Annotated in this window: 49 protein-coding genes (1 of these 49 only partly in view); 27 read left to right on the plus strand and 22 right to left on the minus strand. The window is 67.7% G+C overall.

Annotated features, from left to right (window positions below):
* Positions 1-129 precede the first annotated feature (129 nt).
* A complete protein-coding gene (locus ACSYHF_RS11700) occupies positions 130-2,757 on the plus strand; it encodes a TonB-dependent receptor (protein WP_447575678.1) in 2,628 nt (875 codons plus the stop codon).
* A gap of 66 nt (positions 2,758-2,823) precedes the next feature.
* Here ACSYHF_RS11700 and betT read toward each other — a convergent pair whose 3' ends face one another.
* The 4 genes from betT to ACSYHF_RS11720 all read right to left on the minus strand — a co-directional run bounded on the left by betT (position 2,824) and on the right by ACSYHF_RS11720 (position 6,153).
* A complete protein-coding gene (betT, locus tag ACSYHF_RS11705; RefSeq protein WP_005416952.1) occupies positions 2,824-4,803 on the minus strand; it encodes a choline BCCT transporter BetT in 1,980 nt (659 codons plus the stop codon).
* Positions 4,804-4,999: 196 nt separating this feature from the next.
* The gene (locus ACSYHF_RS11710; protein WP_021204273.1) at positions 5,000-5,380 is read right to left on the minus strand and encodes a VOC family protein; all 381 of its coding nucleotides are present in this window, start codon (positions 5,378-5,380) and stop codon (positions 5,000-5,002) included.
* 96 nt (positions 5,381-5,476) lie between these two features.
* Positions 5,477-5,800, minus strand: a complete 324-nt coding sequence (locus tag ACSYHF_RS11715) for a DMT family transporter (protein ID WP_111128000.1) — start codon at positions 5,798-5,800, stop codon at positions 5,477-5,479.
* Positions 5,800-6,153 carry an SMR family transporter gene (locus ACSYHF_RS11720; protein WP_069138326.1) on the minus strand — a complete coding sequence of 118 codons (354 nt, stop codon included), beginning with the start codon at positions 6,151-6,153 and terminating at the stop codon, positions 5,800-5,802. The genes ACSYHF_RS11715 and ACSYHF_RS11720 overlap by 1 nt, the downstream gene beginning before the upstream one ends.
* A 160-nt stretch (positions 6,154-6,313) precedes the next feature.
* On the opposite strand from ACSYHF_RS11720, the gene ACSYHF_RS11725 reads away from it, so the two are divergent.
* Positions 6,314-7,165 (plus strand): LysR family transcriptional regulator, encoded by an 852-nt coding sequence (locus ACSYHF_RS11725; protein WP_005416961.1) that lies wholly within the window; start codon positions 6,314-6,316, stop codon positions 7,163-7,165.
* 33 nt (positions 7,166-7,198) lie between these two features.
* On the opposite strand, the gene ACSYHF_RS11730 is transcribed toward ACSYHF_RS11725, so the two are convergent.
* Entirely contained in the window at positions 7,199-8,119 is a 921-nt protein-coding gene (locus ACSYHF_RS11730; protein ID WP_111127998.1) for a M14 family metallopeptidase, read from the minus strand.
* A gap of 131 nt (positions 8,120-8,250) precedes the next feature.
* Here ACSYHF_RS11730 and ACSYHF_RS11735 point away from each other — a divergent pair, with 131 nt between their 5' ends.
* From ACSYHF_RS11735 to ACSYHF_RS11745, 3 genes are all read left to right on the plus strand, one after another.
* On the plus strand, positions 8,251-10,332 hold the full coding sequence (locus ACSYHF_RS11735; RefSeq protein WP_111127997.1) for a TonB-dependent receptor family protein: 2,082 nt from the start codon (positions 8,251-8,253) through the stop codon (positions 10,330-10,332).
* Positions 10,333-10,394: 62 nt separating this feature from the next.
* Positions 10,395-12,167 (plus strand): chloride channel protein, encoded by a 1,773-nt coding sequence (locus ACSYHF_RS11740; protein WP_194441940.1) that lies wholly within the window; start codon positions 10,395-10,397, stop codon positions 12,165-12,167.
* A gap of 101 nt (positions 12,168-12,268) precedes the next feature.
* Positions 12,269-12,985 (plus strand): MgtC/SapB family protein, encoded by a 717-nt coding sequence (locus tag ACSYHF_RS11745; protein WP_005416969.1) that lies wholly within the window; start codon positions 12,269-12,271, stop codon positions 12,983-12,985.
* 73 nt (positions 12,986-13,058) lie between these two features.
* On the opposite strand, the gene ACSYHF_RS11750 is transcribed toward ACSYHF_RS11745, so the two are convergent.
* Positions 13,059-13,466 carry a MerR family transcriptional regulator gene (locus tag ACSYHF_RS11750; RefSeq protein WP_111127994.1) on the minus strand — a complete coding sequence of 136 codons (408 nt, stop codon included), beginning with the start codon at positions 13,464-13,466 and terminating at the stop codon, positions 13,059-13,061.
* 63 nt (positions 13,467-13,529) lie between these two features.
* On the opposite strand from ACSYHF_RS11750, the gene ACSYHF_RS11755 reads away from it, so the two are divergent.
* Entirely contained in the window at positions 13,530-14,357 is an 828-nt protein-coding gene (locus ACSYHF_RS11755; protein WP_447575679.1) for a class I SAM-dependent methyltransferase, read from the plus strand.
* Positions 14,358-14,437: 80 nt separating this feature from the next.
* Here the strand turns inward: ACSYHF_RS11755 and ACSYHF_RS11760 are convergent, their stop codons facing one another.
* The 4 genes from ACSYHF_RS11760 to ACSYHF_RS11775 form a co-directional block, all read right to left on the minus strand.
* Positions 14,438-14,701, minus strand: coding sequence for a DUF6959 family protein (locus ACSYHF_RS11760; RefSeq protein ID WP_223224455.1), 264 nt, complete (start codon positions 14,699-14,701; stop codon positions 14,438-14,440).
* 148 nt (positions 14,702-14,849) lie between these two features.
* Complete coding sequence (locus ACSYHF_RS11765; protein WP_329915918.1) at positions 14,850-15,686, minus strand: OmpA family protein; 837 nt, start codon at positions 15,684-15,686, stop codon at positions 14,850-14,852.
* Between the two features lie 61 nt (positions 15,687-15,747).
* The gene (locus ACSYHF_RS11770) at positions 15,748-20,814 is read right to left on the minus strand and encodes a YadA-like family protein (RefSeq protein WP_353075491.1); all 5,067 of its coding nucleotides are present in this window, start codon (positions 20,812-20,814) and stop codon (positions 15,748-15,750) included.
* 235 nt (positions 20,815-21,049) lie between these two features.
* Complete coding sequence (locus ACSYHF_RS11775) at positions 21,050-22,030, minus strand: AraC family transcriptional regulator (protein ID WP_005416978.1); 981 nt, start codon at positions 22,028-22,030, stop codon at positions 21,050-21,052.
* Between the two features lie 692 nt (positions 22,031-22,722).
* On the opposite strand from ACSYHF_RS11775, the gene ACSYHF_RS11780 reads away from it, so the two are divergent.
* From ACSYHF_RS11780 to ACSYHF_RS11840, 13 genes are all read left to right on the plus strand, one after another.
* Positions 22,723-22,911 (plus strand): Flp family type IVb pilin, encoded by a 189-nt coding sequence (locus tag ACSYHF_RS11780; protein WP_005416979.1) that lies wholly within the window; start codon positions 22,723-22,725, stop codon positions 22,909-22,911.
* Between the two features lie 89 nt (positions 22,912-23,000).
* Complete coding sequence (locus ACSYHF_RS11785; RefSeq protein WP_053500173.1) at positions 23,001-23,546, plus strand: A24 family peptidase; 546 nt, start codon at positions 23,001-23,003, stop codon at positions 23,544-23,546.
* Entirely contained in the window at positions 23,543-24,019 is a 477-nt protein-coding gene (locus tag ACSYHF_RS11790; RefSeq protein WP_134956112.1) for a TadE/TadG family type IV pilus assembly protein, read from the plus strand. The genes ACSYHF_RS11785 and ACSYHF_RS11790 overlap by 4 nt, the downstream gene beginning before the upstream one ends.
* Positions 24,020-24,044: 25 nt before the next feature.
* The gene (cpaB, locus tag ACSYHF_RS11795) at positions 24,045-25,082 is read left to right on the plus strand and encodes a Flp pilus assembly protein CpaB (RefSeq protein WP_095377121.1); all 1,038 of its coding nucleotides are present in this window, start codon (positions 24,045-24,047) and stop codon (positions 25,080-25,082) included.
* 18 nt (positions 25,083-25,100) lie between these two features.
* On the plus strand, positions 25,101-26,459 hold the full coding sequence (locus ACSYHF_RS11800; RefSeq protein ID WP_065178477.1) for a type II and III secretion system protein family protein: 1,359 nt from the start codon (positions 25,101-25,103) through the stop codon (positions 26,457-26,459).
* A 28-nt stretch (positions 26,460-26,487) separates the two neighbouring features.
* On the plus strand, positions 26,488-27,744 hold the full coding sequence (locus tag ACSYHF_RS11805; protein WP_065185731.1) for an AAA family ATPase: 1,257 nt from the start codon (positions 26,488-26,490) through the stop codon (positions 27,742-27,744).
* Positions 27,729-29,075 (plus strand): CpaF family protein, encoded by a 1,347-nt coding sequence (locus tag ACSYHF_RS11810; RefSeq protein ID WP_053500164.1) that lies wholly within the window; start codon positions 27,729-27,731, stop codon positions 29,073-29,075. Before ACSYHF_RS11805 ends, ACSYHF_RS11810 begins: the two co-directional genes overlap by 16 nt.
* Positions 29,076-29,077: 2 nt before the next feature.
* A complete protein-coding gene (locus tag ACSYHF_RS11815; protein WP_005416988.1) occupies positions 29,078-30,034 on the plus strand; it encodes a type II secretion system F family protein in 957 nt (318 codons plus the stop codon).
* A gap of 28 nt (positions 30,035-30,062) precedes the next feature.
* Positions 30,063-30,998, plus strand: a complete 936-nt coding sequence (locus tag ACSYHF_RS11820; RefSeq protein ID WP_005416989.1) for a type II secretion system F family protein — start codon at positions 30,063-30,065, stop codon at positions 30,996-30,998.
* Positions 30,998-31,888: a hypothetical protein gene (locus ACSYHF_RS11825; protein ID WP_005416990.1), complete on the plus strand. Its 891-nt coding sequence runs from the start codon at positions 30,998-31,000 to the stop codon at positions 31,886-31,888. The genes ACSYHF_RS11820 and ACSYHF_RS11825 overlap by 1 nt, the downstream gene beginning before the upstream one ends.
* Positions 31,885-32,352, plus strand: coding sequence for a DUF3613 domain-containing protein (locus tag ACSYHF_RS11830; protein WP_069138307.1), 468 nt, complete (start codon positions 31,885-31,887; stop codon positions 32,350-32,352). Before ACSYHF_RS11825 ends, ACSYHF_RS11830 begins: the two co-directional genes overlap by 4 nt.
* Positions 32,353-32,360: 8 nt before the next feature.
* Complete coding sequence (locus tag ACSYHF_RS11835) at positions 32,361-34,514, plus strand: TadG family pilus assembly protein (RefSeq protein WP_447575680.1); 2,154 nt, start codon at positions 32,361-32,363, stop codon at positions 34,512-34,514.
* 99 nt (positions 34,515-34,613) lie between these two features.
* Positions 34,614-35,318, plus strand: a complete 705-nt coding sequence (locus ACSYHF_RS11840; RefSeq protein ID WP_065178482.1) for a DUF2968 domain-containing protein — start codon at positions 34,614-34,616, stop codon at positions 35,316-35,318.
* 76 nt (positions 35,319-35,394) lie between these two features.
* Here the strand turns inward: ACSYHF_RS11840 and ACSYHF_RS11845 are convergent, their stop codons facing one another.
* Positions 35,395-35,781 carry a hypothetical protein gene (locus tag ACSYHF_RS11845; RefSeq protein ID WP_095377127.1) on the minus strand — a complete coding sequence of 129 codons (387 nt, stop codon included), beginning with the start codon at positions 35,779-35,781 and terminating at the stop codon, positions 35,395-35,397.
* 186 nt (positions 35,782-35,967) lie between these two features.
* Between ACSYHF_RS11845 and ACSYHF_RS11850 the strand changes: the two genes are divergently transcribed.
* Positions 35,968-36,792 carry an alpha/beta fold hydrolase gene (locus ACSYHF_RS11850; protein WP_065196126.1) on the plus strand — a complete coding sequence of 275 codons (825 nt, stop codon included), beginning with the start codon at positions 35,968-35,970 and terminating at the stop codon, positions 36,790-36,792.
* Positions 36,793-36,894: 102 nt separating this feature from the next.
* Here ACSYHF_RS11850 and ACSYHF_RS11855 read toward each other — a convergent pair whose 3' ends face one another.
* The 7 genes from ACSYHF_RS11855 to ACSYHF_RS11885 all read right to left on the minus strand — a co-directional run bounded on the left by ACSYHF_RS11855 (position 36,895) and on the right by ACSYHF_RS11885 (position 43,674).
* On the minus strand, positions 36,895-38,544 hold the full coding sequence (locus tag ACSYHF_RS11855) for an MFS transporter (protein ID WP_134955825.1): 1,650 nt from the start codon (positions 38,542-38,544) through the stop codon (positions 36,895-36,897).
* Positions 38,538-39,821, minus strand: coding sequence for an alginate export family protein (locus ACSYHF_RS11860; RefSeq protein ID WP_447575681.1), 1,284 nt, complete (start codon positions 39,819-39,821; stop codon positions 38,538-38,540). The genes ACSYHF_RS11855 and ACSYHF_RS11860 overlap by 7 nt, the downstream gene beginning before the upstream one ends.
* Positions 39,800-41,647, minus strand: a complete 1,848-nt coding sequence (locus ACSYHF_RS11865; protein ID WP_171955791.1) for an amidohydrolase — start codon at positions 41,645-41,647, stop codon at positions 39,800-39,802. Before ACSYHF_RS11865 ends, ACSYHF_RS11860 begins: the two co-directional genes overlap by 22 nt.
* A 119-nt stretch (positions 41,648-41,766) precedes the next feature.
* On the minus strand, positions 41,767-42,192 hold the full coding sequence (locus ACSYHF_RS11870; protein ID WP_065185735.1) for a DoxX family protein: 426 nt from the start codon (positions 42,190-42,192) through the stop codon (positions 41,767-41,769).
* A gap of 2 nt (positions 42,193-42,194) precedes the next feature.
* Entirely contained in the window at positions 42,195-42,851 is a 657-nt protein-coding gene (locus tag ACSYHF_RS11875; protein ID WP_005417006.1) for a hydrolase, read from the minus strand.
* Positions 42,848-43,291, minus strand: a complete 444-nt coding sequence (locus tag ACSYHF_RS11880; RefSeq protein WP_050562701.1) for a helix-turn-helix transcriptional regulator — start codon at positions 43,289-43,291, stop codon at positions 42,848-42,850. Before ACSYHF_RS11880 ends, ACSYHF_RS11875 begins: the two co-directional genes overlap by 4 nt.
* Before the next feature lie 50 nt (positions 43,292-43,341).
* The gene (locus ACSYHF_RS11885; RefSeq protein WP_005417009.1) at positions 43,342-43,674 is read right to left on the minus strand and encodes a hypothetical protein; all 333 of its coding nucleotides are present in this window, start codon (positions 43,672-43,674) and stop codon (positions 43,342-43,344) included.
* A 96-nt stretch (positions 43,675-43,770) separates the two neighbouring features.
* Here ACSYHF_RS11885 and ACSYHF_RS11890 point away from each other — a divergent pair, with 96 nt between their 5' ends.
* Together ACSYHF_RS11890 and ACSYHF_RS11895 are read left to right on the plus strand one after the other, a co-directional pair.
* Positions 43,771-46,800 (plus strand): sensor histidine kinase, encoded by a 3,030-nt coding sequence (locus ACSYHF_RS11890; RefSeq protein WP_005417010.1) that lies wholly within the window; start codon positions 43,771-43,773, stop codon positions 46,798-46,800.
* The gene (locus ACSYHF_RS11895) at positions 46,793-47,446 is read left to right on the plus strand and encodes a response regulator (RefSeq protein WP_005417012.1); all 654 of its coding nucleotides are present in this window, start codon (positions 46,793-46,795) and stop codon (positions 47,444-47,446) included. The genes ACSYHF_RS11890 and ACSYHF_RS11895 overlap by 8 nt, the downstream gene beginning before the upstream one ends.
* 594 nt (positions 47,447-48,040) lie before the next feature.
* On the opposite strand, the gene ACSYHF_RS11900 is transcribed toward ACSYHF_RS11895, so the two are convergent.
* A complete protein-coding gene (locus ACSYHF_RS11900) occupies positions 48,041-49,234 on the minus strand; it encodes an MFS transporter (protein WP_032954258.1) in 1,194 nt (397 codons plus the stop codon).
* Between the two features lie 93 nt (positions 49,235-49,327).
* On the opposite strand from ACSYHF_RS11900, the gene ACSYHF_RS11905 reads away from it, so the two are divergent.
* Entirely contained in the window at positions 49,328-50,257 is a 930-nt protein-coding gene (locus ACSYHF_RS11905; RefSeq protein WP_447575682.1) for a LysR family transcriptional regulator, read from the plus strand.
* A gap of 89 nt (positions 50,258-50,346) precedes the next feature.
* On the opposite strand, the gene ACSYHF_RS11910 is transcribed toward ACSYHF_RS11905, so the two are convergent.
* Both ACSYHF_RS11910 and ACSYHF_RS11915 read right to left on the minus strand, forming a co-directional pair.
* Positions 50,347-51,804: an amidohydrolase family protein gene (locus ACSYHF_RS11910; protein ID WP_447575683.1), complete on the minus strand. Its 1,458-nt coding sequence runs from the start codon at positions 51,802-51,804 to the stop codon at positions 50,347-50,349.
* 54 nt (positions 51,805-51,858) lie between these two features.
* Positions 51,859-52,560, minus strand: a complete 702-nt coding sequence (locus ACSYHF_RS11915; RefSeq protein ID WP_065185738.1) for an ankyrin repeat domain-containing protein — start codon at positions 52,558-52,560, stop codon at positions 51,859-51,861.
* Between the two features lie 115 nt (positions 52,561-52,675).
* On the opposite strand from ACSYHF_RS11915, the gene ACSYHF_RS11920 reads away from it, so the two are divergent.
* From ACSYHF_RS11920 to ACSYHF_RS11930, 3 genes are all read left to right on the plus strand, one after another.
* Positions 52,676-53,557, plus strand: a complete 882-nt coding sequence (locus tag ACSYHF_RS11920) for a LysR substrate-binding domain-containing protein (protein ID WP_005417024.1) — start codon at positions 52,676-52,678, stop codon at positions 53,555-53,557.
* A gap of 162 nt (positions 53,558-53,719) precedes the next feature.
* A complete protein-coding gene (locus ACSYHF_RS11925; RefSeq protein WP_111128793.1) occupies positions 53,720-54,193 on the plus strand; it encodes a DUF3806 domain-containing protein in 474 nt (157 codons plus the stop codon).
* A 175-nt stretch (positions 54,194-54,368) separates the two neighbouring features.
* Entirely contained in the window at positions 54,369-54,806 is a 438-nt protein-coding gene (locus ACSYHF_RS11930; protein ID WP_447575684.1) for a DUF3806 domain-containing protein, read from the plus strand.
* Positions 54,807-54,854: 48 nt separating this feature from the next.
* Here the strand turns inward: ACSYHF_RS11930 and ACSYHF_RS11935 are convergent, their stop codons facing one another.
* Positions 54,855-56,015 (minus strand): amidohydrolase family protein, encoded by a 1,161-nt coding sequence (locus tag ACSYHF_RS11935; RefSeq protein ID WP_447575685.1) that lies wholly within the window; start codon positions 56,013-56,015, stop codon positions 54,855-54,857.
* A gap of 183 nt (positions 56,016-56,198) precedes the next feature.
* On the opposite strand from ACSYHF_RS11935, the gene ACSYHF_RS11940 reads away from it, so the two are divergent.
* A protein-coding gene (locus ACSYHF_RS11940) for a hypothetical protein (RefSeq protein ID WP_447575686.1) crosses the window boundary here: on the plus strand, positions 56,199-56,486 show its beginning. Its footprint extends 354 nt past the window's final position; the window shows 288 of its 642 coding nt (coding positions 1-288); its start codon is at positions 56,199-56,201; the stop codon falls past the right edge of the window.

Raw genomic sequence — 56,486 nt, forward strand, 5'->3', positions numbered from 1 at the left:
GGTCCGCCGCTGCCTGTTCCGGTCGTTAAGAACCTGTGATGTATAACTGAATGCGCTTTCGTCATTGGAAGGCGCAAGTACCTGCATGCGGTACTGACGGCTCCTCCCCCGTTCGGCGTTGCCGCTTCCATGTACCGCACCACCCTGAACCTGCTTGCCGGCGCGATCGCGCTGGGCCTCACTGCTGGCACCGCCAGCGCCTCTGAAACCACCGATGCCGGCAAGGACAGCACCACCCTCGGCGCCGTGCTGGTGACCGGCTCCAACATCAAGCGCAGCGATACCGCCGGGCCCAACCCGGTGCAGATCGTCAGCCGCGAACAGATCGAGCAGACCGGTCGTTCAACACTCACCGACGTGCTGCGCAATCTGTCGGCCAATGCCGGCAACAGCTTCGACGAGCAGTACACGGGCAGCTTCGCCGCCGGCTCTGCCTCGATCGGCCTGCGTGGCCTGTCACCGAAGAACACGCTGGTGCTGGTCAACGGCTACCGCGTGTCCAACTTCGGCTTCGCACTCAATACCCAGGACACGTTCGTCGACCTCAACGCGTTGCCGATCAGCGCCGTCGAGCGCATCGAAGTGCTCAAGGACGGCGCCTCGGCGGTGTACGGTTCCGATGCCATCGCCGGGGTCATCAACATCATCCTGCGCAGGAACTTCCAGGGCGTGGAAGTCGGTGGCGGCTTCGGTACCGCCACCCAAGGCGGCTTGAACGAACGCAAGGCCAACCTGTTGGCCGGCTTCGGCGACCTGGAGCAGCAGGGCTGGAACGTGCTGTTCGGCTTGGACCTGCTCAAGCGTGATCGCCTCGACGCCGACCAGCGCGCCTATACCCGCAGCGGCGATTTCCGCGACAAGCCCGGCGGACGCCTGGCCGGCTGGTCCACCGCCGGTGGCAACTGGCTGTCCAACCCACGTGCACCTCAGCCGTTCGCCAACTGCCCCGAGGGCAGCCAGCTGCGCCCGTACAGCGACTTCGGCAGTACCCTGCCCGGCCAGGCCTGCGCCTTCAATGCGCAGCCGTTCAAGACCCTGCAACCCGGCGCCGAGCGCCTGCAGGCCTCGTTGAGTGCAACCTACCGCTTCAATGACAGCGTCGAGGCGTTCGCCGATGTGCTGTACAGCCACAACAAGGCCGACCAGATCTTCAGCGCGCCGCTGACCGTCGGCCCCGGCCTGCGCGCGTACAACCCGGCCACCGGCACGCTGATTGACGTGCCGGCGGTGCTGCCGGTCGGCCACCCGAACAACCCGGGCAGCACGCCGCTGCCGTTCGAGTACACCTTCTTCGATCTCGGCCCGCGCCTGAAGGACAACACGCAGGTGTTCTACCGTGCCCTGGCCGGCGTGCGCGGCAGCGGTGAACGCTGGGACTGGGAAGTCGCGGCGCTGACCTCGCAAAGTGCGCAGCGCGAGTACGTCGACAATTTCGTCAACCGCTATGCGTTCGAACAGATCCTGCGCGACGGAAGCTACAACTTCCTCAACCCGTCCGCCACGCCGGGCGCGCTGGATGCACTGCGTCTGCAGACCAAGCGGCCAGGCTGGTACACGCTGCACGCGTTGAACCTGAAAGCCTCGACCTCGCTGTGGGAGCTGCCCGCCGGTGCGGTCGGCTTCGCCTGGGGCGCGGAGTTCCGCAAGGAATCGCTGGATGCGCGCACCAGTGCCCAGGTGCTGTCGGGCACCGAACTGCGCCCGGCGATCAACGTGGTCAACGGCGAGCGCCAGGTCAGCGCCGCCTACGCCGAACTGAGCGTGCCGCTGCATCGCACCCTGGAACTGCAGGTAGCCGGTCGCGGCGATCACTACGATGACTTCGGCAAAGCGTTCTCGCCCAAGGTGGCGCTGCGCTGGCAGCCGCTGGACAGCCTGCTGCTGCGCGGCTCGTTCTCGCGCGGCTTCCGTGCACCGTCGCTGCCGGAGATCGCGCCGGGCCAGACCGTCAGCTACGGCTCGGTGATCGATCCGCTGGACCCCCTGCAACCGGGCGGCAGCCGTGGCGTGACCAACATCCGCACCGGCAACCCGGACCTGAAGGCCGAGCGCTCGCGCAACTTCAACGTGGGTGCAGTGTGGTCGCCGGATGGCGACACCAGCATCGGCCTGGACTGGTACCGCATCGAGCAGGACAACCTGGTCAAGCCGGACAGCGCGCAGTTCATCGTCGACAACCCGACGCTGTTCCCGGGTCGCGTGCAGCGTGACGCGCAGGGACGCATCCAGTTCATCACCAACCAGTACGCCAACCAGGGCGAACTGACCACCTCCGGCCTGGACCTGGATGCCAGCCGCACCTTCCGTACCGACGGCTGGGGCAACTTCACCGTGGCCGGCAGCTGGACCCACCTGCTGAGCTTCAAGCAGCCGCTGGTGGCTGGCCAGTCGCCGTACGAAGGCGCCGGCAACAACCGCCACGGCGCACTGCCGCGTACGCGCGGCACCACCTCATTGAACTGGGCGGTGGGCGACTGGAGCAGCACGCTGAGCCTGCAGTACGTGAGCGGCTACGACCAGCGCGTGGCGACGGCGACCAGCAATCCGGGGCTGCGTAACCGCGTCAAGCCGTATCACCAGCTGGACCTTTACGTGGCGTACGAGGGAATTCCGAATACCACGCTGTCGCTGTCGGTGCTGAACCTGACCGACAAGGATCCGCCGTTCGATCCGGCTGGCGGTTCCAACGGCTTCGACATCAGCCAGTACAACCTGCGCGGACAGTTCGTCTCGCTGGGTGCGCGCTACCGGTTCTGATGCGCCAACGGGGCGGCGATGATGCGCCGCCCCGTTCGCGTTGCCGGCCAGCGGCCGGCACTACCATCACCGGCTCAGGTGCAGGAACTGCAGGTGCCGTTCGTACTGGCTGATGATGTCGTTGATGATCTGCTTGCGGCTGTAGCCCACCAGGTCGTAGTCCTGGCTGCCTTCGAACAGATGCACCTCGGCGCGGTAGTAGCGCTGGTTGCGCAGCTGCTGCGCGGCAAACGACGGGGTCAGGTAGCCGCTCAGGATCACCCGGTACAGGAAGTCCTGCTGCTCGCCGTGGTTCACCGTCAGCTCCATGTCGCCAGCCTCGAAGCGGGTGGATACATCCCAACCCTGCCCGCGCAGCTGTTCGGCCACCGCCTCCATCGCCGGCTTCACGGTGTCATCCATGAAGCGGTAGACCTGGTCGCGCACCGGGAAGTGCATGGCCTGGCTCAGGCGCTGGCGCCAGCCCTGATGATGGCGATCGTCTCCGATCAACGGCGACGGCCGGTACTGCAGCGCGCGCTTGCGGTGCGACTCGTCACTGAACGCGCGGGTCAGGCCCCACATCATCAGCAGCAGGATCGCCGAGAACGGCAGCGATGCCAGCACCACCGCCGATTTCAATGCATCGATGCTGCCGGCCAGCAACAACCCTGCGGTCAGCACCGCAATCACTGTGCCCCAGAACACGCGCAGCCAGCGCGGACCATCGTCTTCGGGTGATCCACCATGCGACGACAGCGTGGACAACACCACCGCCCCCGAATCAGCGGAGGTCACGAAGAAGATGAAGCTCACCAGCACCGTCACCGCGATCACCGTGCGGCTCCACGGGTAGCCATCCAGCAGTGCATACAACACGGTCGGTGGGTCATCCACCGCCAGCTGCGCCAGTTGCTGCTGGCCGTGGTGGAGCACCTGGTCCAGCGCGCTGTTGCCGAAGATCGACAGCCAGGCCAGGGTGAAGCCGAGCGGGATCAGCAGCACCCCGAACACGAATTCGCGGATGGTGCGGCCACGTGAGATGCGCGCGATGAACAGGCCGACGAACGGTGCCCAGCCGATCCACCAGGCCCAGTAGAACACCGTCCAGCCGCCCAGCCATTCCGGTCGGCCGCCATAGGCGTACACATCGAAACTCTTGCCGACCACGCTGCCCAGGTAGTCGCCCAGGTTCTGCATCAAGGTACTGAACAGGTACTGCGTCGGGCCGGCAAACAGCATGAACAGCACCAGCGCGATCGCCAGCAGCATGTTGATGTTGGCCATCCAGCGCACGCCCTTCTCGACGCCGGACACGGCCACGGCCACGGCCGCGCCCATCATGCTGACCACCAGGATGATCTGCACCAGGTTGGAGTGCGGAATGTCGAACAGGTGCGAGAGGCCGGCATTGAGGTGCAGCACACCGAAGCCCATGTCGGCACCGATGCCGAATACGGTGGCGACGATGCCCAGCGCATCCACGGTGTAGCCGATCGGGCCATTGATGCGCTTGCCGATCAGCGGGTACAGCGCCGAGCGCAGGGCCAGTGGCAGGTTGTGGCGATAGGCGAAGTAGGCCATCGCCATCGCCGCCAGCGCGAACACGCCCCAGCCGTGCAGGCCCCAGTGCAGGAACAGCAGCTGCATGGCCTGGCGCGCGCCAGCCTCGCCTGCGGCCGGATCGCCCTGCGGCGGCTGCAGGTAGTGGGTCAGCGGTTCGGATACGCAGAAGAAGAACAGGGTGATGCTGATGCCGGCGGCGAACAGCATGCCGGCCCATGAGAGGTAACTGAACTCCGGCTCGTCATGGTCGGCACCCAGCTTGATGCCACCGTACTTGGACAGCGCCACGCCCACCACGAACACCAGGTACAGGGTCATGGCCAGCAGGTAGTACCAGCCGACGTTGAGGGCGGCCCAGTCCTGTGCCTTGAGCAGAAGGCGGCCCGCGCCGAGCGGGAACAGGCTGACGAACAGCGCGAACGCCACGACAACGATCGCCGCGAAGGCGAACACAGGCCGAAGGGTGCGCACCGGGGATTGTTGCGGCTCCAGTACTTCCATGGGGCGGCGTTCTCCGGTAGATCAAAGGGTTAGCCGACCGATTCTGGCTGAACCGCAGTGGACAGAGCATGAAGTTGCGGCCTGTGGTCGCAGGCCCTTCCGCTCATTCCGTGGTATCACGCGCGCGCTGCGACGCACCCTTGCTTGCGCGGGCCGCGCGTACCGCCTGCGGCGCGGCCACGCGCATCCTGTCCGATCACGACATTACATGCACCGCACACAGCTTGTTGCCATCCGGGTCACGCAGATAGGCCAGGAACACCTGCCGACCGGACATGTTGCGGACGCCGGGCGGATCTTCGATGGCGGTACCACCGTGAGCCACTCCAGCTTCCTGCCAGGCACGCACAGCCTCTGCACTGCCCAGACTGAAACCGATGGTGCCACCGTTGGCATGGCACGCTGGCTGCCCATCGATCGGCGCGGTTACACCGAACATCCGTCCATCCTTGAAGTACAGCAGCCGTCCCTTCTCGTCGAATACGCCCGCACGCGCGGCCATCGCAGCGAACAGGGCGTCGTAGAAGCGACGCGCGGCATCCATGTCGTTCGTTCCTACGGTGATGTGGCTGAACATGCGGGCACTCCATGTGGAAAACCGCAGTGTCGATGAGCGCGGGCGACTTCGCAAATCGCTGCATCATCGCCGCCCCGCTCGCGACCGGGCGTGCTGCTACTTGGCGGTGCTGAGCAGCAGTACCGCCGCCGTGACCAGGGCGATGCCAACCCAGCCGATCGGCCGCAGGCGGTTACCGAACAACAGGCGGCCGCAGGTGGCGGTGCCGATCACGCCGATCGCCCCCCACATCGCATAGGCCGTGGCCAGATCCATGTAGCGTACGGCCTGGCCCAGCAGGGCGAAGGCGATCCAGACCAGGACGATCGCACCGACGCCCCAGCGCCAACGACGGAAACCTTCCGACTTGGCCACCATCATGTTGGCGGCGACGTCGGTCAGCGCCGAGCAGATCACGAAAAACAGGGCCAGGGTATTCATCAGTGCGCCTCCCCGAGGGTGACGCAGACGATGCCGGCCACGGCCAGCAACAGGCCGGCCAGCTGCTGCAGCGACAGGCTCTCGCCGAACACAGTGAGGCCGACCACGGTCAGCAGGGTCAGGCCAAGGCCTTCCCACACCGCGTAGGCCACGCCCACAGCAATGCGGCGCACCGACTGCGCCAGGAAGAAGTAGGACAGCGCCAACGCGCCGGCCATGATCAGGTAGCCGCTCCAGCCGCCGTCGCGGGCGGCATGGGCCATGAACGAGGTGCCGACCACCTCGGCGATGATCGCCACGGTCAGGCAGGCCCAGGCGGCCAGCGCGCCACGGGCGGGAACAGTACGGGACATGTGAAGCTCCTTGCAGGGCGGGGACCGCGCCGCCTCCTCAATGGGTCCACGGCATGCGTGGAGGGTCCGGAACGCCCCGCAGACAGGGGCGACGACGGCCAGTATCATCGCCTTTTACGGTGGTATCAAAATAGATCCCATCGACAGGAGCGATGGATCAATGCCCTATTCCCCTGAATCCCTGCAGGCCTTCGTGGAAGCCGCCGCGCTGGGCTCGTTCTCGGCGGCGGCGCGCCGCCTGCGCAAGACCCAGTCAACGGTCAGTACCGCCATTGCCCATCTGGAGGCCGACCTGGGGGTGAGCCTGTTCGACCGCAGCGGGCGCTACCCCCGGTTGACCGAGGCCGGGCGCCAGGTGCTCGGCCATGCCCAGGAAATCCTCGCCGCCGATGCCCGCCTGCAGCAGTTGAGTGTGCGCCTGGCCGCGCCGGTCGAAGCGCGGCTGACCGTGGTGTTCTCCGACGTGTACCAGCTCGATCCGGAGCAGCGCGTGCTGCAGCGCTTTGCCGAAGCATTCCCGGAGATCGAACTGGAATGGCTGGATGCCGAAGGCGATGACGTGCTGGAGCTGGTCGGCAGCGGCCGCGCCGCGCTGGGCCTGCTGCCGCAACAGGAAAGCTATCCGGATGGCCTGATGGCCCGGCCGTTGGCCCATCACAGCGAACTGTCGGTGTACGTGGCGCGCGAGCACCCACTGGCCAGCGCCGGCCGTCGCAGCGCCGCACAGCTGGCGCGGCACCGGCAGGTGCGATTGAGTGCGGAGGTCGATCAATCCCACATCGTCACCGGCCTGGCCTGGACCGCCACCGACTATCTGATGGTGATGGAGATGGCCGAGGACGGCATCGGCTGGGCCGAGCTGCCGCGGGCACTGGTGCAGCGTTATGATCGCGGGCGACTGGTGGAACTGACGCTGCCCGGCTGGCCGCGGCGCATCCACAGCGACCTGCTCTGGCGCCGCGACGCGCCGCCGGGACCGGCCGCACTGTGGTGGGCCGACGCGTTGGGGTGATACGAGTTGCCGGCCAGCGGCCGGCACTACCGGTCAACGATGGGCGAGCGCGTAATCCAGTGCCGCGCACACCGCGGCCACCTGCGCGTCGTTGCACTGCTGCGGGGTCGCCCGGGAGCTGTCCGGGTAGACCTCGGTGGTGGTGGTGAACTTCGCACCGGTGATGCCCGCGCACAGTCCCAGCTTCACCAGCGGATATTCGATCACGCCGTGGGCCACCAGCGGCGAACCGATGATCTCGCCCTTGTCGTCAGCCGGCGCGATGTGGGTGACCTTCTCCACCGCGGCGATCACCGCCTGCTGGAAGGCCGGCTGCGGGTTCTCGCTGTCATCCACCAGGTAGAAGCCATCGGGGATCAGGCCCGGTTCGAACGGCTTGCCGTCACGCGCGGCCAACGCCGGGCGGAACTCGCTCTCGTCGCTGTCGGTGGTCTCGTGCAGGTCGATGTGCAGCACGAACTGACCCTTGATCGGTGCGATCAGCTCGATCAACGCGGTCGACTCGCGGGCCGGGCCGTCGACACGAAAATTGCGGTTCGGGTCGATCGCATCGAAGTTCCAGCGGTTGATGCGCTCGAAGCCCCACGGATTCACGCAGGGTGCCACCAGCAGATTGGCCTTGCCGGCGTAGTCGGCGGCGTGCTTTTCGAGGAATTCCAGCGCGCCCATCACGCCGCTGGTCTCATAACCGTGCACGCCACCGGTAACCAGGGCAGCCGGCAGCGCCGGGTTCCAATCGCGGCTGCGCAGGGCGAACAGGGTGTAGGTCTCGCCAGCGTAGTCGAGCTGGCCATAGGCCACCTTGTCGAAGCGCGGGGCCAGCGCCTCGATGCGCGGCAGCACTTCCTCATCATAGCGACGCAGGCGCTGCTGGCGGCCACGCCACGTCTCCCGTTCCGCCGCTCCCCACGGCTGGCCAGGGGTTCCGACGGGGTAGAAGGCGGCTTGGGACATGGCAGATCTCAGCGAGTCAGGAAGCAATCCCCCACTCTACCACTGGGGGAACAGCGTGAACCGGCGGCGCATTCCATTGGCGAATGGAATCAGCAATAATTCTCATTTACCGCCTTCCACAGCCCGCACCGATGCCCATCCCTGCCCTGCAACCGGCCCGCCTGCCGCTGGCCGCCGCCCTTACCCTGTGCCTGCTCCCGGCCGTCACCGCCTTCGCCCAGGACGGCACCACCACGCTGGACAGCATCCAGGTCTCGGGCAGCTGGCTGGGCACCGGCCTGCATGACAGCGTGAAGAGCTTCGCCGGCGCGCGCACCGTGGTCGACCGCCAGCGCATCGAGGCCAGCGGCGCGGCCAGCCTCGGCGATGCGATGCGCCACATCCCCGGCGTGCAGGTCACCGACAACTCCGGCACAGCGGGCAGTTCGGTGTCGCTGAACATCGGCGTGCGCGGCCTCACCGGGCGCTACTCGCCGCGCTCGACCGTACTGTTGGACGGCGTGCCGCTGGCGGTGGCGCCGTATGGCCAGCCACAGCTGTCGTTCGCGCCGACCAGCCTGCCCAACATCGAGTCGATCGACGTGGTGCGCGGCGGCGGCGCGGTGCGCTACGGGCCGCAGAACGTGGGCGGCATCATCAACTTCAGCACCCGCTCCATTCCCACCAAGGCCGGTCTGCACGGCGAAGCCGGCATGCGCTACACCGCCTACGACCGTGGCGGCGGTGACAGCACCCAGTACAACGCCTTCCTCGGCGGTACCGGCGACAATGGCCTGGGCGCGGCCCTGCTGTACTCCGGCCAGGATGGTCGCGGCTGGCGCCGGGGCAGCGATGACCGCTTCAATGATCTCGCGCTGAAGTTCGCCTACGCCATCGATGCGCAGCAGGAACTGCGCGCCAAGCTGTCCTACTACGATGTGCGCTCGCTGACCCCGGGCGGCCTGACCCGCACCCAGTACGAGGCCGATCCGTTCCAGAACACCCGCCCCACCGATTTCTGGAAGGGCCACCGCACCGGCGTCGACCTGGGCTACACCAACACGCTGTCGGCCAACAGCGAGTTCGAGGTACTGGCCTATTACAACGAAAGCAGCCGAGCCAGCTCGCTGATCAACGCCGCCAATACCCAGCTGACCGTGCAGCCGCGCGACTACCGCGTGCTCGGCATCGAGCCGCGTTACACCCAGCGCCTGCACTGGGGCAGCAGCGTGCATGACATCACCGCGGGCTATCGCTTCCTGCGCGAGCGCGGCAACGACCGCAGCTACACCGTCACCCGCCGCACCGGCGTGGCCAGCGCCACCACCCGCTTCGACAACGCCACCGATGCGCATGCGTTCTACATCGACGACCGCATCGCGATCGGCCAATGGCGGATCACTCCGGGCGTGCGCATGGAATGGATCGACATGGACCGCCGCCAGGCCGGTGGCGCGGCAACCTTCAGCAGCCGCAACGACAAGGCCTTGCCCTCGCTCAACATCGCCTACCTGCTGACCCCGCAGCTGACCGTGTTCGGCAACTACACCACCTCGTTCGGGCCGGTGCAGAACATCCAGCTCAATTCGCAGACGGCCAACAACCCGCTGAACCCGGAAATCGCCAGGACCACCGAGCTGGGCGCGCGCTGGCAGGACGGCGCCCTGCGCGCGGAAGTGACCGTGTTCAAGATGCGCTTCGACAACCAGATCCTGCAGGTGCCGGGAATCACCCCGCCGACCTTCCAGAACATCGGCGCCACCGACCACAAGGGCGTGGAGAGTGCACTGGAGTACCACTTCGCCGAGGACAGTGCGCTGGCCGGGTTGGAGCTGTACGCCAACTACACCTGGACCAAGGCGATCCAGCAGTCGGGCGACAACCGTGGCCTGGACGTGCCGTTCTACTCGCGCGACACCGACAGCGTCGGCGCCCGCTACGCGCTGGCCGGCTGGACCTTCAATGTCTCCAGCACCCACCAGAGCGGCCAGTTCTCCGATGCCGCCAACACCTGGGAAGAAACCGCCGACGCGCGCGTGGGCCGCGTGCCGGGCGTGCGCCTGTGGAACGCGCAGGTGGCCTGGCAGGTGCCGGGCCTGGGCGACAGCGAGATTGCGCTGGGCGTGAACAACCTGGCCGACAAGCGCTGGTACACCCGCAACGTTGATGGCAACGCCGGCCGCATGGTGGCCGCGCCGCGCACGTTCTACGTGCAGGGCCGCTACCGCTTCTGAGGCGGTAGCCACCCGATGCGGTGACGGTGGCGCTCACGGTGGCGGCGTATCATGCCGCCACCATGTCACTGCCTGTTTCGCCATCGCGCCTGCATCTGGCCTTCCAGGGCCTGCGCCTGCGCCTGCGTGGCAGCGACCTGTGGTTCATCGCGCTGGCGTTGCTGGTCGGCTTGATCGCCGGCTACCTGACCCTGCTGCAGTCGGGCATCGCGCGCTGGCTGCAGGGCACGCTGTATGGGCTGGACGACGGTATGCGCCTGAGCTCCCTGCCCTCGCTGACATGGACCGCGCTGCTGGTGCTGCCGCTGGGTGGCCTGCTGGTCGGCCTGGTCAGCCTGGCCGCGACCCGGCTCAAGCGGCCCCTGCTCGATGCGGTGGAAGCCAATGCCCTGCATGGCGGCCGCATGTCGATGCGCGACAACCTGATCGTACTGACCCAGACCCTGCTGTCCAATGGCTGCGGCGCCTCGGTGGGTCTGGAGGCTTCGTATACGCAGATGGGCGCCGGCAGTGGTTCGCAGCTGGGCCGGGTGATGCGCCTGCGCCGCAATGACGTGCGCATCCTGGTCGGCGCCGGTGCCGCCGGCGCCATCGCCGCCGCCTTCGGTGCGCCACTGGCGGGTGCGTTCTATGCGTTCGAGATCGTCATCGGTGCCTACACGCCGGCCGCACTGGCACCGGTGGCAGTGGCTGCACTGGCCGGCGCGTTCGTGGCCGACCAGGCTGGCATCGAGGCCTACCTGCTGCCCGCTGCCTCGACCATCGACGTTCGCGCTGCCGACTACGCCATCTACGGCCTGCTCGGCTGCTGCTGCGCGATGGTCGGCATTGCCATCATGCGGCTGATCGCCTCGATCGAGGGCACGGTCAAGCGCAGCCCGCTGCCTGCCTGGGGTCGGCCGGTGGTCGGTGGACTGCTTCTGATACCGCTGGCCCTGGCCAGCCCGCAAGTGCTGTCGTCCGGCCACGGCGCGCTGCATCTGGACCTGACCACGCACCTGCCGCTGATATGGATCGGCGGCCTGTTGACCCTGAAGTGCCTGGCCTCGGGCATCTCGCTGGGCTTCGGCTTCCGTGGCGGCCTGTTCTTCGCCTCGCTGTTCATGGGCACCCTGGTCGGCGCGCTGTTCGCCGGCCTGCTGGCCATGGCCACCGGCGTGCCGGTGGTCGACGCCACCTCCGCCGCGCTGGCCGGCATGGCGGCGCTGGCCGCAGCCGTGGTCGGCGCGCCGATGACCATGGCCATGCTGGTACTGGAAGGCACCCACGACTTCCTGCTGACCAGCGTGGTGATGAGCGCGGTGCTGGTGTCCAGCACGCTGGTACGGCAGTGGTTTGGTTATTCGTTCTCGACCTGGCGCATGCACCTGCGCGGGGAGACCATCAAGAGTGCCCGCGACGTGGGCTGGGTACAGAACCTCAACGCCGGCCGACTGATGCGCAAGGGCGTGGCCACCGCCCCGTCCGACCTTGACGCCGAGGCGTTCCGACAGCGCTTCCCGCTGGGCTCGGGCAGCCGGGTGATCCTGATCGACAGCGAGGGCCACTACGCCGGCATCGTGCAGATTCCGCGCGTCTACAGCGACGGCGTGAAACCGGAGACGGCGATTGGCGAGCTGGCCGAGAACCGTGACGTGTCGCTTTCGCCGTCCGCGGACGTGGTCAGCGTGATGCAGCGCTTCGACCAGACCCAGGCCGATGAACTGGCCGTGGTCGGCGCCGACGGCCAGGTGCTGGGCGTAGTGTCCGAAGCCTTCGTACGCAAGCGCTACGCCGAGGAGCTGGACAAGCGCCAGCGCGAACTGATGGGCGAGCGCGTCGACGACACCGACTGACCCCGCAAAAAGGGGACGGAGGGGATTAAGTCGCTTCTGGCACTTCCGAAATCCACGCATGGCGTGGATCTACTGTCACCTCGACCGGGTAGACTCCGGCCATGCGCTTCATTGAGACTTTCCAGGCAGGTCCCTTCGCCGACACCGTGGTCAGCCTGCTGGCCGCCTTCGTGCTGGGTACGTTGATCGGTGCCGAGCGCCAGTACCGGCAACGCACCGCCGGCCTGCGCACCAATGTGCTGGTGGCGGTCGGCGCCGCCGCCTTCGTCGACCTCGGCATGCGCATCGCCGGCAGCGCCGAGGCGGTGCGGGTGATCTCCTACGTGGTCTCCGGTGTCGGCTTCCTCGGCGCCGGCGTGATCATGAAGGAAGGCATGAACGTGCGTGGCCTGAACACCGCCGCCACCCTGTGGTGCTCTGCAGCGGTCGGCAGCTGCACCGGCGCGGACATGCTGGCCGAGGGCGTGCTGCTGACCGTGTTGATCATCGCCGGCAACACCCTGCTGCGGCCGTTGGTGAATGCCATCAACCGCATTCCGATCAACGAGGCAGCGACCGAAGCCACCTACGAGGTGCGCCTGAGCGTGGATGCCGACGCCGTGCCGCGGGTGCGCGAGCGCCTGGTCGATGCGCTGGAAGCGGCGCAGTATCCGGTGGGCGATGTGCAGGTGGTCGAGCATGCCGACGCGCCTACCGATGTGATCGCGGTGCTGGTCAGTACGGCCGTGAGTGCCGATGAACTGGACGTGGTGCTGGCACGGATGGAGCAGGTGCCGGGCGTGCTGCATGCCACGTGGGAAGTCAGTACCCGCGATTGATTCATCCACGCATGGCGTGGATCTACCGAGTTCGTGGTGCAGTAGATCCACGCCATGCGTGGATGCGCTTCTCTCACCCACCCGTCATGCGCTGCTGTGCCCGCAGCAGCTTGCGGAATGAACCGCACTGCCGCGCGTCCTGCGCTTCCGGGCAGGCCGCTGCGCGCTGCAGGTGCCGGCGCACCCGCTGCAACCGGGTGATCTGCCGCTGCAGCACCTCGGCTTGTGCCAGCAGCGCCTCGCGGTCGAGTGAGATGCACCCCTGCTGCGACGGCAGCGATGCACCGATCTGCTGCAGCGACAGCCCGGCCGCCTGGCCCAGGCCGATCAGCGCCAGCCGTTCCAGCACCTGCGCGTCGTACTGCCGGCGCAGGCCGCGGCGCCCCAGCGCCTGCAGCAACCCCAGCTGTTCGTAGTAGCGCAGGGTCGAGGCCGGCACGCCACTGCGCTTGACCACCTCGCCGATATCCAGTTCGCGCACGGGCTTGACCTCAAGTGACCTTCAAGCACCAAGCTATGGGCAACTACCCGGCGAGGCAAGGCCATGGCAAGCACATCTCCCATTGATCAGAACGCCCTGTGGAACGGCCCTGGCGGCCAGGCGTGGGTTGCGCAACAGGCTGTTCTTGACGGCCTGTTCCAGCCGATGGCTGACCTGCTGGTCACCGAACTTCCTGAGACCGCTACCGAACTGCTCGACATCGGCTGCGGCACCGGCGCCAGCCTGCTGGCCGCGGCCGCAGCGCGTCCCGCGGCACATTGCACCGGCCTGGACATCTCCGCGCCGATGCTGGCGCTGGCCCATCAGCGCGCCAAGGCGGCAGGACTGGATGCGGACTTCATCGTGGCAGACGCGCAGCGCCATCCGCTGCCGCCCGCGCACTTCGACTGGATCCAGTCGCGGCTGGGCGTCATGTTCTTCGAGGACAGCCAGGCCGCGTTCGCCAACCTGCATCGTGCCACGACACCGGGCGCTGGGCTGCGCTTCATCGCGTGGCGCAGTGCCGGGGAGAATCCGTTCATGACCACCGCCGAGCGCGCCATTGGCGATGAACTGGATCTTCCGCCCCGCGTACCCGGCGCACCGGGACAGTTCGCTTTTGCCGATGGCGAGCGCGTGCAGCGCCTGTTGCAGGCCGCCGGCTGGAATGACGTGGAAGTGGTTGCGGTGGACCTGCCCTGTTCGCTCGCCCGCGAAGACCTGCCGACCTATGTCGGTCACCTGGGACCGTTGGGACTGGCCCTGCGATCGATGCCGGAAGCCCGCGCCGCAGTGCTTCGCGAAAAAGCACTGGCCGCATTCGCGCCGTTCATCGAAGGTGACCGCGTTCGCGTGGATGCCGCCTGTTGGTTGATCCGCGCCCACGCTTGAAAAAAGGGGACGGAGGGGATTAAGTCGCATATGCCCCGGTTGTGCCGGAAACGACTTAATCCCCTCCGTCCCTTTTTTTGCTAGAGGGCCTCGCCGGCGTCGGCCAGGCGCGATTCGATCAGTGCATACCACTGCTGCAGCACGTCGATCAGCATGTCCAGCTCGGCATCGGTGCGCTGTGCGCGGCCACTGCGCAGGCAGGCCTGGGCTTCCTGCAGCTGGGCCAGGAACCCGGCCACGGTATCGGCCTGCAGGATCAGGCCCGGCAGGCGCCGCCCGGGGATGCGCACCACGGCATGGTTGCCGAGCTGGCCATACACGCTGAGCGTAGCTTCCGTCTTCATGGAGAGGGGCAGGAATTGGGCATTCATCGCGTGCACCGTTTGGAAACCTGAGCCGCAGGCAGGCGTGGACGACGGGGGAGACGTTGCCACGCCTGCCGGCGGTCAGGGGGGACTCGGGATGCCGGGGCATCGCCCCGGCGCAGGAAGGTCAACGTGGCTGTGCCATCCCGGCGATCTGCACGCGCCGGTTCGGCGCCAGGCAGGCAATCAGCTCGCGCCGGTTGCGCTGCTCGCACTGCACGATCGGCTCGGCCGCACCGCGTCCTTCGGCACTGATGCTGGCTGCAGGCACGCCCCCCTGCACCAGGGCGTTGCGCACGGCATCGGCGCGGCGCTGCGACAGTGCCTGGTTGTAGCTGGCGCTGCCAATGCGGTCGGTGTAGCCGGTTACCTTGATCGACTGCACCTGCGCGGCCTCGCGTACCTGCGCCAGGATGCCCTGCACCGCCTGCTGGCCTTCGGCGCTGAGTACCGCGCTGTCGAATCCGAACAGCGCGTCGGCCGACAGCCGCAGGGGCTGCTCCGGCAGCGGTGCCGGTGCCAGCGGCGCTGGTGGCCGCGGCGGTTCGAGCACGGCCGCGCACGACTCCGGCTTCCAATAACCGCCCTGCGCGATGCCCTTGCTGTCGAAGCGCACCTGGAACTGGCAGGTGAAGTACTCCGCGCCCTGCGCGGTGCGGAAGTTGAACAGGTAGTTCCACTCGCGCACGCCCCACATGCCTTCATTGAAGTGCGGCGTGCCCAGCAGCGTGTACAGCTGCCGCTTGCTCATGCCCGGCGCGAAGCGGCGCAGGTCGGCGACGTCGGGATAGATGCCTTCCTTCAGCGAGGCCCTGGAGGCCTCCGGGAAGTGCACGGCGGTGGCTTCGGCAGGACCGTCGGCGGCCGGCGCATGGCTGCGGCAGGCGGCCAGCAGGCCCATCCCCAGGATCAGGCCCAGCGTGGCGGCATAGTGGCCGGCGCGGGCGATGCGATGCTGTTTCATGTCGTTCCCCCTGTAGACGTTTCCGCGATGCCGGGCCGCGGGTGCGGCCCGGCGGCGGTGATCACCACTGGATGCCGGCACCGACGGCCACACCGGCCTCGCCACGGCTGTTGGTCGAACCGCTGAACTTGTAGATCCAGCGGCCGCCTTCGGAGACACCGGAGATACCGACCGCCACGCCCGATTCGCCGTTGTAGCTGCCGGCGGCGATCGAGGCCATGCTGCGGCCCGCCTCGCTCGGCTGCGGCAGCGCTGCGGTGGCCATCGCCGAAGCGATACCGGCCGAAGCACGATTGTCGGTCTTGCGCAGGTCGCGCTCGAAGCCGCCCATGCGCTCGTCGGTGTAGGCCTTGGACCAGTCCAGGGTCTGCGCCATGCCCGACTTCAACTGGTCCACATTGACCGCGTCGGTACCGGCGGTGCCGGCGGCAACGTTGCGGACCGTGGTCGGGCCGCTGCTGGTGCTGCCCAGGGTGACACTGTTGTAGTTGGTCGCGCCGTTCACCGTGGTGTCGTAGCGGATCGTGCCCTGCTGCGAAGCCTGCAGCTGGCGCACGTTGACCGCATCGGTGGCCTGCGAGCCGTCTGCCACGTTGACCACCTGGCGTTCGGCACCGGCGGCACCGACAGAGACCGTGTTGGCCCGGTTCGCGACCGAACCCGCACCCAATGCCACCGAGTTGTCGGCCTGCGCCTGCGAACCATTGCCCAGCGCGGTCGAGTTGGCACCGGCGGCGGTGGAGCCTGCGCCGCCGGCGGCCGAGTTGGCGCCGCTGGCGGACGGATCGGCCAGGTTGTTGGTGTTGTTGGCGCGGAAGCTGCCCGCCACGTTGGTGATGTTCTGGATCTTCTGGTCGGTGTACTTCTTCGACTCGTCGATGGCGTAGTTCACGCCGTTCTTCAGTTGGCCGACATTGGTCGCGTCATAGGTGTCCGAGCCATCGGCTACGTGGGTGATCTTGCGTTCGCTGCCACTGCTGCCGACCGAGACCTCACCGGCCGAATTGCTGGCACCGGTCTGCCCGTAGGCGCCGGTGTAGCCGCTCTGTGCACCGACGCTGGCGACCGAACCGGCACCCAGCGCCACGCTGTTGCCGGCACTGCTGCTGGCACCGTTGCCGACCGCCACGCTGTTCGCACCGGCTGCGCTGGCCTGCGGGCCGACCGCCACCGCTTCCGCACCTGCCGCGGTGGCTGCGGCCGCCGTTGAGTTGACCGCCAGGTACGCACTGCCACCACCGCCATTGGTGATGCGCTGGTTTAGGACCTTCAGCGAGCCGTCGACAGCGGTGAAGGCGGCGGTGACGTTGTTGTAGTCGCCGCTGGTGAAGGTGCCATCGGTGGCGATGCTGGAGATGCTGAACGTCGGCGCGGTCCACACGTTGGTGGTGCCGTTGTAGGCGGTGGTGCCGCCGAAGTAGGTGGCGATGGTGCTGTTCGTGCTGAACAGCTGGTCGCCGGTGATGGCATCACTGCTGCCAGCCAGGATGCTGCCGGCGGCGACGTTGGTGATCTTCACCGCGCCGGTGCCGGTACCCGTCAGGGTCACGCTGTTGAGCACGTTGCCACTGCCATCGACGTCGTACTTCACGGCCAGCTTGTCGATCTCGCCGGTCTGGTCGGCAACGTTGGCCAGCGAGTTGCTGACGGCATCGAACGCGGTGCCAACATCGTTGTAGCTGCCCTTGGTCACGGTGCCGTTGGCGGCGACGTTGTTGATCGAGTAGGTCGGTGCGGTCAGTACGCCGTTGGCATCGACCGCGGCACCACCGCCCAGATGGGTGGCTACCGCCTGGTTGGCGGCAAACAGCTGGGCACCATTGATGGCCTCACTGCTGGTGGCACTGACCTGGCCCGGGCCAAGGTTGCGCAGCGTGGTTGCCGTGCCGGTCTGGCCCAGCGTGGCGCTGGCGTAGTTGACACTGCCATCGGCGTTGAGGTCATAGCGCAGCGCGCCCTGTTCCGATGCCTGCAGCTGGCCAACATTGACCGCGTCGGTCGCAGCAGTACCGGCCGCCATGTTGGTGACCTGGCGCTCGGCACCGGCCGCACCGATGGACACGCTGTTGGCACGGTCGGCCAGGCTGCCGGCACCCACCGCGATACTGTTGGCGGCAGTGGCGCGGGCGTTGGTACCGACCGCGATCGAGTCGGCGCCGGTGGCCAGCGCCTCGGTACCGGTCGAGTTCACCCGCAGGTACTTGGTGCCACCGTTGCGGATGTCGGTGATCTGCGTATTGAGGTTGACCAGCGAGCCATCGACTGCGGCGAAGGCATCGGTGGCATTCTCATACAGGCCCTTGGCGATGGCACCACCAGTGGAGATCGTGCTGATCTCGAACAACGGTGCAGTAAAGATGCCGCTGGCCGGATCGAAAGCCGCACGACCACCGAAGAAACTGGCGATGGCACTGTTGGTAGCCGCCAGCTGGCCGCCGTTGACCGCCTCCAGGCTACCGGCGGTGACCGCGCCGGCGGCAAGATTGCCGATGGTGGTGGTGCCGGTGCCTGCGCCGAGCGTGACCCGGCGATAGTTCGGGTTGCCCGAGCCGTCCAGGTCATAGGTGACCGCTGCGGAGGCCACATCGTCGATCAGACTGATGGCGCCCTTCAGCTGGGCCACGTTGACAGCATCGGTATTGGCGCTGCCCGCGGCAAGGTTGGTGATCTGGCGCTCGCCGCCACCGGCCGTGCCCACCGACACTTCGCCGGCCGAGACCTGGGGTGCGGTGAGGCCGTACGCGCTGTAGCTGGCCTGAGCGCCGCGCAGTGCAGCGGAGCGGTAACCCAGCGCGACCGAGTTGGCCTGGTTCGAAGTGGCTTCGGCACCCAGCAGGGTCTGTCCGTTGGCGGTGCCCACGGCACTGTCACCGACGACGACCGAGTGGCCCATGCGGGCGGCATAGTCGGCCGTCGGCACGCCGGTCGGATTGCTGGGATCGTTGACGCCATCGCCGGGGAAGGCGACATTGGCATCGACCTTCGGCAGTTCATGGCGTGCATTGGCACCGATCACCACTTCCTTGGACCCGTTGGCGAAGGCGCCATCGCCCATCAACACCTGGTAGTCCTGTGCCGCGTTGACCGCCCAGCAGGAAATATCGGCCAGCGCGATGTCCAGGCACTTGGCCGCCCACGCCGGCGAGTCGGTTGGCAGAAGGAGGCCCAGCAGGCCACCGGGATTGCCGTTGTTGATGTTGTAGATGTAACTGTCGGAAGTCACGCCACCGATCAGGGTCAGGTGCGAGCTGCCGCCCGTGGCTGCGCCGCCCAGGCCATTGAGCGTGCTGCCGACCGGCGACAGGTTGACTACCGGCAGGCCCAGCACATTGACCGTCGAATAGGTCTGCATGACGTTGGCGTTGCTGAGCTTGAGATTGCCGTTGCTCAGGTAGCCGTTGCCGCCGAACAGGCTGGTGGTGGTCGGCCCGATCAGCTGGCCGACATTGCCGACCAGGCCACCGGTGCCGATGATCAGGCCAGCATTCGGATCGGCCGGCGCGGGCGCCTTCGGGCTGGTTGGCGGAATCGCCGAGGGTTGGGTCAGGCCGAGGCTGCCCAGCGTGCCTCCCACCAGGCCACCCACGGCGCTGCCCAGGTTGCCGACGGTGCCATTGAGATTGCCGTTGAGCAGGTTGCCCACCGCGCTTCCGACACTGCCCAGCGTGCTGCCCAGCACGCCGCCCAGGTCGCCGGTGGGGCTGCCGGTGGTGCCGTTGAGAATGCCGCCCACGGCGCCGCCGACCTGGCCGACGGTGCCGTTCAGTGCGCCGCCCACTGCACTTCCAACGGTACCGACAGTGCCGTTCAGAGCACCGTCCACGGCGCCGCCAACCTGGCCGACGGTGCCGTTCAGAGCACCACCAACTGCGCCACCGACTGCGCCAACCGTGTTGTTGAGCGTGCCGCCCACGGCGCTGCCGACCTGGCCGGCGGTGCCGTTCAGTGCGCCGCCCACTGCACTTCCAACGGTACCGACAGTGCCGTTCAGAGCACCGTCCACTGCGCCGCCGACTGCGCCTACCGTGTTGTTGAGCGTGCCTCCCACTGCGCCGCCAACAGTGCCGACTGTACCGTTCAGCGCGCCACCCACCGCGCTACCAACTGCACCCGCGGCACTGTGAAGCGTCCCACCGACAGCACCCACCGCACCACCCACCAGGTTGCCGACGCCCAGTGCGCTGTGCTGCGCCGCGACGGTCGCCTGTCCGGCCAGCTTCAGGTTGCGATCGGCCACTACCTCCTGGCCGTCCGGCGCCTGCACGCGCACCTTGCCGGCGACGCCGGCATCGAACGCGGCGCTGATGGCACGATCATGGGTTTCACCCGGCAGCTCCTCCTTGGCCGGCAGCGTGACTGCCGCCGTCGCCCGGGCCTGGCCCTGCCCTTCGATGTGATGGCCAGCGACCGCCAGATGCGTGTCGGCCTTGCCGTCGACGGTGGCTTTCAGCCCAGGCAGTGATCCGGCGGCTGCACCGCTGAGGCCGGCGGCCGCCCGGGCACCCGTATCGATCGAAGCGACCTGGCGGCCAGCGATGCCGACCTTGGCCCTGGCGCGCGCATCGGCAGCGACGCCCAGCGGCGCCTGGGCGCCGGGCGCGACGTGCGCAGCCAGCGATGCATCCACCTGTGCCGCCCTGGCCGCAGCGTTGCCCACGCCAACATTGGCGCGGACATCAGCCACCAGCGCCGGCACGGCCACTTGCTTCGGCACGGTGTTCGCTGCCAGCTTCACCTGCACGGTGGCCGGCAACACGTCAGATACCTGCGGCAGCGACGTGGTATTCAACTGCAGGCCCAGACGAGCATCCGCACTGATTGCGGGGCTGTTCTGCGCCTGCCGCGCGGCGGCAGCCAGGGCCACCTCCGCGTCAACCTTGACCGGCATCGGCTGCGCATACTTTGCCGCGAGTGCTTGCAGGTCACGCAGCGATTGATTGGTTTCCGAGGCCCCAGCGTGACCGCTGGCCAGCGCACACAGCAGTGCCAGCGCCAGGGCCGTGGGCATCAGCAGGAAGGCGCGCGGATCGCGTGCGGCGCTGCCGCCGCTGTCGCCGGTGGCCAGTTCCGAGGCCACAACCAGAGCATTGAGCTGGCGGTTCCATACACGCCGGTAGATGCGGTTCATGAGCATTTCCCCCGTAGGCGAACAACTGGAATGTCAGTGGACTTGCCGCTAGGCAGGTGACTGACATTTCAGCGGTTGCAACGAGGGCGGTGCACTTCAATCCGGCACGGCAATCGCGCATTCCGGCAAATCCACGGCCGGAATCGGCAGCCGGCTATGCATAAGCGGCAACACGATCGGCAAGCGGATACGCAATTCCGGCATAAACACCGCAAAAACCCTTGCCGGGCCTGGATCAGGCCGGTTGGCCGATCTGCGCGGGTGCGCGCATCAGGGTGTCGCGCGGCAGTTCGCCGAATACCTTGCGGTAGTTGTCAGCGAAGCGCGACAGGTCCCACAGCCCGCAGCTCAGGGCGATCGCCTTCACCGAGCGACGGCTGGAGTCTGCCATCGACAGGCTGCGGCAGGCCGCGCACAGGCGCAGCATGGAGAGGTAGCGGTTCGGCGAGGTTCCAAACAGGTCCTCGAACGCATAGCGCAGGCCGCGCTCGCTGACGCCGGCGGCATCGCAGATCTCGTTCATGTAGATGTTGCGACGCAGGTTGAGCCGCATGAAGTTCTCTGCACGCTGCGCGATCAGATAATGCGTGCGCCGCGCACGGGTGCAGCCCGGGCGATCCGCCGCACCGGCGCCCAGCAGGGCCTGCACATGCTCATGCAGCAGGTTCTCGGTTTCATCCGGCTGCAGCCCTGCCCCCTGTCCCAGCTGCAGGTGCAGCTGCTGGTAATGGCGCGCCAGCGGCGTGGCGTCGCTGGCCAGGTTGAACAGCGAAAGTGCCTGGCCAGCAGGTGGCGTGCTGCGCAGGCTCAGTTCGGTCAGCTTGCGCTGGACGCGGGCCACCGGCACCAGCATCAGGGTCATGTGCGTGCCCGGGCTCAGGGTGAACTCACTGATGCCCTCCGGCATGATCGTCAGCGCCATGCCCGGCGTGAGCGGCACGCCGTGGCACCAGCTCATCGTTTCATCGGTGGCGTGCAGGTACCCCAGCATCGCCCAGTCCGGCGGCAGCATGAAACGGCCACGGCAATGAAAGCCGCAGGTGATGCTGCAGAACAGGGCTTCCTCGTGCACGCGCGAAGCGAACGCCGCCCGTGGCCCGTTGCCATCCAGCAGCAGCAGTTCGACATCACAGACGCGAAGCACGCCGCTCAGCGTGGCCAGGTCTATGGACCGAAGGCCGCTGTCGTCGCTGTCCTCTACCCCACCATCGACCATGACAGTGTTGTCCCCCCGTTGATCCGCCATCCGCTGCGGCCCCCACTGCCTGACAGGGCGCGCAACGATCCAGAATCCATTTCTGTTGCCACGCCGGCGGCGCCGGCGTCGATGCGATCGTACAAATCAATGCAAGAGCTTGAATGCGAGTATGCCCAATAATCGGCAAAGGTAAACCCGCGGCCCGGCATGATGAAAATGGATACACAAGTGAAGAAAATGTCGGAGCGGCTGGCACGGTTTTCGCATCGACCACAAAGCAAATCACATTATCTGCACGACAATGAATCGTTTTGCGTGCGAACGGATTTTCGTCACAGAAACCATCTGAAATTTTCAGGCTTCCGGGGTTTCTGCCGAATTTGCATATAGGTTCCGGTTGCAGCCAACCGCCATTCAGGCAAAGTCGACATTACGGTGATCCGGCCATCTGATCTGGCCGCGCCCAGGGGGACAGCATGACCACGCACGCATCACTGGATGCCTCGACCACCGGCCCCGGGCCGTCCGGTCGCGACCGTGCGGCCGATGTCCCGCCTGGAAACGATCACCCTGCTTGAGCACAGCGGGCCAGTCCCGCCGTGCCTCCTCCGCCAGGACGCGCGGAGGCCCACGGACGATCCCGGCGGAGCCGGGCCACCGCCCAACGCAGGTGTACTGCATCCGCAGACAGGTAGAGGGAGACATTGGTCATGAACGCATCGATCCGCAAATTCCTGAAGGAAGAAGACGGCGTCACCGCGCTCGAGTACGGGCTGCTGGCTGCCGTCATCGCTGGCGTCCTGATTGCGGTCGGCAACGACCAGATCAAGGGGTTCTTCGAAACGCTGTTCAAGAACCTCTCCGCACTGGCCACCAAGGCGTCGGGCTCGACGACCTGAGCGGCGACCGCGCGCGGCCGGCAGGGCCGCGACGGCGGGGCGCATGGAACCAGGCGAAGACCGTCCAGTGACGGACGATGGAGTGTGCGATGACAGTGCTGGGATTGTTGGCCATCGGCGTCTGCCTGCGGATCGCGATCAGTGATCTGTATGCCCGTCGGGTGCCCAACACCTGGCTGGTCGCCGCATGCGTGATCGCCACTGCGGTGATCGTGGTCGGCCAGTTCAGTGCGCCGCGCCAGCCGTGGCTGCCCCACCTGGCCGGCGCGGCGATCGGCCTGTTGGCGCTGCTGCCGTTCCATGCCCTGCGCTGGATGGGCGCCGGGGACGTGAAGTTCTTCGCCGTGGTGGGCCTGATGCTGGGCTGGCAGGCGCTGCTGCCGGTCTGGCTGGTAGCGAGCCTCACGGCTGGGTTGCATGCCGTGCTGGTGCTGGCCGGTCGCCGCCTGGGCGTGCTGCTGCCCGGTCACCTGCAGATGCAGGTCAATCGCACCAGCACGCAGTGGCAAGCGCATCCGGTGCTGCGTGACATGCAGGCCGCCCGCCAGGGACGACGTGGCATTCCCTATGCAGCCTACCTGGCACTGGCCGCCATCGGCTGGGTGCTGGCCAGCATCTACGGAGGTGCACCATGAACATCCGCAGCCCACGCCTGCAACGCGGTGTCGCCAGCATCGAGTTCGCCCTGATGCTGATGCTCGGCCTGTTGCCGCTGCTGCTGTTCACCTTCTCCGGGGTGATGATCACGGCGGCGCAACAGACCCTGGCCACCGCCTCGGCCGAAGGCGCGCGCGCCTCGCTGCGCTACGGCACCGCCAGCGAACGACGCACAGCCGCCTGCGTCGCCGCACGCACCTCGATGCAATGGTTGCTGCAGTTTTCCAGGCAGAACGTGGACTGCAGCGCGGGGGGCAGCAACGCCATCGTGGTGTCGGCACAGGCGCCCTGCGCCGGTCTGGCCACGGCCCAGTGCATGACCGTGACGGTCAGCTACGACTACGCCAACCATCCCTTCCTGCCCGGCACCGCCACGCTCTACAAGTGGGTGATGCAGGCCCCCATCCGCAGCGTCGCGGTCGCGCAGCTCGATCTCGGCAGCGGCAATTGATGATCGGTACTTTGGAGACGGTTCCATGCTCAAGTTGACCCGCATCGCTGCCGTCGCCCTGATCGGCCTGGCCGTGCTGCTGGCGCTGATCGCCTTCATGATCGGGCGCAAACCCGCCGCACCTGCAACGGTCGCACCAGTCGCTCACAACGAGACGCAGGCGATCACCGTGGTCGAAGCCGTGGCACGCCTGCCTGCGGGCGAGCCGATCAGCGCCAACGGCCTGCGCCTGGCCCAGCGCACCTCACCCGTCCCCGGCGCCGCTACCAGCATTGCCGCCGTGACCGGCAAGGTGCCGGTGCAGGACATTGCCGAAGGCAGTGTGATCAACGGCAGCGCGTTGGCTCAGGGCTTCTCGCTGCAGCTGCGGCCGGGCGAGCGTGCACTGGCCGTGCCCGTGGACGAACTGGTCGGTGCCGGCAACCGCATCCTTCCCGGTGATTTCGTCGACGTCTTCCTCAACCTCCGCAACGCCCAGCCCAACATCAACAGCCCTGGCGAAGCCGCGCAGACGCGCCTGCTGCTGTCGCGCCTGCGCGTCCTGAGCTACGGCCAGCAGGACATCGTGCCGGTGGCCACAGAGACTACTTCCAACAGCGAGGCCGACTCCCGCAACGACCCGCGCGCTGCCGACATCACCGGAAGTGGCAGCACGCACAGCAACAGCAATGAAGCGCCGCAACCCGCACGCAGCGCGGTGCTTGCGGTACCGGTGGCCGACGCCAACCGGCTGCTGCTGGGTGCGCAGCAGGGCAAGCTTTTCCTGGCCCTGCGCAATCCCGCCGATACCGGCCTGCCCGACCTGGCGTTGTTCCCGCAATCGCGCGGAGTGATCGACCCGCTGCGTGGGCTCGACGCCGAACAGCAGCTCGCCCTGCAGCGGCCGGAGAACCACGCTTTTGCCGGTATCGACAGCGACGCGCTGGCCGGACGTGGCAGTGCACCGCAACGCGGCACCCCGGATTCACCGTCGCGCGCGCCGGCGCCACGTCGCAGTGCACCGCGCGCGTCGGGGATCGAGATCATCCGCGGCGACAGTTCCGCATCCCGTGCCTCCCTTTGACCTGCATCGAGTGCATCCATGACCGAACGTCGCCGCCGTCCACGCCTCTCCCTCCGCCAGCGCTGGCTGGCCCTGCTGCTGGTGCTGCTGGCGCCGGCAACGAGCGTGGCCGCCGATGACCTGGTGCTGCAGGCGCGCGAGCAGCGTCCCTGGAACCTGCCGGCCGACCTGGAGCGGGTGGCCATTGCCGACCCGGGTGTGGCCGACATCGTGATGCTGCGCGGGCAGCGCCAGGCGCTGCTGGTCGGCAAGATGCCCGGTACCACCACCCTGCTGCTGTGGCACCGCAGACAGGCCGAGCCACAGCGGTTGACGGTACGGGTGCAGAGCGCCGTACAGGGCGCTGCCAGCACCGGCGGTACCGGGCTGGTGTTCACCCAGCAGGACCAGCAAGGCCTCCTGCAGGGAAGCACCGACAGCATGCTCACGCACATGCAGGAACAGCGCACTGCGGCGATGGCGCTGGGCAAGGACGGCATGCTTGCCGATGCGTCCACCATCAACAGTGGGGGCGTGGTCCAGGTCGAGGTCAAGGTGGTCGAGTTCAACAAGACCGCGATGAAGCAGATCGGCATCAACTTCCAGAACCGCAACGGCGGCTTCGCCTATGGCTTCGCGCGGCCCGGCACTGGCCTGCCTGGCAATACCGGCCTGCTGCCCGGCATGAAGGAAGGCAACAGCAGCAACGAGGCCGTGTCGCCGATTTCCTCGGCGTTCCGGCTGGTGTTCGGCTCGACCAAGGGACTGTGGAACGCCGATGTCGAACTGCTGCAGAGCAATGGCATGGCGCGCGTGCTGGCCGAGCCGACGCTGGTGGCACTGTCCGGCCAGAGCGCCAGCTTCCTGGCCGGTGGCGAGCTGCCGATCCTGGAGCCGCAGGGGCTTGGCACCACCACCATCACCTACAAGCCCTTCGGCATCGGCCTGACCGTGACCCCAACGGTACTGGCGCCGAACCGGATCGCGCTGAAGGTGGCGCCGGAGGCGAGCGACCTGGACTACAGCAACGCGATCGTGCTCAACAACGTGCAGATTCCCTCGATCACCACCCGTCGCGCCGATACCACGGTCGAGCTGGGCGATGGCGAGAGCTTCGTCATCGGTGGCCTGGTCAGCTCCAACATCGTCTCCAACGTCAACAAGATTCCACTGCTGGGCGACCTGCCGATCATTGGTTCGTTCTTCCGCAACTTCGACTACAAGCGCCAGGACAAGGAGCTGGTGATCATCGTCACCCCGCGTCTGGTGCAGCCGCTGGCACGCAATACCGAACTGCCGCTGCCTGGCGAGCGCGAAGCCAAGCCGCATCTTCCCGAATGGGGATCGTGGTTGCTGGGGCCGGTCAGCCAGGACCCGGTGCCCGGCTTCTCGCGCTGACTTCCATGACGCCTGTAGAACCACGCCCATGCCCTACGCCACCGCCCAGCCGCTGCATCCGCAAGGACCACCGATGAACCTGGTCCTGTACGGCATCGACCGCGAACTGCTGCCCCGGCTGGCCGCCAAGCTGCCGCCGACCACCACCCTGCACTGGCAGGACAGCAGTGCGCCGACGTCGGCGCAGGACCTGCAACGCGGCCCGCAGAGCCTGGTGCTGCTTGACTTCCGGCCCGAGCACGCGGCTGCCTCGAGCGTACTGGCACAGCAGCTGCAGCAGACCCAACCGGACCTGGCGCTGGTCGCGGTCGGCGCCACCAGCGCCGGCCAGGTCGAAGGCGTGGTGATCGCGCTGCGCGCCGGCCTGCGCGATGTGCTGGACCTGGACAGTGACAACGCCGGCATCGAGGCGGCCCTGCGGCGTGCGCTGTCACCGCGCCCGGCCGCGGTGGCGCAGCATGCGCACAAGGCGCGCCTGATCGTGCTGCTGGGCGTGCGCGCAGGCGTCGGCACCAGTACCCTGGCCGCACATCTTTCGGTGCTGGCGCAACAGACGCGGGCCCTCGCCCAGGGCGATGCAGTGCAACAGGACGGCCTCCTGATGGAACTGGCACAGCCCACCGGTGACCTTGCGCTGTACCTCAATCTCGACAGCCGCTTCCACTACGAGGATGCGCTGCGCAACGCCAGCCGCATCGACGCCACCCTTGCACGCACCGCGATGGCGCGCCATGACTCCGGGCTGGTGCTGCTGGACCGTGCCGGCGGCAGTGATGCCGTGCCCCCGTCCGACCCTGGCGCGCTGCTGCAGCGCCTGCGTGGGGTGTTCGCCAGCGTGCTGTGTGATGCCGGCGGCTGCCCGCTGCGGCAGCTGCCGCCGCTGTTGCTGGACCAGGCAGACGAGATCTGGCTGGTCACCGACGCGTCGATCGCCACGCTGGTCTCGCTGGACCAGGCACTGAAGCATCTTGCAGGCCAGCGCGAGCGCGAGAAACGCCTGCAACTGGTGATCAACCGCCACGACGACAGCAGCGGCATGAGCCCGGAACAGATCGCACGCCGCTTCGAACTGCCGTTGCTGGCGACATTGCCTGAACGACCGCGTGTGCGCCTTGCCGCCAGCCAGGGCCGCCTGCTGCTGCAGGATGCGCCGCGCGATCCCTACCTGCGTGCCCTCGCCCCGCTCGTGTCACGGCTGGACCCGGCTGCCTGCCCGGTCCAGCCGCATGGCCTGCGGGAAAGACTCTCCCTTGCCCTGGGTGGATCGCAATGGAAGACAAGGTAACCCCGTTCCCGCATGCCGTTGCCCGCCCGCTGCTGCACGAAAGCCCGGGCCACCTGCCGTTCGCACAGACCGAGCAGTACCAGAAGGTGCTGTCGGCCGCGCATGAGCACCTGCTCAACAGCATCGAGGACGAGCGCATCGACATCGATTCCTGGGCCCCGGATACCATCGCCCGCTGGGTGCAGGTACAGACCGTGGGCTTCATCCAGGAATGGCGCATCCCGATCAACGAAGAAGAGATGCAGGTGGTTGCCGAGGGCCTGGTCAAGGAGCTGACCGGTTTCGGCCCGCTGGACGACCTGCTCCACGACCCCTCCATCGAAGACATCCTGATCAACGGTTTCAAGGACGTGCACGTTTCGCAGGGTGGCCAGCTCCGGCGTGCCACCCAGCGCTTCACCGATGACACCCACCTGCTGCGCATCCTGCGCCGCATCCTCGCGCCGCTTGGCCGCCGGCTGGATGATTCCAATCCGATGGTCGATGCGCGCCTGCCCAACGGCGGCCGCCTCAACGCGATCATCTCGCCACTGGCGGTGGACGGGCCGATGGTGTCCATCCGCAAGTTCCGCAAGGACCCGTTCACCCCCGACGAGCTGCTTGCCAAGGGCACCTTCGACGCACCGATGCAGGCCCTGCTGAAGGCGATGGTGCTGGGCCGCTGCAACATCCTGGTCTCCGGCGGCACCAGTTCCGGCAAGACCTCGCTGCTGAATGCACTGGCCAGCTACGTGCCACCCAGCGAGCGCGTCATCACCGTGGAGGACACCGCCGAGCTTTCGCTGAACCATCCGCACGTGGTGCGCCTGGAAAGCCGCATCGGCGGCGCCGAGGGCCAGGGCGCGGTCAGTATCCGCGACCTGGTGCGCAACAGTCTGCGCATGCGCCCGGACCGCATCGTGGTCGGCGAAGTGCGCGGCGCTGAAGTGCTGGAAATGCTGCAGGCGATGAATACCGGCCATGACGGATCGATGGCCACCATCCACGCCAACACGCCACGCGACTGCCTGTACCGCATCGAGATGCTGGCAGGCTTTGCCGGCTTCCAGGGCAGCGAGGACAGCCTGCGCCGGCAGATTGCCAGCGCCATCGACTTCATCGTGCAGATCTCGCGGCTGGGCAGCGGGCGCCGGGTGCTGGTCTCGATCACCGAGATCACCGGGGTCAGCGACAACCTGATCACCACCCAGGAAATGTTCCGCCACGAGGTGCAGATCGACGCCACCGGCCGCGAGACCGACCGCTGGATCGGCCTGGGCTTCCATCCGCACTCGCACAAGCTGGAGCCGTTCCGCCAGCAACTGCGCGAATCGCTCTACGGGGACTTCTGAGCATGGGCACCGGCCTGCTGCTGGGCGTGTTGAGCATCATCTCGGTGCTGCTGGCGCTGGCCGTCTGGCTATGGGGCACCGCCGCCAGCCGTGAGCAGCGCCAGGCCTCGCTGCAGCATGCCGAGCAACAGCTGGCGCGCGGCAGCGCGGCCGGCGCGGTACCGGCCGGGCCTGCCGTTGCGGCGGCCAACGATTCGACCCGCCCGGCCAGCACCGGAACCCGTGTACTGCCGTGGGACGGTGTCCTGCAGCGCGCCGGCCTTCCGCCGGGCTGGAAGCTGCCACTGATGCTGCTGGTGCCGGGACTGATGCTTGCGGTCGTGGCGGCGATGCGGCTGGGCACGGCCTGGATGTTTCCGCTGACCCTGCTGCTGTACCTGCTGGGCTGCTGGCTGTGGGTGATGCGCCGGATCACGAAGCTGCGCGCGCAGCTGCTGCACCAGATGCCGGACTTTCTCGACAACCTGGTCCGCCTCACCGCGCTGGGCAACAGCCTGCAGGCCGCGTTCCAGGTGTCTTCGATGCAGACCAGCGCGCCACTGCGCGGCCTGCTCGACACCACGGTGCGCTATGCGCGCAGCGGCATGGACCTGGATCGTGCATTGAGCCTGGCCGCGCAGCCGTACCGGATGGACGTACTGAAGGTGCTGGCAGTGGTGATCGGCGTGAGCGTGCGCATCGGTGGCCGCGCCGACCAGATCCTGCAACGCATGGGCGATTTCATGCGCGACCTGGAACAGGCCCAGCAGGAACTGGCGGCCACCACCTCGGAAACACGGATGTCGGCCTGGGTGCTGGGGCTGCTGCCACCCGCCAGTGCGGTGCTGATGGCGATCTCCAGCCCGGCGTTCTTCCAGCCGGTGCTGCACGACCCGCTCGGTCACAGGATCCTGTTGATCGCGCTGGGCCTGGAACTGCTAGGGGCGTTCCTGCTGTACCGCCTGGCCAAATCGCTATGACCGCCCACAGCCGCCCCGGAGGTGCCCGATGAGCGCCAGCGCCTGGTTCGCCCTTTCGCTGCTGGTGCTGGCGGCCGGCGTCGCCCTGCTCGGTATTGCCGGCTGGGTGCGCAGCCATCGCGAGCACCGCACCTCAGCCACACTGAAAACCGCCCTGCAGCCGCGTGAGGAAGGCCGCGACACCGAGGCCACGCGCCGCGACTCGCTGGGCTGGATCGAGCGTTTCGGGCGCTCGCTCAGTGGCGGCCGCCTGGAGGCTGCGCTGCTTGCCAACGAAGACAAGCTGCTGTTGGACCTGGCTGGCTGGAACACGCGCCGTGGCACCGCGATCTATCTCGGCCTGCGCCTGCTGCTTGCCCTGTTGGTGCTGGCGCTGGCGCTGGCGTTCAGCAGCGCGCACGGGCTTGCCAAGGTGATGGTGGTGATCGGTGCGCTGGCGGCCGGGCTGCTGCTGCCGAAGTTCGTGCTGTCGTCGTGGGTCAAGCGCCGCCGCCGTGCGGTCGAGAACGAGCTGCCCCTGCTGATCGACCTGCTGCGCCTGCTGCAGGGCGTGGGCTTCAGCATGGACCAGAGCCTGCAGACGCTGGGTGACAAGCTGCGCGATGCATTGCCGGTACTCGGCGGCGAACTGCAGGAAGCCAATGTGGCCTATACCCATGGCCGCACGCGCGCGCAGTCGTTGCGGCGTCTGAGCGAGGTCTACGCCGATGATGACCTGGCCAGCCTGATGCAGTTGATCCTGCAGGTGCATGCGCACGGCGGCGCAGTGCAGGAGCCGTTGCGCCAGTTCAGCATCCGCCTGCGCGAACAGCGCCGCAACGCGTTGAAGGAAAAGGTCGGCAAGCTCTCGGTGAAGATGACCGTGGTGATGATGCTGACCCTGTTGCCGGCACTGATGCTGGTGCTTGCCGGCCCGGCGCTGGTCGCGCTGGCCACCACCCTGTCCAAGATGGGATCTCCCTGATGCCTGCCCTGCGCACCTCCTGCCTGCTGCTTGCCGTCGCCCTCGCCGCCCTGGCCAGTGGCTGCGCCTCGACCACACCGAAATATGTGCGGGCGCCCAGCCTTGCGCCGCCGGAACCCGATCCGCAGGACAGCCGCAACGCCTATCTGGAGCTGATCGAACGCATGCAGCAGCAGGGCGCCTGGTATGCCTCGCTGGCCCACGTGGAGGCCTTCCGCCAGCGCTATGGTGATCGCCCTGCCCTGCGCCTGCTGCAGGCCGACGCACTGCGCGAGACCGGCCAGGCCGACGCGGCGGTCGCGCTGTATCGCGAGCTGTCCAGCGGGCCGCAGGCCGCGGCGGCCGCCCACGGCCTGGGCCTGATCGCTGCACGCCGCGACGACGACGCCGGAAGCGAACAGGCGCTGGCGCGCGCCACGCAGCTGCAGCCCTTGAACACCGACTATCTGGGCGACCTGGGCTATGCACGGCTGCGTGCCGGCCAGTTCGATCAAGCCCGCGAGCCGCTGGCCAAGGCCCTGGAACTTTCACCGGGCAACGCCAAGGCAACGGCCAACCTTGCACTCTGGGCGGTACTGCGCGGCGACCAGGCCACGGCGGAGCGGCTATCGGCACAGGCCAGCCTCAACGAGGAAACGCGCCGAAGCATCCAGCAGCAGGCCCAGCAGATCCGCACGCGCCTGCAGCAACGACAGGCCGCTGCCGCAGCCAACGCAGCCACATCTGCACACACGGCCAGCGTCGAGAGTGGCGCTCGTGCATCGGGCGGCGCACGGCTGGCGGGCGAACCCCGCCGCGACCCGCGCGTCCAACGCGATCCGCAGCGCCTGCCACCCTCGATGCTGGAACGTTTCAGCGCCACCGACCACCCGACCGGAAGCACACCATGACCGCGATGCGCCAGACCCGACGCCTGTTGCCCGTGCTGTGCTGCCTGCTTGTGGCCGGTGCCGTGCAGGCACAGCAACAGCCATTGACCGGACAGATGCTCGGTGGCCCCTCGCTGTCGGCACCGGCCACGGCGCCGATGCAGGCCGAGCCGCTTCCCAGCCTGGACATCGCCGCTCCCTCCGCATCCGCCGGGGGGGCCACGGCGCAAGCGACGACCATCGCAAACGACGTCGCACCTGCATCGCCCGCAGCACCGCGCGCGCGCCTGCCCAGCGGCGAGGCGACCCGCAACCTGTTCCGCCTGCAGGCCTCCGGGCAGCAGGCCGGCCAACGGCTGCCGATCCTGGGTGACCAGGCCACGCTGAGCTATGCGCGTTACCTGAAGAGCTTTGAACACGAGATCCCGGACTTCTTTGAGACCGATGTCTCCCGGTCCAAGGACGCCTCCTCCTCCGGACGCTGAGGTCGGCCATGAAACGCACACGACAGTTCAGTTTCAGCCGCGCACGCGGCGGCATGTCGGTCACGATGATGCTGGTCATGCTGGCGCTGGTGGCCATGCTGGGCCTGATCGAGATCGGCTATCTGTTCTGGGCCAAGCGTGATGCGCAGAAGGTGGCCGACCTTGCCGCACTGGCCGGCGCACAGCGGCTGGAGCTGTGCAGCCCGGACAACAGCGACAACAGCGCTGCCCGGCAGAATGCGGTGGTCCAGAACGGGTTCGCAGGCACCCTGCAGATCCGCTGCGGCAACTGGAGCGCCAGCCGTGGCACCGGCACCCGCTTCGTCACCAGCGTCGATGCCAGCAATCCCCGCAATGCGGTTCAGGTGATCGCCGGGCGCAGCGTGCTGCCCTTCTTCGGTCAGACTTCCAGCCTGCCCACCGTGAGCGTGCAGGCCGTGGCGCGCCGTGCCGAACCCACCGCGGTGTTTGCGGTCGGCTCGCAGCTGCTGCGGACCAATGGCGATTCAGTGCTGCTGTCCACCCTGCGCCTGGTTGGCCTGGACGTCACCAATGCCACGGTGCTGTCCTATGACGGCCTGGCGCAGGCCAACGTGACTCCGTCCGGCCTGCTGAAAGCGCTCAACATACCGGTAAGCGCCAACCTCAGCGTGGCCGACTTCAATCGCCTGCTGTCGGTCAACAAGATTTCGCTGGCACAGCTGGTCGATGCTACCGCCACCGTGGTCGGCCGTGACTCCGCAGTGGGGGTGCAGCTGCGCGCCCTGTCCGATCTGGTTGCCACCCAGCTGGACATCAACAAGCTCAACATCGTGCTTGGCAGCCAGTCCGGCGGCGGTGGCCTGTTTGCCGAAGTTGTCTCGCCCGACGGCACGGTCGGCAGCGCACTGGAGTCACAGATCAACGTGCTCAACCTGATCAACACCGCGATCTCCATCGCCAACGATGGCAACGGCGTGGCGGTCAAGGGACTGGACCTGCTGGGCATCAGGATCCAGGCCGGCGTGGTCGAGCCGCCATCGATCGCCATCGGCGGCGTCGGCAGCCGTGCCTACAACGCGCAGGTGCGGCTGATGGCGGACGTGGACAGCAACAACCTGTTCGCGCTGGGGCCGCTGCTGAACCTGCTTGGCACGCGCCTGCACCTGCCGTTGCACGTCGACGTGGCCAACGGTATGGGCACCTTGACCGGCATCCAGTGCGGCGGCAGTCCACCCAAGGCCACGATCCAGGTGGACTCGTCGGTGCTGCGCGCCTGCGTCGGCAATGTCGACCCCGCACAGCGCTTCTCCAAGGCCAATGTCTGCGATGCCACGCTGCAGGACGAACAGCTGCTGAAGCTGCTGGGCCAACCATTGATCAACGACAGGATTACCCTGCCCGCCCTGACCAGCACGCAGACCCTGACCCTGGCCGCCGGTGAGACCGGCTCGACCCGGTTCAACCCGCTCGCGATCGGTGACGCAGTGTCGAGCCTGGTCAACGAACTGCTACGGGTGCTGTCGGGCATGCTCAATTCGCCCAAGCAGGGCATGAACGCCAACGACACCGCCAAGGCGCTGGCCGATCGCTATCTGCAGGCGGCGTTTCCCACGGGTGGACGCTACGACATCGACAAGCTCATTCCACTGCTGCGCGACGGCGATCCCGGCAAGCAGCTGGCTCCGCTGAACAGCTGGACCGTGCCGGGTGGGCTGCCATATGCGTGCGGGCTGCTCAACCTGACCACCTGCCACAAGGACGGGCCGGTCTGGGATGCACTGAAGGTTACGGTCACCGGCCAGGGACTGGGCGTGCTCGACGGTCTGCTCGGCTCGCTGGTCGGCGGCCTGCTGATCAACCGCTGCGACAGCCTGCTCGGCAACCTGATCGATTACAACGGCTGCGTGCGCAACAATCTGGCGTCCTACATCCAGACCGCACCGGCCGGCTTTCTCGATGGTGGCGGGGGAACGGGTGTCACCAACCCCGATGGCAGCGTCAGCTGCAGCGGCCTGCTGTGCACCCTGCTGAAGCCGATCCTGGCCGCACTGCGGCCGGTGCTCAACAGTATCGGCACCCTGCTGACCAACCTGCTGGCCAGCGTGCTGGGCGTTGAACTGGGCCGGACCGACGTCAATGTGCAGTCGATCCAGTGCAGCACCGCACAACTGGTCTACTGACCGGTGACGGGCGCCCTTGGCGGCGCCCACACCCATGCTAGACTCCCGGCGGGGAACCACCTTCATATCAACCCACACTCATCCGTGGATGGTCTAGACATGCGAGAAACTTCAGGGGGCGCGGTCTTTGCCCGGCACGCGCGCAGCGCGGCAGTGCTGGCCGTGGTCATGATGCTGGTGGCACCGGCAGCGATGGCTGCACGTGGCGACCGTGAGGCGGCAGCCGAACCGGCGCGCAGCGCGCCGGTGGTGCGCAATACCGTGGACGAACTCAAGCAGTTGATGGACTCGCGCCAGCTGACCGAGCTGCGCACCACCTACAACGGCAACTACGGCGCCAGCCTGCTGTTCAATGCCAACACCCTGACCTACTACGTCGCCCTGTTCCAGGAGAAGAACTTCTGGCGGGTGATCAAGACCGATGCGGTGGACAACGCCGAGCGCGTCTACCGCACCTTCGCGCAGCAGTCCGAACAGCTGGCCCAGGTCTACATCGACACCACCCGCCTTGAAGCCGGCAAGCGCTACACCGAGCGCCTGGTGGCCTACAACGAGGAACGCCTGCGTACCCTGCAGCAGGAAATGGAACAGCAGCAGGCGCAGTCGGCTCAGGTCAGCGCCGCCCTGCAGCAGGCCCAGCAGCAGGCCGTGAGCCTCAGCACCGACGTGCAGAGCACCAACAGCCAGCTGGACGCCCTGCAGCGCCGCATCCAGATCCTGCAGGCCGAACAGGGCAACCCGGAGTTGAGCCTGCCCAAGCCGGACAGCGCGCCCGCACCGGCGGCCGCCAGCGACGGTCGCTGAGAGCTGCACTCACGGTACTCCACGCGACGGCGCCCTATGGCGCCGTTGTCGTCTTCGGCACTTCAGCGTCCCCGCGTCACTGGCAGGCGCCGTAGACCGCGTCATCCAGCTGCCGGCGCTGCACGAAATCCAGGCGCCGACGCTTGAGCAACGCCTGCTCGCGATCACGCCGGGCACGCTCGCAGGCCGCCGCATCCGTGCTGATCGTGATCAGCGCACCGTGCGCCCGCGCCGCACGCCGTTGCCGCGGCGATGGCTTCGGTGTCGAGGCCGCTGGCGCCACAGCGCCGCGGGACAATGACTGCTCCGCGGGCACGTCCCAGCGCCATGCGGCACGCCCCTGGCAGGGTGTCTGCTGGTAGACCGGGTGCGGTCCATCAACGCACTTGTAGACATGGGTCTGTGCCGGCGCTGCCATGGGCAGCAGCAGGCACAGCATCAGCGACCATCGCATGGCGGGCATCCGTGCGTTCCTGTGGCGGGCTGCGCTCATCCTCGGCATACGGCTCCCGTCCTGCCAGAGCGATACGCGTCACATCCGATGCAATCCAGCACAGCCGTGCAAGTCGGTCGCCTGCGCCTGCGCTGTACTGCCGAAGGCACCGGCATCCTGCCGAAGCCTTCCCTCCCTTCCGCCAAGGAACCTGCAATGAGCAACTTCGTCACCGTCGCCGATGGCGCCCGCATCTTCTACAAGGATTGGGGCACCGGCCAGCCGATCGTGTTCGCCCACGGTTGGCCGCTGTCTTCCGATGCCTGGGATCCGCAGATGCTGTTCATGGGCCAGAACGGCTTCCGCGTGGTCGCCCACGATCGCCGCAGCCACGGACGCTCCAGCCAGACCTGGAACGGCAACAACATGGACACCTATGCCGATGACCTGGCCGCGGTGATCGAAGCGCTGGACCTGAAGGACGCGATCCTGGTCGGCCATTCCACCGGCGGCGGTGAAGTGGCCCATTACATCGGCCGCCACGGCAGCGCGCGCGTGGCCAAGGTGGTGCTGGTCGGCGCCGTACCGCCGCTGATGCTGAAGACCGCTGGCAACCCCGCCGGCACCCCGCTGGAGGTCTTCGACGGCATCCGCAAGGGTACCGGCGGCGACCGTTCGCAGTTCTTCAAGGACCTGACCACCCCGTTCTTCGGCGCCAACCGGGATGGCAACAACGTCACCCAGGGCATGCGCGATGCGTTCTGGCTGCAGGGCATGCTCGGTGGCGTCAAGGGCCAGTACGACTGCGTGCACGAATTCTCGGAAGTGGACTACACCGAGGACCTGAAGAAGATCGACGTGCCGGCGCTGGTCGTGCACGGCGATGACGACCAGATCGTGCCGTTCGATGCCTCGGCCAAGCTGTCCTCGCAGATCATCAAGGATGCCGAACTGAAGGTGTACGCCGGTGCGCCGCATGGCCTGACCATCACCCACGCCGACCAGTTCAACGCCGACCTGCTGGCGTTCGCACGCAAGTGAGGTATCGCGGCGGCGCTACCCAGCGCCGCCGCAAAAAAGGGGACGGAGGGGATTAAGTCGTTTGTGCACAAACGACTTAATCCCCTCCGTCCCCTTTTTGTGTCAGATATCGCTGTGATGGTGTGGTACCCCGGTCTTCGGCAGCGGATCATGGCCACCCACGAAGTGGCGTACCACCGGTGCGCGCTCACCGCGATGCAGTTCCCGCAGCACTTCCTGGATCGCCTTGTCGTCGGCGGTGATGCGCTCATGCTGGCGCAGGTGCTCCAGCCACGACGGGGTCACGAAATACTCCAGGTGGATGCCCGGGCTGGCCACGTCCTCGACCACGCCCCAGACCACGGCGCCATCGCGGCGGCGGATCGTGCCCAGCGCGCGCATCTGCGCCTGGAACGTGGCACGATCAGCATCATCGATGCGGTACTCGATGGTGACCAGCACCGGGCCTCGATCGTTCGACACCGGCACCGACAGCTCGGGTGCCGGCCAGTGCCCGGCCGGGCGCAGGTTCAGGTCTTCGGTGCCGGCGATGCGCACGCGCCACACCAGCAACCCACCGATCACCGCACCGGCCGCTGCCACCAGCAATGCCAGTTCGGGCGAGGTGCGCTGAGCGAGCGCGCCCCAGCTCAGGCCGCCGGCGGCCATGCCGGCAGAGAACACCATGATGTACAGCGCCAGCGCACGCGCACGTACCCATGCCGGAACCGCAGTCTGCGCAGCGATCTGCAGCGACGACAGCACGGTGATCCACGCAAAACCATTGACCAGCATCACCGCCGGAAGCACGTACCAGCTGCGGGTCAGCGCCAGCCCGACCAGGCTCAGGGCCAGCGACAACGTCGCCAGCAGCACCAGCAGGTCGCGATCCATCCGTGCGCGCAGCTTCGGCAGCAGCAACGCACCACCCACTGCGCCGATGCCGATGCAGCCCAGCAGCATGCCGTACTGCCCCGCCCCACCCTGCATCTGCCCACGCACTACCACCGGCAACAGCGCGTTCATTGCCGCGGCGAAGAAGAAGAAGCCGACCGACTTGATCAGCACCGCCTGCAGCCGTCCGGCACGGCTCGCGTAGCGCAGGCCCGCTTTCAATCCGGCACCGAAGCCTTCCGGCGGCAAGCTCGACTGCTTTGGGTCGCGCTTCCAGCCCCACACCACGAACAGCATCGCGGCGAAGGTGATGGCATTGAAGCCGAACGCCCAGACCGCACCCAGCTGGGCGACGATCACGCCGCCGATGGCCGGGCCGATCGAACGGGCGATATTGATGCCGATCGAGTTCAGCGCCACCGCCGAGGCCAGCATCGGCTGTGGCACCAGTTCGGAGACGATGGCGGCCTGCGCGGGCATTGCCATCGCCGCACCGCAGCCCATGCAGAAGGTCAGCAGCACCAGCAACTGCGGGGTCAGCAGGTCCATCGCGGTCAACGCAGCCATCGCTGCGGCCACCAGCAGCATCCAGCCCTGGGTCGCCAACAGGTACTTCCGACGATCGACAATGTCGGCCAGGGTGCCGGCAGCGAGCGCCAGCAGCACGATCGGCACCGTGGTGGCCGACTGCACCAGGGCCACCATCAGCGGCGAACCGGTGCGCTCGGCCATCACCCAGGCGGCGGCCACATCATTGACCCAGGTGCCGATGTTGCTGGCCAGGATTGCCAGCCAGAGCGAACGGAACATCTGGATCTTCAGCGGGGACCAGGCACCTGCGTCCTGTACGGGGGGTTGCGACGCGGTTGCGTTCACCATTGCCATGCTCCAACGATCGAGGCGAACAGCGTGTCCTGGCCTCCAGCCTGCTTCAGTGCAGGACCGGCGTCGACCCAGGCCAGCTGCAGCTGCCATTGCCAGTGTTCGCTGGCCTGCCAGCGGGTTTCGGATTTGTACTGGGTGCCGATGCGGCGCGCGCCACCGGCGCTGCCCGGCAACGCCACCAGCGGCGCCGGCGTGGTGTAGACCGCATCGGCACGACGATGCTTCCAGGCCATCTGTACGCCCAGTTCCGTCGTCACCGCGTCGTGCAGGCGCAGGGTCAGGGTCGGCTGCAGGTCCATCAGATTGGCCGGGGCCAGCAGGCTGGCCTCGCTGAAGTAGGCCGATTTCGGGAACAGTGCATTGAAGGTGCCCAGTCGCCGGTCGTGCAGGTTGCCATCGCCACTGGCGATGTCGGCCTTCAGCCCCAGCCGCGGTTGCAGTGGCCGCTCCCTCCAGCGCCAGCCCGTGTCGGTCGCCAGCGTCCAGGCACGGACGTCGAGTGGGCCGGTGGCGGCACGCAGTTCACCGCCCTGCGCCACCAGCTCACTGTTCCAGTCCAGCGGACCTGACTGGCCGAACCAGCGCGCACCGAGTGTCTGCCGGCGCTCGGTTCCCGAGCCCGCCGCAAAGCGCGCACCGTCGCGACGATAGTCCAGCAGGTACAGATCCCACTGTCCCACGCCCTGCCCGCGTGCCGCGGTGGCATAGGCACCCCACAGGTGCGCACCGTGTTCGCTGCGATCATCAAAGGCACCCGGCCGGTTCTCGACCGGCCGCAGGGCCAACAGGTCAAGCGTGCCGAGCCGCCCCTTCCAGCCCAGGCGCGCACCATCGAAGGCCAGGCGGATGTTCGGCCCATCGCGTACCGACAACAGCCGCGAGCTGCCATAGCCGGCTTCCTGCCGGCCGAGCTGCACATGGAAGCCACCGCGCTGCCAGCGCCAGTACGCCTGCTGCACGTCCAAGGCACCACGGTCGGTGCGGCCCGGGCCGCCTGCCTTGCCATTCTCGGCATGCACGCCCAGCTGCAGTTTTGCCTGCCAGGTGTCCTCCACATAGGTGGCCGAAGCCAGTGCGCGCAGCAGGCCATAGCCATCTTCGCTGCCGCCGATACCGAACCGGGTCGGGTCGTAGTACAGGCCACGCAGGCGCAGCGATGCGTCCAGCTGCAGCTCGCCGTTGCCCGCGTCGCTGCAGCGGCCGCCCTCGCAGGCCAGCGCCAGCGAGGGCACGGACAGCAGCGCCAGGCTCAGAACGCGAAGCACGAGCATCCCATCGCGCCCCAGAACCCGGCCAGGTCATCGGTCGGCGCCGCGTGATGCGCGGCATGACCGTGAGCACCATGCGTACTGCAGGCCACACCGTGATGGTGGCGATGGGCAGCGGCCAATCCGGTGGCGGCACCACCAACGTGGTAACCACCGAACCGGTTGACCGGCGACCAGTCCGGCATCGCCGGCGGCAGCTGCGGCGCCAGCCCAGCATAATCGCCGTCGGCGTGCACGATGCGCCCGCCGACCACGGTCAGCATGCTGGTGATGTCAGCGATCTGCGCGTCGTCGACGCGGAAGAAATCGGCCGAGAGCAGGATGAAGTCGGCCAGCTGACCAACCTTCAATGTCCCCTTCACTGCTTCGTCGCCGGAGAACCAGGCGCTGCCCTGGGTCCACAGGCGCAGCGCCTGCTCGCGTTCGAGCAGGTTTTCCTCGCCATACAGGGCCAACCCGCCCACGGTGCGCCCGGTCACCAGCCAGGACAACGCCACCCACGGGTTGTAGCTGGCCACGCGGGTGGCGTCGGTGCCTGCGCCCACCGGCACGCCCTCGGCCAACATGCGCTTGACCGGCGGCGTGTGCCGTGCCGCCTGCACGCCGTAGCGCTCGACGAAGGCTTCGCCCTGGTAGGCCATGCGGTGCTGCACGGCGATACCCCCACCCAGCGCGCGGATGCGCTCGATATTGCGCGGAGTGATGGTCTCGGCGTGGTCGATGAACCAGTGCAGGCCATCGAATGGCACCTCGCGGTTGACCTGTTCGTATACATCCAGGATGCGGGTGATGCTCTCGTCGTAGGTGGCGTGGATGCGGAACGGCCAGCGCTTCTCGACCAGCAGCTTCACCACGTCGTGCAGTTCGGGCTCCAGCTCCGGCGGCAGTTCCGGGCGCGGCTCGTTGAACAGTTCGAAGTCGGCGGCGGAGAACACCAGCATCTCGCCCGCGCCGTTGTGGCGCAGCAGGTCATCGCCCTGGCGCGGCTGCAGGATCTCGCTCCAGCCACGGAAGTCATCCACTTCCCTGCCCTTGTTCTGGGTGAACAGGTTGTAGGCGATGCGCACCGTCAGCTGGTCATCGCGATGCAGCTGCTCGATGACCTGGTAGTCCTCGGGGTAGTTCTGGAAGCCACCGCCGGCGTCGATCACCGAAGTGATGCCAAGCCGGTTCAGTTCGCGCATGAAATGGCGCGTCGAGTTGGCCTGGTATTCGATCGGCAGGCGCGGGCCCTTGGCCAGCGTGGCGTACAGGATCAGCGCATTGGGCTTGGCCAGCAGCAGCCCGGTCGGGTTGCCCAGCGAATCGCGCACGATCTGGCCACCCGGCGGATCCGGTGTGTCCTTGCTGTAGCCGCAGGCGCGCAGCGCGGCGCGGTTGAGCAGTGCGCGGTCATACAGGTGCAGCAGGAACACCGGCGTATCCGGTGCGATGTCGTTGAGCTCCTGCAGCGTCGGCAGGCGCTTCTCGTTGAACTGCGCGGCGGTGAAGCCACCGACCACGCGCACCCACTGCGGCGCGGGAGTACGGTCTACCTGGGCCTTCAGCATGTCCAGGGCGTCGCCCAGCGAACGCAGGCCGTCCCAGCGCAGCTCCAGGTTGTAGTTCAGGCCACCACGGATCAGGTGGGTGTGGCTGTCGTTGAGGCCGGGCAGCAGGCGCCGGCCCTGCGCGTCGATCAGCGTCGCTTCATTGCCCCAGCCGCGCATGATCTCCTCGTCGCTGCCGACGGCGACGATGCGGCCTTCCTGTACAGCCAGCGCCTGCGCATGTGGCTGCTGCGGGTCGAGGGTTGTGATGCGGGCATTGCGGATGACCAGCGTGCTCATGCGACGCTCCTTGGAAGTGGAATCGAGTGCGGCACCGGCGCGACCTGCCAGGCCGAGCGCAACAGCGGCGCCGCTGGCCAGCACCACGTTGCGGCGGCCGTGATCGAGGGGATCGTGACTCATGCGAATTCTCCCGGAAGGCGTTGGCCGTCCAGCGCCCAGGCGCCGGGGCCGGCCAGCGCGAGGGCCAGCAGCACCGTGGTCCACATCAACGGGTACTCACTGCCGCCGCGCATCCAGAACCAGCCCTTGGGCAGGGCCAACAGCACGGTGAAGCCGATGAAGGCAGCCGCCGCAAGGGCGGCGATGCGGGTCTGCCACCCCAGCAGCACGGCCAGCCCGGACAACACCTGCAGCAAGGCCAACAGCAATGGCAACGGTGCCACTGCCGGCAGCCCGAAACCGCGCAGCTCGGTGGCGAAGCCGGAAAGCCCCGGCCCCCCGAACCAGCCGAACAGCTTGCCCAGCGCGTGCGGCAGCAGGAAGCCTCCTGCCGCCACGCGCAGCATCAGCAGGGCCAGGTCGAGGCCATGGCCGGCAACCATGCTCAGTGCCCGCCTTCCTGCGCACCGAACATCCGCTTGGCGTACTGGATGCCGATGCCGTAGCCGCCAGCGTGATCGCGCGCAATGCCGGTGGTCAGGTCGTAGGTTTCACCCCGTGCCCAGTCGCGCTGCAGTTCGAGCAGGTACTGCACGCTGGTCATCGGCACCGCGCCGGCCTGCACCATACGGGTGATCGCACGCTCGTGCGCTTCCTCGCTGACATCGCCACAGGCATCGGTGATCACATACACCTCAAAGCCCTGCGCCAGCGCCGACAGTGCCGGGCCGACGATGCAGACGCTGGTCCACAGGCCGGCGATGACCAGACGGCGCTTGCCGATGCGGTTGATCTCATCGATCACAGGCTGGTCTTCCCAGGTGTTCATCGAGGTGCGATCGAACACCGTCTGGCCCGGAAAGATCTGCGGCAGTTCCGGGAACATCGGCCCGGAGAACGATGCTTCGGCGACTGTGGTCAGCACGACCGGTACATTGAAGCCCTTGGCGCCCTTGCCGATCAGCGACACGTTGTTGCGCAGCGCGGAGATGTCGATGGTGTGGGTGGCGAACGCCATCTGCGACTGGAAGTCGATCAGCACCAGGGCGTGGTCGGTCGGCGACAGCAGCGCCGGGGCGGGAGTGGCGGTGGCAAGGCTCATGGGTGGACTCCGTTGGAAACACGATCAAGGGGATGCAACAGGGCGGCATCGCCGGCAACGTACTGGCCGGGGCTGCAGCCGGTCTCCGCGCGGAAGCTGCGGACGAAATGGCTCTGGTCGAAGAAGCCCAGCTGCTGGGCCAGGCAGGCCATCGGCAGCTGCGCGCCCGGCAGCAGCTGGCGCGCGCGCTCGATGCGACGGCGGCGGACATAGCGCAGCGGGCTGGCGCCGGTACCGGCGCGGAACAGGCGTACCAGATGGAAGCGGCTGACGCAGGCGGCCGCCGCCAGCTCGGTCACCCGCAGCGGCTGCGACAGATGCTCATCGACATAGCGAAGGGCGCGCTGCAACGCGGCGGCCTGTTGCGGTGCCAGTGAAGCGGCGGGCGGATCAGGCGGGAAGAGGGTGGCCATGCGGGACGCCGCGAAGGGGTGCCCCATGGTGCGTGACCCCTGCGTGATGCCCTACCCCCGTCGGTCGAGGCCAGCACCTACCCGAATGGGGGAGGCCGACGGCCGAGCAGGCGGCGCCCGAACAACCGCGCATCCAATGAATAGGCGCCAGGGCCCAGCATCAACAGCGCCAATGGCAGCACCGCCTGCGGCCACGGAGCCTGCTGCGCGAACATGCCCACGGCCGCCATCAGCGCCGCCAGCGGCGTCAACGCACCCAGCACGAGCATCAGCACTGCCAGCAGGCACAACGCCGACCACCCGCCCGCCTGCATGCCGGGCGTGAACAGCGCAGCGGACAGGCACAACCGCAACCACAGCAGGCCGATGCCCGGACCGCGGTCGGGGAACATCACGAACAGGCGCTGCATGGCGGGGCTCCGGAGGGCATGCCGGCGTGATAGCCGACGCCGGCGCACGCCGCCTACCCCGTTCGGGTCACCCCGGACTGCCCCACACCTGCCAGAATGCGCGCCATGCGTGGCCGCCCCTTCCCGTCCGTGCGTCGCCTGCCGACGCTGCTGACGTGCCTGCTCCTGTTGACCTCCCTGCCCGCCTTTGCCGTGCAGCGCCCGCCGGTGAGCGGCGGGCTGCCCGATTACGAACACACCGCCTGGCGTGTCGGCCAGGGCGCGCCGGGCGATATCTGGGACATTGCCCAGGACCGTGAGGGCCTGTTGTGGCTGGCTACCGGCTCGGGCCTGTACCGCTTCGATGGCCGTCGCTTCGAACGGCAGGCGGCGCCCGCCGGCAGCCAGTTCCCGTCCACCAACATGGTCACGCTGGCGCATGCCGCCGGCGGTGCGCTGTGGATCGGCTACTTCCAGGCCGGCATCAGCCAGTTCACGCATGGGCAGCTGCGCAGCTACGGCCGCGAGCAGGGGGTGCCGGTCGGCGTGGTCCCACGCTTCAGCCAGGATCGCCAGGGCCAGCTCTGGGCGGCGATCAATGGCGGGCTGCGCCGCTTTGACGGACATCGCTGGCAGCCACTGCCGGCCGCTGCCGGCCTGCCAGAGCGCCGTGTGCAGTGGGTGCTGCACGACAGCCGGGGCAGGTTCTGGGTGCTGGCCGACCTGAAGATCTGGATGCGTGCGGCGGGCCAGACCGCGTTCGAGGACACCGGCATCGCGGTCTCGCAGATGGCGACGCTGGCCGAAAGCCCGCAGGGTGAAGTGTGGCTGGCCGACCGGGTGCGCGGCACCTCGCCGCTGGCCAACGCGCAGGGTCTGCTGGCAGACAGCGAACGTGAGGCGCGGCGGTTGCCGGAACTGGTTGCTGCGCGCCTGCAGTTCACTGCCGATGGCGCGCTGTGGGCCACGATGAGCCCGCACGGCGGCGTCGCCCGCATCACCTTCGACGGCACCCGGGCCGTGCGAATGGAACGCTTCGATTCGCCGCAAGGACTGACTGCCACATCGGCAGTGCCGATCATCGTCGATCGCGAAGGCAATCTCTGGGTCGGCACCAATCTCGGCCTCAACCGCTTCCGCGCACGCAGCGTGCACGCCCTGGTGGTCGGCCCGAGCGATCCCTACCGCTCGCTGGTACGGGCCAGCGATGGGCGCGTGTATGGCTATGGCGAAGACCTCAAGCCCTACGACCTGCGGCGCCCCCTGCTCGATGGCAGCGCCACGCAGCTGCAGGCCGCCGCTCGGCAGGCACCCACGCCGATCTGGCAGTTCGACTGGGTCAACCTCGCGCGCACGGTCGCCGGCCACACCACATTGATCCCGCTGCCGGCGCCGTTCACCGGGCAGCCGCTGCATGCCCTGTTGTTCCCCGATGACGGACAGGCCTGGGTCTGCGCCGGAGAACGCGGGGTGCTGCACTACCAGCATGACCAGTGGCAACGTGAAATCCGCCTGCCAGAGCAGGCCTGCTCATCGCTGGCGCTGGATGCCGATGGCCAGCTGCTGCTCGGCTATGCCGATGGCCGCCTGCGCCGCCTGGGTGCGAATGGCACCGAGACCTTCGACGCCGGGAACGGCCTGTCGGTAGGGCCGATCACCGCGATGCTGCACCACCGGGACCTTCTGCTGGTCGCCGGCGAAGCGGGGCTGGCGGCACGGCTGGGCAACGGCCGGTTCGTTCCGGTGCACACCGACATGGCCGGTGTCCTGGAGGGCATCACCGGCATGGTCGCCGATGCCAATGGGCACCTGTGGCTAAACGGCAGCCGTGGCCTGGTACGGATGGAAAGCGGGTTGCTGCGCCGTGCCCTGCGCACCGGTCTGCCAGTGACGCCACGCCTGTTCGATGCCATCGACGGCATGCCCGGCATCGCCCTGCAGAGCGGACCGATCGCTACCGCCGCCCTGGCCGACGACGGCCTGCTGTGGCTGGCCACCAACCAGGGCCTGGCCTGGCTGGACACCACCCGCTCGCACGTCAATACGATGGCTCCCAGCGTGCGTATCGGCGAGGTGCTGTATGGCAGCGAGCACGCGCCGCTACGCGATGGCCTGCGTCTCCCGGCCGGCACCAGCCAGCTGCAGATCGATTACGTGGCGCTGTCGTTGGCACGTCCGGAGCGCAACCGATACCGCTACCGCCTGTCGGGCGTGGATGATGGTTGGCAGGACGCTGGCAGCAGCACACGTGCGTATTACACCAACCTCGCGCCCGGCAGCTACCGGTTCGAGGTGGAAGCCGCCAACGAGGACGGCATCTGGAGCACCGCACCGGCCAGCCGCAGCTTCCGCATCGCTCCCACCTTCATGCAGACCGTGTGGTTCAAGCTGCTGTGCACCGCCGCCGTGCTTGCACTGCTGGTGCTGGCGGTACGCATCCGCAGCGGGCAGCTGGCCGCACTGTTCCGCGCCCGACTGCAGGAACGCAACGGCGAGCGCGAACGCATCGCGCGCGACCTGCACGACACCCTGCTGCAGGGTAGCCAGGGCCTGATCCTGCGCCTGCACGCGATCAGCCAGTCAGCGCAGACACCAGAGCCGGTGCGCAGCCAGCTTGAGTCAGCGATGCAGCTGGCCGAGCGCAACCTGGCCGAGGGTCGCGAGCGGGTCAATGCGCTGCGCGAGGCGCCGTTCGCGGGCCGCGACCTCGCTTCGGCGCTGGCCGACGTGCACGCCGAATACGCCGGGCATGGCATCAATCCCCTGCGCCTGACCGTGGAAGGCGCGACGCCACCGCTGCAGGCCGACGCGGCCGAAGAGGTGTTCCTGATCGGGCGCGAGGCCATCCGCAATGCGTTGCGCCATGCCAATGCCAGTGCCATTGAAGTGGAACTGTCCTATGGCACGCGTTGCTTCCTGCTGCACGTGCGCGACGACGGCGCCGGCATTGCCGACGAGAACGCCGGCCATGGCCATTGGGGCCTGCAGGGCATGCGTGAGCGCGCCCAGCGCCTCGGCGCGGAACTGCAGCTGTGGACCCGCCCCGGGCTGGGCACCGAGGTCGCGCTGGCGGTTCCCGCCCGTCGCCTGTATCACCGCCGCCCATCGCGTTGGCGCTGGCCCTGGAGCAGAACGAGCCATGACTGAATCCCCTACCCCGATCGGCGTACTGGTGGTCGATGATCACCCGTTGCTGCGTGACGGCCTGGCTGCGCTGCTGGGCGCCCATTCCGACCTGCGCCTGCTCGGCGAGGCCGCCGATGGCGAGGAAGCCATCGCGCGCTATCAGCAGCTGCAGCCAGACGTGGTACTGATGGACCTGCAGATGCCACGCCTGGATGGTGTGGAAGCCATCGTGCGGATCCGCGCGATGGATCCGCGCGCGCGCATCATCGTGCTGACCACCTACCGTGGTGACGTACGTGCGGTGCGGGCGCTGCAGGCCGGCGCCAGCGCGTACCTGCTGAAGGACATGCTGCGCCATGAACTGGTCGACACCATCCGCATGGTCGCCGGCGGCCGGCGCGCACCGATTCCCCCGGCCGTGGCGGCCAGCATCGCCGCGCATGTAGTGGAAGATCGCTTGTCGCCGCGCGAGACCGAGGTACTGCGGCACGTGGCCGGAGGGCTGTCGAACAAGCGCATCGGCGAGCGCATGCAGATTTCCGAGCAGACGGTGAAGGCGCACATGAAGAGCCTGATGGACAAGCTCGGCGTGGGTGATCGCACGCATGCGGTAACCCAGGCGCTGCGGCGCGGCATCATCAGCCTGGACGACAGCGGTCACGATTAGGGGGGGGGCGGCAGGGCTTGCAGCCCTGCACCCGCGGTAGTGCCGGCCGCTGGCCGGCAACCTCAACAGCAAAAGCGGGCTTTCCGTGGGATGGCGCGGCGGTGTCGGAGTACGGGGACGCTGCAAGTACGTCCCTGTAAGCTTGGCAGCCGCATCCATGCGGCTGACACCCCGCACTCCGACACCGCCCCACCTCTGACAGATTCCTGCGGCTGTCGGTAGGCGTCGACCTTGGTCGACACTTCTCTCAGATATCGAAATCAATCTGGGGTCAGATCCGTTTTCCTCCGGAAAACGGATCTGACCCCAAGAGCCATTCCAACAGAAGGCGGGGGGGGTCCGGTTGCGGGGGGCCAGATCAGTGAGCGCCATGGATGGCGCGATCGAGCCTCCATGGGTGAGGGCGCTTCGCTTGCGAAGCATTGCTTCGCAAGCGCCCGAACGCCCAGCCGCCAGCGGCTGGGCCGGACTGGGGATTCACGGCGTCCCCCGCAACCGGACCCACCCCGCCTCCCTACAGGAACCCCGCTGTTGCTGTTGCTGTTGCTGTTGCCTCCAGCAGGTGCAGGGCTGCAAGCCCTGCCGAACAACCCCCTACTTCAAACGCAGTGCCAGGCTGCCGCCCGCACACACCACCGCCAGCCAGGCCACGCCGTGCCACCCCCACTGCGCCAGCGCCAGGCTGCCCAGCGCACCACCGGCGGCCATGCCGATGAACATGCCGGTGAACAACAGCGCATTGAGCCGGCTGCGTGCCGGCGGCACCAGCCCGTAGACCAGGGTCTGGTGCGCCACCAGCGCCGACTGGAAGCCGAAGTCGAACAGCAGCGCACTCACCACCAGCAACGGCAACAGCGCGGCGGCCGGCAACCAGGCTTCGGCCAGCAGCAGGCCGAAGCCCAGCAGCGCCACCGCAATCGCCAGCCGTGCCACCGCATGGCACCCCAGTCGATCAGCGAAACGGCCGGCAAACGGCGCGGCCAATGCACCGGCCGCACCGGCGATACCGAACGCACCCGCCGCCGCACTGCCGAGGCCCAGACGTGCATGCAGCATCAGCGCCAGGGTCGACCAGAACGCGCTGAATCCCACGGCCAGCAGCGACTGGCTGGCCACCGCACGGCGCAGCTGCGGCTGCTCGCGCCACAACGCCAGCAACGAACCCAGCAACGCCGGATAGCGCAGCGTGCTGGTCGGCGCGAAACGCGGCAGTGCACGCGCCATCACCGCGCCCATCGCCGCCACGGATACCGCCGCCAGCACGAACTGCGTGCGCCAGCCCCACGCTTCAGCCACCACGCCACTGACCACCCGCGACAACAGGATGCCGAGCAGCAGGCCGGTCATCACCCGGCCGACGATCTGGCCGCGCTGCGCATCCGGTGCCAGCACCGCAGCGGCGGGAACGATGTCCTGCGCCAGCGTTGCCATCAGCCCGACCAGCAGGCTGGCCATCAGCAGGCCCGGCAGGTGCCCGGCCATCGCGGCGGCGCCCAGTGCCAGCGCCAGCAGCGCGGACTTCAACAGGATCAGATGGCGGCGGTCGAAGCGATCGCCCAGCGGTGCCAGCAGCAGGATACCCAGTGCGTAGCCGAGCTGGGTCAAGGTTGGCACCAGGCCGGCGGCGCGCTCACCGGCGCCAAGGTCCTGGGCGATCAGGCCCAGCATGGGCTGGCTGTAATACAGCGACGCGACCGAGAAGCCGGCACCGGCCGCCATTGCCAGCACCAATGGGGCGGAAGGCACGGTCGCCGGTGCGGCCGCAACAGACAGCGAGGGGGTAGACATGGGGGAGCCCCGTAGAGGAAGTGGGCGTATCCTGCCTGTATTCGCCAAACGTCTGTAGTAGGCTCTGGCACATATATTTCATACGCCACACGCATGAATGACCTCGCCACCGGCGCTGATCGCCTGGATCTGCTGCGCACCTTCCTGCGCATCGTCGATGCCGGCAGCCTGTCTGCTGCGGCCCTGCAGCTGGGCACCACCCAGCCGACGGTCAGCCGACGCCTGCAGGCACTGGAGCGGCAGCTCGGCCTGCGCCTGCTGCAGCGCTCCACCCATGGCCTGCAACTGACCGAGGACGGCCTGCGCTGCCAGCGTCATGCGCAGCGCGTGGTCGACGAATGGGAGTCGCTGCAGGCCGAGCTGAACGGCGAACCGGAAACGCTGCGCGGACGCCTGCGGGTGATGGTGCCGCACGCCTTTGGCCAGGCGCAGCTGCTGCCTACCATGCTCGCATTCCTCGCCCAGCACCCGCAGCTGTGCCTGGAGTGGATCCTTGAAGATCGTCGCCCGGATTTCATCGCAGAAGGCATCGACTGCGCGGTGCGGGTGGGCCCTGTCGACGAACCGCGCATGGTTGCACTGCCGCTCGCAGAAGTGCCGCGCATCGTCGTGGCAGCGCCCTCGCTGGTGGACGCCACGGCGGTCAGTACGCCGGAACAGGCACAGTCACTGCCGTGGATCTCGCTGGTCACCTACTACCGCGAACGCCTGCTGCTGCATGATGCGCAGGGCCGGGCGCATACGCTGTCAATCAGCCCGCGCCTGCTCAGCGATAACCTGTTCGTGGTACAGCAGGCTGCGCGCGCCGGGCTGGGCGCAGCGGTGGTCTCGGCCTGGCTGGTGGCCGACGACCTCGCACAAGGGCGGCTGGTGCAGCTGCTGCCGGACTGGCAGGCACCGGCACTGCCGGTACACGTCGTGTTTCCTGCCGCGCGCCAGCAGCCGCCACGGCTGCGCGCCTTCATCGATGCGATGAAGGCCGCACTGCCGCAGCTGCACGGCATGCGGCCGGCACCGCGTTAGGTCATCGGCCGCATCATCCACGCATGGCGTGGATCTACTGAGGGTACGGGTAGATCCACGCCATGCGTGGATTCCGTCCAACCCCGCAATCAGTCAGCTTTCGCCGCCTCTGCATTCCACGCCGCGACCTTGGCCTTGGTGTCGGCCAGCATCTTGTCCAGCGCGGCGCGGTCATACACGTTGCCGCGCAGGATCACGCTGTCGATCTTCTCGGTGGCGGCGATGTCCTGCAGTGGGTTGGCGGTCAGCAGCACCAGGTCGGCGGCCTTGCCCCGCGCGACATCACCGTAACGGTCCATCTGGCCAAACCAGGCCGGGCCGGAACGGGTTGCGGCCGACAGCGCCTGCGGCGCGCTCAGGCCCTCCTTCACGAACAGCTGCAGTTCCTGGTGCAGGGCGATGCCCGGGAAGTTGAACGAGTTGAGGAAGCCCGCATCGGTGCCGGCAATGATCGTCACGCCCGCCTCCTGCAGCAACGGCAGCACGGCCGCCACCTGGTGGTACTGCGCGTGGCGCGCCTCGATCTGTGCCGGCGTCGCCTTCGCGGCGCGGTCCACGCGCCACTGGTAGGTCGCGCGCAGGCCCGGGCCGATGTAGGCCAGGTACGGATCGTTGGCGTGGTCATCCTGGTCCAGGAAATCGAGGATACGGCCACCGTTGAGGGTCGGGGTCACGAATACGCCGCGCTTGGCGAAATCACGGTAGGCGTGCATCGCGGTGTCACGGTCGAAGCTGGCGTCGAGGCGGCGATTGGCTTCCGCGCGGTCGATGCGGCCGGCGCCGAAGTCGGCGGCGATCTTCGCTTCGTCCTTGCTGCCGGCCTTGAATGCGTAGTCAAGGTGCTCGATCGAGGCCAGGCCGGCATCGACCGCCTGCTCCACCGTCAGCGCCATCGGAATGTGGCCCGAGGCCTTGAAGCCGGCCTTGCGCGCTGCGCTGGCCGAATACAGGAACAGATCCGGCTTCAGCGTGCTGTCGGTGATCTTCACGAAGTCGACCCTGTCGTGCTGCAGGCGGGTGATCGCCTTGTCGACGTCGGCCTCGCTGCCCACTTCGATCGTGCCCTTCCAGACCGGCTTGATGCCTTCGATCTTCGCGCCCGAGCTGAGCAGGCGCGGGCCGAACAGCGCGCCCCTGGCGATCTCGCCACGCCACTGCAGCACCTGCTCGGGCAGGTCGCCGGAGCAGTCACGCACGGTGGTGATGCCGTGCGCGATGTACAGCGGCAACAGTGCCTTGTTCTCTTCGATCAGCGCCGGGCCACCACCGAAGTGCACGTGCATGTCCCACAGCCCCGGGATCAGGTATTTGCCCTTGGCATCGATCTGGCGGGCCGCGCTCCACTGGCTGCGCAGCTGCGCGTCCGGGCCCACCGCGACGATGTCCTCGCCGCGGATCACCACGCTCTGCCCGGCCCGCGTGCTGGCGTGCTCGACGTCGACCACGATGGCATTGCGGATCAGCAGGTCGGCGCGCTCGGCAGCAGATACCGACAGCGGCGCCACCGCAAGAAGGATGGCAAGGGACAACGGGCGGGAACGGAACATGATGGACAGCATCCTGGTAGGCACGGCCAGCGTGCGGGTGGAAGGAGTAGCGGTTCAGCGCGCCGCGCCGTGCTGGCGCAGCAGGGTTTCAATGCCGGCATAGCCACGCTGGCGCGCGTGCGCCAGTGGCGTTACGCCATCGCCATCGGCCAGCTCCGGGTCGGCACCGGCCTCCAGCAGCAGCTGCACGATCTGCACATGGCGTTCACCACCGTCGCCAAGCAGGATCGCTTCCAGCAGCGCGGTCCAGTGCAGGCGGTTGACGTGGTCCACCGCCACACCTGCACGCAGCAGCATGCGCACGGTGCTGACGTGGCCGCGCTCGGCGGCCGGAATCAACGCAGTGCCCCCATAGCGGTTGGTGCTGCGCAGATCGGCGCCGTGCGCCAGGGTCATCGCCAGGATCTCATCCAGGCCGCGCGCGCCGGCATACAGGTAGGCACTGTCCTGCAGCGCATCCTTGGCATTGACGTCCGCCCCGGCCTCGATCAGTTCGCGCGCGGCATCCACGTTGTTGCCCTGCGTGGCCAGCAGCAGCGCCGTGCGGCCCTGGCCATCGTGCGCCTCCAGCGTGGCGCCATCCTCGATCGCCTGTCGCACCGCATCGGCGTCGCCGCGGCTGGCGGCATCACGCAGGCGCGCGTCTGCGTCGGCTCTGGAGGTGGCAGTGCAGGCAGGGGTGACCATGGCCAGCAGACACAACAACAGCACGCGCGTGAACGGTGCAGGCCAGCCAGCAGGGCAATGGAAGCGCATCACGGTGTCTCCTTTTCTCCATCGCCGCAGGGCGATGGTCGCAGGGGCCGCGCATTGCCGGCCCCTGCCCCGCATGGTAGAAGTCGGCCTGGGTATCCAGAAGTGAAATGTTCAAATGCAAGACAGTGCCAAATCGAATAGAACCCTGTTCGAACTGGACCTGCTGCGGGCGCTGGTGATGGTGGCCGACTGCGGCAGCTTCACCACGGCGGCCACGCGCCTGCATTCGACGCAGTCCACGGTCAGCCAGAAGGTACGGCGGCTGGAGGAACTGGCCGGGCATCGCCTGCTCGAGCGCGGCCACCGCGATGTACACCCCACCGACGCCGGCCACACCCTGCTCGGCTATGCGCGGCGCATGCTCGACCTGAACGAGGAAATGGCACAGGCGCTGGCCGGCGCGACGGTGGAAACTGCGGTCCGCATCGGCGTACCCGAAGACTTCGTCAACCCGCAGACCACCCGCATGCTGGCCGCCTTCAGCCGCCGCCACCCGCAGGTGAAGCTGGAGATCAGCAGCGGCCTGAGCCGTGACCTGGCCCAGGGCTTCGACCACGGCGAGCTGGACCTGGTGCTGGTCAAGCAACGCCGCAACAGCCGCCAGGCGGTGCATTGCCGGCACGAGCCGATGCACTGGATCGACAGCCTGCGCAGCAGCTGCCTGCAGCAGGACCCGCTGCCGCTGGTCACCTTCCCGCCGCGAGGGCTGTACCGCGACGAGATGATCCACGCCGTGGAAGCGCTGGGCCTGCGCTGGCGCATTGCCTTCACCAGTTCGTCGCTGAGTGGCATCCAGGGCGCGGTGGCTGATGGCATCGGCGTCAGCCTGCTGCCGCGCCGCGCGGTCACGCGCGAGCACCGCATCATCGATGGCGAGCGCGGGCTGCCGGTGATCGACAACTACGAGATCGGCCTGCTGCATCGCGCGGACGCCGATGATGCCGTGCGCGCACTGGCCAGCGAGCTGTGGCGGCAGGTGCAGCGCGAACCGGATTGACCACGGTAGATCCACGCCATGCGTGGATGGAAACGAGCATCCGGCATCGAAAAGGGCGCTGGTGTGCCCGCAATTACACGCTTGTCGCAAAAGGCCCACTGATGGCGTACCCAAGGTCTGGGCGATAGGGTGGTGAACGCCCTTCTCCGGATTACCCCGCCTATGACCAGCACGTACCAGGTTACTTTGACCCCAGCTCCGAAGGATGAAGCCGACATGCGGTTCGATCCGCTGCCACCTGCACTTATCGCGCACATGCAGCAGCAGCGTGCACAGGTTGCTGCCCTTGTCGCATCTGCGTTCCCCGCCGTGCCTGTTCAATGGCCGCTGCTGCCGAGCACGCTGCAACGCGTAGTCGATGCAGTGCTGATCGATCACGATGATTGTGACGGCTGGGAAGCACTGGGGGTCGCATTCGGTGACTGTCTGGCACAGCGTGTACCGGAACTTGCCTGGACCCAAGTAACGGATGCCTGGGGCGTCGATGCGGTTCTCCGCTATGGAGACGCCAATATCATGGTCAGCGCCGGCACCCTGTTGATCAAACGCGTCGAGGAAGGCGAGACCATCGAGATCAACCATCTGCTTGAAACTCTCGAGGAGTTCGTCATCCAGCAAGCGCGCAAGTCCAGCTGAGCCCATGAGAGGACGATTGAGCCGCGCAGAATGACGTATACGGACCCTGATGCTGCACCTGCGGAAGCAACCAGAGTTCGCGCATTGATCATCGATATCTGATCAATCCGGCCGCACGGCAGACATCATCGCCTCGTACAGTGCCGGTTGTTTCCGTGCCCCACGGCGCCCTGCCATGTCCGATGAAATCCCTACCCGCTTCGATCCGCTGCCTGCGGCGCTGCAGACGCACCTGCAGCACCAGCGTGCACGGATCGCCTCACGCGTGGCCGCCAGCTTCCCGACGTTGCCGGTGCAATGGCCGCTGGCCGCCAGCACATTGCAGCGCGTGGTCGATGCCGAACTGATCGATCGTGACGACTGCGGCGGCTGGGAAGCGCTGGGCGTGGCGTTCGGTGACATTCTGGCCCAGCGCGTGCCGGGCCTGGCCTGGATGCAGGTCACCGATGCCTGGGGCATCGATGCGGTGCTGCGCTATGCCGACAGCAGCCTGCAGATCGGCGCCAGCACCCTGCTGCTCAAGCGCGTGGAGCAGGGCGAGGTCATCGACATCGCCCATCTGCTGGCGTGGCTGGAACAATTCGTCGCTACCCGCGCCGACGATTACGCCTGAAAGCCGCCGGGCATGGCTCGGTGCTACAGAGATTGGCGCGGCCTGGATCTACAGCCAGCGGCCGTCCACCACCACGCGTCGCTCCACCGGCACTGCGGCCACGGCCGCCGGACCGTGATCGGCGCGCACCGCCACGAAGGTGGCCGGCAGGCCTTCGGCAATGCCGTGCTGCGGCAGCCCGATCACCTGCGCGGCGTGGGTGGTGACCATGTCCAGCGCCAGCATCAGGTCTGCATCGGTGTAGAAGCCCGAGCGGTAGCCCAGCAGCATCGCCCGCTGCAGCAGATCGCCGTTGCCGTACGGCCACCAGCAGTCACGGATGTTGTCATTGCCAGCGAACACGCGCACGCCGGCATCATGCAGCGCACGCAGCGGCGGGAACGGATGATCCCCCGGCGCGTTGCTCATGATCGCTACGCCCGCCGTCGCCAGCGCCTCGCCCACCTGCAACGCGCGCGCCAGCGGCACGTCGCCCAGCGAGTAGGCATGACTGACCGCCACCCGCCCCTGCAGGCCAGCGGCCCGGGTCCGCGCGGCAATGCGCAGCAACTGGGCCAGTCCGGTTTCGCCGGGCTCGTGCAGGTGGATGTCCAGGCACACGCCATAGCGCTCGGCCAGGCCGAACAGCAGTGCCAGCTGGCCTTCAGCATCGCCATCCAGCGTGGTCGGGTCGATGCCTCCCAGCACCTCCACGCCCGCTGCAAGGGCCTGCTCCAGTACGGCGGCGGTGCCGGGACAGGAAATCACCCCGGCCTGCGGAAACGCCACCAGCTGGATCCGCATGATGTCGGCGCAGCGCAGTGCCGCCTCGCGCACCGCTTCGAGATGGCCGAGACCCGTGCTGCCGTCGATGTCAACGTGGCAGCGCATGGCCACCGTGCCGAAGCGGCTGCACTGGCGGATCAATGCCTCGGCACGGTCCACCATCGGCGCGGCACCCGCTACCGCGGCCTTCTCCACCGCCAGCCGCTCACGCAGGCTGTTCACCGGCTGGTGCGGGTGCCAACGGTCGCCGACAAAACTCTTGTCCAGATGGATGTGGCCGTCGACCAGCCCGGGCAGGACCGCGAAGCCCTGCAGGTCGACGCATTCCGCCCCGTCGGCCGGCGAGGCCTCGCCATTGAGGCCACTGATGCGGCCGTCACGGATATGGAAATGCAGTGGCGCGCCGTGGCGGTCTACACCGCCATGGACGAACTGAAGCGTCATCGGAAACTCCCGGAAAGCCAAGTCATGACGCCATCCTGCGCGCCCGCGCTGCCATCGGCCAACGAAATATCTGGATGCCACATATTCACCAATCCGATGAACGCGGTTGCGACGGAGCTCGCAGCCACGCCGTGCACACGCCTGAACGGGTACCATAGGCACCTGTTTCCGCTGTGATGCCGCATGGGCCCGTCCGACCGCCACGATCGCCTCCGCCGCTGGCAGGCCGCGTCCCTGCTCGCTGCGGCCCCGATCGCCAGCCTGTCCGCCACTGATGCTGCGGCCGCTGCACCGCTGCAGTCGCCGCCGGGCCAGCAACGCATCGCACCGGCTGCACTGGTCGAGCGCCTGCACCAGCGCGTGCTGTCCGGGCAGAGCGCCACCGCCACGCTGGAACACTGGTGCGCCGAACATGGGCTGGCCGAACAAGCCCGGGTGCGCGCGGTGCGCGTGCACGGCCAGGACAAGTCT

It is taken from the genome of Stenotrophomonas maltophilia group sp. P373 (assembly GCF_053295075.1).

Excerpts from the sequence above, each read along its gene's own strand:
- ACSYHF_RS11700 (WP_447575678.1), top strand. The coding sequence starts at position 130 with ATGTACCGCACCACCCTGAACCTGCTTGCCGGCGCGATCGCGCTGGGC.
- betT (WP_005416952.1), bottom strand. The coding sequence starts at position 4,803 with ATGGAAGTACTGGAGCCGCAACAATCCCCGGTGCGCACCCTTCGGCCT.
- ACSYHF_RS11710 (WP_021204273.1), bottom strand. The coding sequence starts at position 5,380 with ATGTTCAGCCACATCACCGTAGGAACGAACGACATGGATGCCGCGCGT.
- ACSYHF_RS11715 (WP_111128000.1), bottom strand. The coding sequence starts at position 5,800 with ATGAATACCCTGGCCCTGTTTTTCGTGATCTGCTCGGCGCTGACCGAC.
- ACSYHF_RS11720 (WP_069138326.1), bottom strand. The coding sequence starts at position 6,153 with ATGTCCCGTACTGTTCCCGCCCGTGGCGCGCTGGCCGCCTGGGCCTGC.
- ACSYHF_RS11725 (WP_005416961.1), top strand. The coding sequence starts at position 6,314 with ATGCCCTATTCCCCTGAATCCCTGCAGGCCTTCGTGGAAGCCGCCGCG.
- ACSYHF_RS11730 (WP_111127998.1), bottom strand. The coding sequence starts at position 8,119 with ATGTCCCAAGCCGCCTTCTACCCCGTCGGAACCCCTGGCCAGCCGTGG.
- ACSYHF_RS11735 (WP_111127997.1), top strand. The coding sequence starts at position 8,251 with ATGCCCATCCCTGCCCTGCAACCGGCCCGCCTGCCGCTGGCCGCCGCC.
- ACSYHF_RS11740 (WP_194441940.1), top strand. The coding sequence starts at position 10,395 with ATGTCACTGCCTGTTTCGCCATCGCGCCTGCATCTGGCCTTCCAGGGC.
- ACSYHF_RS11745 (WP_005416969.1), top strand. The coding sequence starts at position 12,269 with ATGCGCTTCATTGAGACTTTCCAGGCAGGTCCCTTCGCCGACACCGTG.
- ACSYHF_RS11755 (WP_447575679.1), top strand. The coding sequence starts at position 13,530 with ATGGCAAGCACATCTCCCATTGATCAGAACGCCCTGTGGAACGGCCCT.
- ACSYHF_RS11760 (WP_223224455.1), bottom strand. The coding sequence starts at position 14,701 with ATGAAGACGGAAGCTACGCTCAGCGTGTATGGCCAGCTCGGCAACCAT.
- ACSYHF_RS11765 (WP_329915918.1), bottom strand. The coding sequence starts at position 15,686 with ATGAAACAGCATCGCATCGCCCGCGCCGGCCACTATGCCGCCACGCTG.
- ACSYHF_RS11770 (WP_353075491.1), bottom strand. The coding sequence starts at position 20,814 with ATGAACCGCATCTACCGGCGTGTATGGAACCGCCAGCTCAATGCTCTG.
- ACSYHF_RS11775 (WP_005416978.1), bottom strand. The coding sequence starts at position 22,030 with ATGGTCGATGGTGGGGTAGAGGACAGCGACGACAGCGGCCTTCGGTCC.
- ACSYHF_RS11780 (WP_005416979.1), top strand. The coding sequence starts at position 22,723 with ATGAACGCATCGATCCGCAAATTCCTGAAGGAAGAAGACGGCGTCACC.
- ACSYHF_RS11785 (WP_053500173.1), top strand. The coding sequence starts at position 23,001 with ATGACAGTGCTGGGATTGTTGGCCATCGGCGTCTGCCTGCGGATCGCG.
- ACSYHF_RS11790 (WP_134956112.1), top strand. The coding sequence starts at position 23,543 with ATGAACATCCGCAGCCCACGCCTGCAACGCGGTGTCGCCAGCATCGAG.
- cpaB (WP_095377121.1), top strand. The coding sequence starts at position 24,045 with ATGCTCAAGTTGACCCGCATCGCTGCCGTCGCCCTGATCGGCCTGGCC.
- ACSYHF_RS11800 (WP_065178477.1), top strand. The coding sequence starts at position 25,101 with ATGACCGAACGTCGCCGCCGTCCACGCCTCTCCCTCCGCCAGCGCTGG.
- ACSYHF_RS11805 (WP_065185731.1), top strand. The coding sequence starts at position 26,488 with ATGCCCTACGCCACCGCCCAGCCGCTGCATCCGCAAGGACCACCGATG.
- ACSYHF_RS11810 (WP_053500164.1), top strand. The coding sequence starts at position 27,729 with ATGGAAGACAAGGTAACCCCGTTCCCGCATGCCGTTGCCCGCCCGCTG.
- ACSYHF_RS11815 (WP_005416988.1), top strand. The coding sequence starts at position 29,078 with ATGGGCACCGGCCTGCTGCTGGGCGTGTTGAGCATCATCTCGGTGCTG.
- ACSYHF_RS11820 (WP_005416989.1), top strand. The coding sequence starts at position 30,063 with ATGAGCGCCAGCGCCTGGTTCGCCCTTTCGCTGCTGGTGCTGGCGGCC.
- ACSYHF_RS11825 (WP_005416990.1), top strand. The coding sequence starts at position 30,998 with ATGCCTGCCCTGCGCACCTCCTGCCTGCTGCTTGCCGTCGCCCTCGCC.
- ACSYHF_RS11830 (WP_069138307.1), top strand. The coding sequence starts at position 31,885 with ATGACCGCGATGCGCCAGACCCGACGCCTGTTGCCCGTGCTGTGCTGC.
- ACSYHF_RS11835 (WP_447575680.1), top strand. The coding sequence starts at position 32,361 with ATGAAACGCACACGACAGTTCAGTTTCAGCCGCGCACGCGGCGGCATG.
- ACSYHF_RS11840 (WP_065178482.1), top strand. The coding sequence starts at position 34,614 with ATGCGAGAAACTTCAGGGGGCGCGGTCTTTGCCCGGCACGCGCGCAGC.
- ACSYHF_RS11845 (WP_095377127.1), bottom strand. The coding sequence starts at position 35,781 with ATGCCCGCCATGCGATGGTCGCTGATGCTGTGCCTGCTGCTGCCCATG.
- ACSYHF_RS11850 (WP_065196126.1), top strand. The coding sequence starts at position 35,968 with ATGAGCAACTTCGTCACCGTCGCCGATGGCGCCCGCATCTTCTACAAG.
- ACSYHF_RS11855 (WP_134955825.1), bottom strand. The coding sequence starts at position 38,544 with ATGGTGAACGCAACCGCGTCGCAACCCCCCGTACAGGACGCAGGTGCC.
- ACSYHF_RS11860 (WP_447575681.1), bottom strand. The coding sequence starts at position 39,821 with ATGCTCGTGCTTCGCGTTCTGAGCCTGGCGCTGCTGTCCGTGCCCTCG.
- ACSYHF_RS11865 (WP_171955791.1), bottom strand. The coding sequence starts at position 41,647 with ATGAGCACGCTGGTCATCCGCAATGCCCGCATCACAACCCTCGACCCG.
- ACSYHF_RS11870 (WP_065185735.1), bottom strand. The coding sequence starts at position 42,192 with ATGGTTGCCGGCCATGGCCTCGACCTGGCCCTGCTGATGCTGCGCGTG.
- ACSYHF_RS11875 (WP_005417006.1), bottom strand. The coding sequence starts at position 42,851 with ATGAGCCTTGCCACCGCCACTCCCGCCCCGGCGCTGCTGTCGCCGACC.
- ACSYHF_RS11880 (WP_050562701.1), bottom strand. The coding sequence starts at position 43,291 with ATGGGGCACCCCTTCGCGGCGTCCCGCATGGCCACCCTCTTCCCGCCT.
- ACSYHF_RS11885 (WP_005417009.1), bottom strand. The coding sequence starts at position 43,674 with ATGCAGCGCCTGTTCGTGATGTTCCCCGACCGCGGTCCGGGCATCGGC.
- ACSYHF_RS11890 (WP_005417010.1), top strand. The coding sequence starts at position 43,771 with ATGCGCGCCATGCGTGGCCGCCCCTTCCCGTCCGTGCGTCGCCTGCCG.
- ACSYHF_RS11895 (WP_005417012.1), top strand. The coding sequence starts at position 46,793 with ATGACTGAATCCCCTACCCCGATCGGCGTACTGGTGGTCGATGATCAC.
- ACSYHF_RS11900 (WP_032954258.1), bottom strand. The coding sequence starts at position 49,234 with ATGTCTACCCCCTCGCTGTCTGTTGCGGCCGCACCGGCGACCGTGCCT.
- ACSYHF_RS11905 (WP_447575682.1), top strand. The coding sequence starts at position 49,328 with ATGAATGACCTCGCCACCGGCGCTGATCGCCTGGATCTGCTGCGCACC.
- ACSYHF_RS11910 (WP_447575683.1), bottom strand. The coding sequence starts at position 51,804 with ATGTTCCGTTCCCGCCCGTTGTCCCTTGCCATCCTTCTTGCGGTGGCG.
- ACSYHF_RS11915 (WP_065185738.1), bottom strand. The coding sequence starts at position 52,560 with ATGCGCTTCCATTGCCCTGCTGGCTGGCCTGCACCGTTCACGCGCGTG.
- ACSYHF_RS11920 (WP_005417024.1), top strand. The coding sequence starts at position 52,676 with ATGCAAGACAGTGCCAAATCGAATAGAACCCTGTTCGAACTGGACCTG.
- ACSYHF_RS11925 (WP_111128793.1), top strand. The coding sequence starts at position 53,720 with ATGACCAGCACGTACCAGGTTACTTTGACCCCAGCTCCGAAGGATGAA.
- ACSYHF_RS11930 (WP_447575684.1), top strand. The coding sequence starts at position 54,369 with ATGTCCGATGAAATCCCTACCCGCTTCGATCCGCTGCCTGCGGCGCTG.
- ACSYHF_RS11935 (WP_447575685.1), bottom strand. The coding sequence starts at position 56,015 with ATGACGCTTCAGTTCGTCCATGGCGGTGTAGACCGCCACGGCGCGCCA.